This window comes from Bacillota bacterium (genome assembly GCA_040754315.1).
Taxonomy (GTDB): domain Bacteria; phylum Bacillota; class Sulfobacillia; order DUSP01; family JBFMCS01; genus JBFMCS01.
The window spans coordinates 1-57671 of record JBFMCS010000043.1 but is presented as its reverse complement, the minus strand read 5'-3'; the positions used below and the strand labels follow the sequence as shown (position 1 = coordinate 57671).

Genomic DNA, 57671 nt, shown 5'->3' with positions numbered 1-57671 from the left:
AAGGTCACAGGGGGCATTGACTTCTCTGACGAGACCCTGGCCCTGGACCTTATCCACCAGGTGGGTCCAGCCGGGGAGTTCATGACCAGCGAGCATACCTTCAGGCACATGCGGAAACAGTCCCAGCCAAGGTTGTTTGACCGCAGGACCAGGAATGCCTGGAGCGCGGAGGGCTCCCGCGATGCAGCGGAACGGGCCTACGAGGAAGCCCAGCACATCCTGAAGACTCACAAGCCCATACCCATGGTAGCGGGGGCGGCCCAGACCATCCGGGCCATCATAGAGGACTACGAAGCGGAGATCCTCCGGGGACACCCTGGCGCCTGAGCCAGGATGGAGGGTCACCTGGTCAAGGAGTCAGCTGCCTGGTGGGGATAAGCAGGTGTATATCGTCTTTCCACATGATTATGGCGTCCTCCCGGGTATCAGTGTAGTAGCCACGCCTCACTCCCTTCCGCTGGAAGCCGAACCGGTGGTACATGAGCTGGGCGGCACTGTTGGACACCCGGACCTCCAGGGTCATCCTCTGGCAGCCCCTGGCCGCAGCCCTGGCCAGCATCTGGGACAGTAGGAACCCCCCCACTCCCTGGCGCCTGACCCTGGAATGCACCGCGATGTTGGTGATGTGGGCCTCATCCAGGATAAGCCACATCCCCGAGTAGGCCACGACGACCCCCGCCCTCTCCACCACTACGTAGTGAGCCATCGCGTTCTCAGTGATCTCCGAGACAAAGGCCCTCTCTGACCAGGGGCTGGGGAAGGCACACCGCTCTATCGCCAGGACCTGGTCGATGTCGTCCAGGGTCATCTCCCTCGCCGTAAGGGGCGTTCTTGGATCAAGCCATTCCGGAACTGCTCTTTCCTGTGCTCCCAATTGATTTCCGCCTCCGATCGCCGGAGGTACTGGGGCATGAGGGCAAAGGGTGTCACCGCTTCCGCCACCTGCCCGATCTCCGCTATGTGACCCGCCCTGGGCACCCGGTCACCGCCCACCCTGGCCCTGGAGCCGAACCGTTCCAGGATCTCTTCCTCGTGGGCGTGCGCGTACCCCCCGACAAAGAGCACTGGGCCGCTGGGAACCTTCTCCCAAAAACCCTCGGCAGGTCCCGCCCAGACATCAGTGACGCGGGCGCAACGGCGCCCCCCCTGATATCCTGCCCCGTATAGCCGGCCCCTCCGGGCGTCCATGAGGGCCACGATGGTGCCCTCGAAGAACCGCGTCCCGTGAGCCAGGGCCTCCAAGGTCAAGACGCCCACCGCCGGTATGTCCCAGGCATAGCACAGCCCCTTTGCCAGGGACACCCCGATACGCAAACCGGTGAAGGACCCCGGGCCCACCGTGACTGCCACCCTGTCCGGCTTCGGGCACCCCGTGTCCTTCATGGCCCGTTCCACCAGAGGCATCAGGTACGCGGAGTGCTTCATGGGAAGCCTCAGGGTGTACTCGGCCAAGAGCCCGCTATCATCCCCGAGAGCCACCCCCATGGTCTCCGTGGAGGCATCAAGCGCCAGTACCAGCAAGACGAGACACCTCCTCCACCAGCCGGCAATACCGCTCTCCCTTGGGTTCCATGGTGATGAGCCTGGTGGAGGGCCCCTGGGGCAACAGGGTGACCCACAGCAGCTCCGTGGGGAGCACCTCCTTTACCTTCCGGCCCCACTCTACCAGCGTTACACCCTCTCCATAGAAGTATTCCTCGTAGGGGAGGTCATCCATGTCAGATGCCCGGTCAAGACGGTAGACGTCCAGGTGATACGCTGGCAGGCGCCCCCGGTACTGGTGCACCAGGGTAAAAGACGGGCTGCGCAGGTAGCCTGTGACGCCCAGCCCCACCAGTACCCCGCGGGCAAAGCAGGTCTTGCCTGCCCCCAGCGGGCCCTCCAGCGCCACCAGATCGCCCGGTCCAAGAAGGCCCCCTAGGAGCCTGCCCAGAGCCTCGGTCTCCTCAGGGTGCCGGCTGGTACATTGCCACATGTCTCTTCTCCTCGAATGATCTCAGGCGGGCCTGGCCAGTAGCCGGGCTGAAGGGAGGGGCTGCCATGACGGGCCCGGCGAAGGACGGATCGCACTACATGGGCACATCGCCGATATCGAGGAAGACGTGGGGCGTAGTCTACTGTTCACTCCCAGCCTGGTCCATGCGCTGCAGGTTAAGGGCCTGGTCTCCCCTGGGGAACTGGAGGCCGTCCTGGAACTGGACAAGGCGGAGCACCCGCCCCGTTCAACCGGTCTTCCCTGCACCGGCCAGCTGGTCATACCGGTCCCGCACCCTCTGGAAGTCCTCCCAAACCGGCCGCTTCTTTTCAGGGTCCCTCAGGAGAGCGGCGGGATGGAATGTGGGCATGTAGAAAATCCCGTCCCGCTCCCGCCAGGCGCCCCTGTCCCGGGTGATCCTGAGCTGGGGATCCAGTAAGGCCTGGCTGGACAGGGCACCCAGGCACACCACCACCTTGGGCCGGATGATCCTGATCTGGGCCCTGAGGTGCGGCAGGCACCTGGAGGCCTCCTCCGGCGTGGGTAACCGGTTCCCAGGCGGCCTGCACTTCACCACGTTAGCTATGTAGACCTCTTGCCTCCTGAACCCGGCGGCCTCCAGGATCCGGTCCAGCAGCTGGCCAGCCTTGCCAACGAAGGGCCGTCCCATCTCGTCTTCGGTCGCCCCTGGGCCCTCTCCCACCAGCACCAGGGAGGCATGGGGATCCCCTTCCCCGAAGACCACGCCCCTCGAGGTGTCCCTTAGCGAGCACCTGCGGCACTTAATCACCCTTGAGGCGAGTTCCTCCAGGTTATCGATGTCTCCCCACAGTTCGCCCTTGGCGGCCTTGGATGGACCATCGAACCTGTGGATATGCTGCCCCTCGGACTGGGTTTCATCCCCCTCCAGGAAACCGAAGAGCATTTGCTGGTCTTGCTGGTCATCCCTGCGCAACGTCATCACCCTTTGGCTGGCGGCCGGCCGCCCAGGCTGATGGATACACGAATTCTTCACTGGATTGGCGTTTCCTGCCACTGCCGAGGGAGGGGTCAGACACAGCACACGGGGGGCCGGGGCCCCCCATATACTCCAGGAGGATTTCGTGGCCTAGCGGTTCACCAGGGCGTGTATGGCTTTCAGGATAACCTGCTGCTGGGGATCTTCCCTCAGCCAGGGGACGGTGCCTCCAGCACCCTGCCAGGGATGCCCTCAGCCGCTTCTTACCTGCCGTGGTCATGCAGGGGGAGATCCATGGAAGCTGTGCGAGACCTCACGGTGATCTCCAGTGGTGATGGAGCATAGCGCACACCCCGGTTTGCACACCGCCCGGGATATGGCGGAGGTCCCATATCACCCATCTCCATCCCCACATGGCATCCGGCAACCGTCAATATCGTTAACATGCCCCGCCATCATCCCGGTCGTGACAAGGACGAGGGTGGCCAGGGCCCAGGTGATTCGTTTCACTGGTGACATGATCCTGGCACCTGGCTCAGATCCGGGACCAAGCCCGGCGGGCCTTGGCCCAGAGCCCCACCGGCTCTACCCTGACCGCCTCTTCGGGGCATAGTTCCTGGCAGCACAGGCACTTGATGCACCGGCCGGGGTCGATGGCTATCCCCCGCCCGTGGCGATGCATGGCACCGGCGGGGCAGCTGGCCTCGCACATCCCGCACTGGCGGCACCGGGCCTCATCCACCTCGAGGCGGCTCTCCACCAGGGATACCACCAGCCTCCCCAGCCTCTCCGGGACCCTCTCAAGGAACCCAGTGGGTGGGAGGCGAAAGGGCCCCACACACCGCCTTACCTCGGAGAGATCCGCGCCAGGGGTGTCTATGTGGTCTAGGTCATTAACCCCAAGGCCCCTGCCGGCGGCGATGACGCTGGTATGTACCCTGCCAGGCCTCAATCCCATGATGGAGCAGCACACAGCGTCCAGCGCCACGCAGTCCTGGGACCCCAGGATGAGCCTCGCCGGCTTCAGGGTGCCTAGAGAGGGGCCCATGCCCTCCATGGCCTCCACCGCGTCCATGAGGCCGTAGCGAGCCCGGGAGACCCGGAACACCTCCACCAGGAGGGCGGCGAAGTCCGACGGCTTGGGGGCTATGCGGTGGAATCCTGTCTTTCCCAGCCCTGGCACTACGCCAAGCATGTTCTTAATGGCCCCTGTCATCAGGGTAAGGCCGTGAGTCTTGAGCTTGGCCATGGACACAACCAGGTCAGCCTCGAGAACAGCCCTGGCCACCCGGATCCTGTCCACAAGGCCGCACTGGCTTTCCACCTCCACGATGCCGCCAGCGTCAAGGTTCACCAGGATTGCCTGCTCCTCCCGGGTCACAGCCTCGATCCCGGTAGCCTCCAGCGCTGCCCTTGTCCGGGCACGGCCGCCGGTCGCCCCGCCCGAGCTGTCGCCCACCCAGGGCACGCCTCCAGCATCCCTGACCAGTCGTATCATGGCCCGTACCACCTCAGGATGGGTCGAGACCCCCCTTTCGGGAAGAGCCGCCCTGAGGGCGTTGACCTTCAGGAGCACCCGGTCCCCAGGGGCCATGGGGAGCCCGCCCGATGATTCCACGGCCTGCCTCACCGCTGCCTCCACCGCGCCGGTGGCGTAGGAAGGACAGCGAGCCAGGCCTACGCGGGTCACTGGCTCTCCACGCCAAGGCACTCCAGGGCCACCTTGGCGAGCATGGCCGCGCCTACCGGCAGGCATGCCTCATCAAGGTCAAACAGCGGGTGGTGGGCAGGGTACCGGGAGGCCGGGCTGGATCCCGCGCCAAGTTTGAAGAAACTCCCCGGGGCCTTCTCCAGGTAGTAGCTGAAGTCCTCAGCCCCCATGGAAGGCTCGTTAAAGACCAACACCCCGTCCTCGCCCAAGAGGCTTGACGCTGCCGCCTGGACCAAGGCTGTCATAGCATCGTCATTGACCAGGCTGGGGTAACCAGGGGACAGCTTCACCTCGCACCGGGCCCTGAAGGCCTGGGCCGTGTTCCCTGCGATCCTGAGGACACTATTCCGGAGGTACTCCCTGGATGCAGGCTTCAGGCTCCTGAGGGTCCCCGTCATGCGGACCTCGTCCGCTATGATGTTGTGCCGGTAACCCCCATTGATGGTGCCGATGGTAACCACCGCGCTGTCCAGGGGACCTATCTCCCTGCTCACCACGGACTGCAGCGCCGTAACCAGGTGGGCGGAGGTCACTATGGCGTCCACCGCACGCTGTGGCTCGGCACCATGCCCGCCCTCGCCCCGCACGTTGATCTCAAGGGTGTCCACAGCGGCATTGGCAGGCCCGAAGGTCACGCCCACCGTGCCCGTCTCCATCTCTGTCTCCGTGTGCAGGCCGAAGCAGGCGTCGACCTGGGGGTCATCCATGGCCCCCTCACGGATCATGGGCTCAGCCCCGCCGGGTCCCTCCTCCGCTGGCTGGAACAGGACTATCACATTGCCTGGAAAGGGCCGCGACTCCACCAGGAGCCTGGTGGCTCCCAGAAGACAAGCCACGTGGGCATCGTGGCCGCAGGCGTGCATCACCCCGGGAACCCGGGAGGCGTAAGACACCGTCTTCCTGTCCTGGATGGGCAGGGCATCCATGTCCGCCCGGAGGAGCACGGTCCTTCCTGGGGCGCCGCTTCTCACCAGGGCCCACACCCCGGTACCCGCCATTCGTCTTGGGGCGATGCCCATCTCTCCCAAGTGCGCCTCTACCAGCTGGGCTGTCCTGTGTTCCTGCATGCCCAGCTCCGGCCACATGTGGATCTGCCGCCGGATCTTGGCCAGCCAGTGGGACATGGCCCTTGCCTTGGATAGCAGATTCATCTTCAAACCCCTCGCTTTCAGCCGAAGGAAGGCCTGATCTCCCCCACCTGCTCTCCCAGGGCATTGACGACCGGTAGGACTCCATACCGCGCCACCAGGGGGTCCTCCTTCCCCAGGGCCCCCAGGATGACCAGAGCCCTGATGAGAACCGAGGCTATGGCCCTTTCAGACCCGTCATCTATCTTCAACGCAAGCCCGAGTCCCTTCTCCAGGACCCCCAGGCAGTAGACGCCCTCCGCCCCGAGCTTGGCCACGAACCGTCCCTGGCCCATGACCATCAGGTTGGTGCAGAGCCTTCCATCGCCTGCCACCATGTGAGGGTGCTTCATCATAGCCTCCCTCACCCTGGTCACGGCGCCGGCACGCGTGCACCTCAGGTAGCGGGGGTTAGACATCCTGGCATAGGCCAGGGCCATGCCGGACAGGGCAAGAGCGTACACAGGCACCCCGCAGCCGTCGGACCCCATGGCCAGGTGGTCTGAGGGGTGAGAGGTTATTGAGCTCACTGCCTCTAAGAGGATGGACTGCACGGGGTGGTTCATCTCCCTGTAGCCTCGGGTATCCAGCCCAAGGTGCCGGCAGAGAGCCAGCATACCAGCGTGCTTGCCCGAACAGTTGTTGTGTATGGGTGCCGGGAGCTCCCCCCTCCTGGCCATTTCAATGTAGACCTCGCGGCCCAGAGGCGGGTGGGAACCGCACTCGAGAACCTCTGGGGTCACCCCGATCTTGTTCAGGATGGACTGGACTGCCTGGATGTGCCTGGCCTCACCGTTGTGGGAGGCCACAATCACTCCTAGTTCGCTGTCACTGATCCCGAAGGCATCCACGGCGCCGGATTCCACCAGCGGGATAGCCTGGAAAGGCTTGGCGGCGGACCTCATGAAGGTGACCCTCCCCGGGTCGCCCACGGCCATGACCCTCTGCCCCAAGGCATCCACCACCACGAGGTCGCCGTGATGGCGGCTCTCTACCAGTCCTCCCCTGGTAACCTCAGCAAGGATTTCAGACACCGCGCCCTATCCCCTGGCCCCCGGCCTCTGGGATGTCCTCGGCCATGGCGAAGAGCGCTGCCGTCCCCCCCGTGTGCAGGAAAACCACGCAGCCGGGCCCATCGAAGTGCCTGGCGCCGAGGTCCATCAACCCGGCCATGGCCTTCCCCGTGTAGACCGGGTCCAGGATTACCCCCTCCCAGGAAGCGGTCTTCCTTATTGCGTCCCAGCACCCTGCCGTGGGTATGGCATAGCCCTCGCCTACGTAGCCGTCGAAGATGGTGAGGTCTTCCTCCTTGAACCCAAGGGGAAGGTCCAGGAGGCGCGAGGTCCTGTTGGCCACGTCCGCGGACATCCTGGCAAGCTCACCGGAGCTTCTCCCCACACTTATACCGGTGACCTTTACCGCGGGATCCAGGAGCCTCGTCCCCACCAGGATGCCCCCGATGGTGCCCGCCGATCCAACGGCGGTGACTATGTGGCCTATGGTGATGCCGGCCTCCGCCGCCTGGCCGAATAGCTCCAGCATCCCCAGGACGTAGCCAGCGGCTCCCACCGGGCTGGAGCCCCCCAGGGGGATTATATAGGGGGTGCGGCCCCTGGCCTCTACCTCCCGGGCGATCTCCTCCATGGCGGTACTGGGGTCTTCCTTGCCGATCAGCGCCACCTCCGCCCCGAGGAATCGATCCAGGAGGAGGTTCCCCGAGAACACGCTGGGGGCATTCCCCGTGAGTACCAGAACACACCTCATACCCAGGCGGGCCGCAGCTGCCGCCGTCTGCCGGGCGTGATTGGACTGCAGCGCACCGGTGGTAATGACCACATCGGCGCCCTTCGTGACGGCATCCCCCATGAGGAACTCCAGTTTCCGGGCCTTGTTCCCGCCCGTGGCCAACCCGGTCTGGTCATCCCGCTTCAGGAAGACCCTGAACCCTAGTTCCCGGGAAAGACATCTCGCCTCTTCAAAGGGGGTAGGCAGGTGGGCCAGCCGGACCCTGGGAAGGCTGCCAACTCGCATCTAGGACACCTCACTCTCTTTTATTATGAAGGGGGCCACCCCCTGTTACACCTAGACCCCGAGGAGCACATACTGGAATGCCCCCTGATACCGGGGTGCCTCCCCATCATTCCTCCGGCCTCCGGCGGTCAGACCCCGGGGCACGCCGGGCTTTCTTGCCTCTAATGACAGCCGTGTCTCCGGAGGGCTTTCACAGGATCCCCTCCAGGCGGCCAAGAACCCGGGGTAGATGATCCAGCAGGTCTCCCGCTATCATCCCTCGCTGTCCCTTCTCGTGCAGGGCCTCGTCCCCAGCCATGCCGTGAAGGAAGGCCCCCAGGAAAGCGGCCTCACCTGGCTCCAGGCCCTGGGCCATGAGGGCAGCGATGATACCAGTCAGCACGTCCCCGCTTCCGCCCGAGGCCATACCCGGGTTCCCTGTGGGATTGAGGTAAGCCAGGCCTCCGTAGGCCACCACTGTGGGGGGCCCCTTCAGCAGGACAGCGGATCCTGTGTCTTCGCTCAGGGAGGTGGCAGCGAAAAGCCGGTCCCGCTGGACCTCCTGGACCGTGCTCCTGGTGAGGCGGGCCATCTCCCCAGGGTGAGGCGTCATGACCAGCCGGGAGCCGCCCGGGCGCAAGCCAACGGCATTGTTGAGACCGTCAGCGTCCAGGACCACAGGGACCGGGCACCGTTCAAGAACCTCCCTTACCACGGCCCTGGGACCTTCACCTTGACCCAGGCCGGGCCCGATGGCCACGACCTGGGCCCGCGCTGCCATCTCCAGTACCTCCCGGGCCGCTTCTGCCCGGAACCGACCATCATCACCGCAGGGTAAACCCCGGGTCATGGCCTCCTTGACTGAGGAAGCCACCGGGTGCTGGATGCAGCTGGGCACGGCAACCGTAACCAGGCCAGCGCCGGCGCGAAGGGCTCCCATGGCCGCCAGGACGGCAGCGCCCGAGAAGCCCAGGGACCCTCCCAGGACCAGGACGTGGCCGAAGTCACCCTTGTGAGAGTCTTCCCTCCTGGGCGGCAGGAGGGTTTTCACCAGGTCTTCAGTGACCAGGCGTACCTTGATCCCCTGTGCTTCCACAGCGGAAGGGGGTATCGATATATCGGCCACCACGACGTCCCCGGCACAGGATGCGCCGGGATAGAGGAGGAGGCCTCTCTTCAGAAGGCCGAAGGTCACTGTAAGGGATGCCCTCACTGCCAGGTCCGCCGCACCGGTATCCGCGTCAACACCGGATGGGATGTCCACAGACAGGACGGGCCTGCCTGATGCGTTCAAGGCGCTTATGATGCTGGAAATGGGGGGCCGGGGGACTCCGGAGAAGCCGGTGCCCAGGAGTGCGTCCACCACAAGACCCGCACGGGGCAACAGGCCCAGGACCTCCCCGGGATCTGGCACCTCTTGCACGTCTAGACCCATGTTCCGGCATATCTCAAGGTTAACCCGGGCATCCCCCTTTACCTCATCGATCCTCCCCACGAGGCATATCTCCACGTCCACACCCTGGCAGTGCAGGTGCCTGGCAGCCACGAACCCATCCCCTCCGTTGTTGCCCTTGCCCGCGAGCACCAGGATGGGTCCCTGGGGCTCCATCCCCAGGGCCTCCATGGCCACGGCCCTGCCTGCGTTCTCCATGAGGAGAAGGCCCGGGATCCCCGTATCCATGGCCCTCTTGTCGATCTCGCGCATCTCAGCGGCGGTGGCCACCAGCATTGCATCGCCTCCTCGCATGTGGGTAAGGCAGGCACCAGCGCTATTATTATTTCGCGGAGGCCCCCGGAAAACCTTCGCTCCAGGGCAAGATGTGCCCCCGCGCTCATGCCAGTTAGGTGCAGCCCCTCTCCGGGAGCGGGGCGACGCCGGCAAAGGTGGTACCAGCGAGGGCTTGGTAATTTTCTGGACACCGAAGGGGAATGCGGAAAACCCCAGCATTGACTGGAGGGAAGCCCCCATCTATAATGGGAAGGGAAAACAGAACAGAGAAGCACTGGACAGGTGCCCTCATTGAGGGAGAATAGGGAAACCGGTGACCCCAGTCCCCGGGGCAGCATCGCCCATGGGGCAGGGTAAAGCCGGTGCGGTCCCGCCACTGTAAGCGAGGAGCCTGCCGCAGGCCACTGGGGCGTTTCGCCCCGGGAAGGCGCGGCAAGGGCGATGAGCCGCCAGCCAGGAGACCTGCCTGTTCAGAATGGCTCTAGCCTCCGGCTGGAGGGGAGTAGAGCGCAAACTTGGGATGATGGCAAAGTCCCTAGCGGATCAAGCTAGGGACTTTTCGTTTTCACCCAAGGCCGAAAACCTAAGGAGGAGGAGATTAAAACATGCAGTCTAAGCACCTAGAAGGGCACGGGCATCCCAGGGTGAGGCAGGGTTTCTTTTCCGGTACCCGCCTGGTCTACCTGGCGTTCCTAGTAGCACTGAGTGCCGTGGGGGCCAACCTGAAGCTGCCGAGCCTCACAGGAACCCCTGCCCTGGATTCCCTCCCGGGGTACCTGGCGGCCATTCTCATGGGCGCCCCTGAGGGAGCCCTGGTAATCTCCCTGGGGCACCTTCTCACAGCCTTGACCGCGGGGTTTCCCTTGAGCGTTCCCATCCACCTTATCATCGCAGCAGGCATGGCCATCTGTGCCACAGTCTTCTCGTATGTCGCCCGGAGGAGCCTGTGGCTGGCGGCGATCGCCGGCATCCTCATGAACGGAGTCCTGTTTCCCGCAGCCTTCATCCCCATCCCGGGTTTTGGCCCAGGGTTCTTCGCCGCCATGGTAGTACCCCTGCTGGTAGCCTCCGCCCTGAACATTGCAGGAACCTTGGTGCTCTACCTTTCCCTCCGCAAGATCCTGGGCTCAAGGCTTGCCCGTTAGGCTGTGGCCTTCCGCCAAGAGAGCCGGGCCTGTGGGGCAGGCCCGGCACTAGCCAGGAGGGAAGCCCCGGCCCGGGGAGAACACGATTACGGGGAGGGAGACCCATGTGGCATGAGGCCAAGCCTCGCAGGTACCGCGACTTGACCCTCCTGGAGATTGGCCGCGGCAGTATGCTGGTGATTTCCTGCGATTCCTCAGGGGGCATCGGCCCGAAGCCCGCCGATGTCATTAGGGTGCCTGCATACGTGGTGGGCCGTTTTGGCGTGCGGGTGGCACTCATGGAGGTCATGTCCGTGGGAGCCCGGCCTGTGGCCGTCATTGACACCCTGGCTGTGGAGCCTCATCCCACGGGGGCCCAGATACAGAGAGGAATCTCCGATGAGATGGTCTCAATCGGGCTTGACCCCGGGCTTTGCCTGACCGGGAGCATGGAGAGGAACGTGCCCACGGTCCAGACAGGTTTTGGCATCACTGTCCTGGCCCTTCTCCTGGAGGGTGAGGGCTTGATGGGGCGCCTTGGCCCGGGTGATGCCCTGGCCTGCTTCGGGGTTCCCAAGGTGGGCCCAGAGGTGCGCCTGGGAGACCCTGACCTGGCTGAGCCCTCCACAGTGAGGAGACTGGTGGATTCAGGCCGGGCAAGGGAGGTCTTGCCGGTGGGCTCAAGGGGGATACGCCGCGAGGCAGCGGGCTTGAGCGCCCTCTACGGCTGCCGCTTCAAGTGGGGGGACACGGCGGGATTGGACGTGGAGAGGTCAGCAGGGCCCGCCACCTGCCTTCTCGCTGCTGGGGACCGGGCGGACCTGATCGCCCTGGGCCAGTGCGCTCGAAAGCCCTTTCGCATCTTGGGCGAATTCGTCCCCCCCTAAGCCAGGCCAATCGCGGGCTAGGGCTAATCTATAGCTTCGTTGACCGTGGCGCCACGCCCGCAGCTGCCTGAGCTTCCGGGCATGACAAACCCCTGAGCCTCTGGGTAAGCCTACCCGGTTCCCGAGGGGACCCCTATGGGAGGGTTCCTCGGCGGTGTGGCCAGGCAATCGTTTTCTGGTAGAGTGAGAGGAATAAAGCCGCCTTCCAAGGAGGCAAGCCTCCATGAAGCCCAGGGTTTACGTTACCTGCAACACCTTTTTCGACATCATCGAGGCACTCGCGGAGGCCTTTGATTTGAGGGTATGTGGCTCCCCCGGCCCAGTTCCACGTCACGTGTTCCTTGAGGAGGCCAGGATGGCCCAGGGCATTTTCACCCTGCTCACGGACCGGGTTGATGGAGAGATCCTGGATGCGTCGCCCGGGCTCCGGGTGGTGGCGAACATGGCAGTGGGCTACGACAACATCGACGTAGCCGAATGCACCCGCAGGGGAATCTCGTCACCAACACCTGGGGTCCTAACGGAGACCACAGCGGACCTCGCCTTCGCCCCTAGTCTCGCCTCCGCTAGGCGACTGGGCGAGGCCGAGCGGTTCCCGCGCAGCGGCCGGTGGACACATGGGACCCGGCACTTCTCCTGGGCCGGGATGTTAGGCGGCTCTGTTGAAGGGATTTGACATCGATCCTCTGTAATCCTGGTTCCGATATAATCCTGGTTCCGAAGATTCCGACCATGTCCTTGGATACACCTTCTCATGTGCGAAAAATGGGTATTCATAAAGCCGTTGACAGTAGTATATACTAAAATATATACTGCAAATGAGGTGATTGGAAATGGAGACTGCAAAATTATTTGTCAATGGTCAGAGCCAGGCTGTCCGGTTGCCGAAGGAATACCGGTTTTCGGGTAACGAAGTATATATTCAAAAAGTGGGTAATGCTGTTATGTTGTTTCCAAAAGAGCGTGCATGGGAAACCTTTCTTAACGGTCTTAACAGCTTCACCGATGATTTCTTTGCAGACGGACGCAATCAGGGTGTTCAACCTCCTAGGAAAACGTTGTGAAATACATGCTGGATACAAATATTTGTGTGTATCTTATAAAGAAAAAACCAGAAAATGTGCTCATAAATCTCCATTCGAACATGGGCGACGGCGTTGCCATTTCTGCAATTACTCTTGCAGAACTCATGCATGGAGTACAAGCAAGCGCATACCCGGCAAAAAACGCACTTGCACTAAATCAATTTCTGTCCATTGTGGACATCTTGCCATTTGATGATGAAGCGGCTGCAGAATACGGGAGAATTTGCGCAACGTTGCGGCGACAAGGAACTCCGATTGGAGCTATGGATATGCTGATTGCGGCACATGCAAAGGCTAAAGCACTTATTATCGTCACTAATAATGTCCATGAATTTGAGCGAGTTGAGGGCCTTGGGCTCGAAAATTGGGTTAGTGCATGAAAGCCCGCGGGCATAGATTGGCTAATCAAGAGTGGACTCAAACGAGGTCATTCTGAAGTACCTCGTTTTTCATTCCCGTATCGTTCAGGGGCCTCTGACCTTGTTACGCTCAAGTGCGATGGAAGATCTTTTTGTTGACGTCTTGCCCGGTGGTTGGATATGATTCAAATCAGCCCATTCCTCCGAAGGAGATGGAGGACAGACATGACGAAGATGAAGGGCCGGGGAAACTGGAACAGTTCACTCACCTGCATCTGTTGATGGCGGAGGCAGGGCTGTGCCTGCTTCCGCGCATACCGGATGCGGTGAGTCCCCGCCCTAAGCCGTTCACCTGTTCCGCTTGAGTGTGGCACCTAGCAGGTACCCAGCAAAGCGGCAACCGGAGACTCATCGCCCCATTGTTGCGATGGGTCTTTTTGTATTCGTACGTCCAGCATGATAGGGGAGGGACACCATGAAGTCCATTCCTTGCAAGGCACCTCAACTTATCGGGAACACGCCCATGGTACGGCTAAACCGGCTGGCCCAGGGCGTTTCCGCCACAGTAGTGGCGAGACTCGAGTTCTTCAACCCCGGGTCCAGCGTGAAGCACCGTATAGCCCTGAGCATGGCGGAGGCCGCCAAGAGGGACGGCCTCATTGGACCCGGCACCATTATCCTTGAGCCTACGAGCGGCAATGCAGGCATAGGCCTGGCGATGGTGTGCGCATCCAAGGGTTACCGGTGCTCGCTGATGCCGGCTACCATGAACCGCGAACGCCGGTTACTCCTCAGGGCCTTTGGTGCTGATCTCGTGCTTACCCCTGGCCAGGAGGGCACGAAGGGGGCGGTGGACACGGCCCACGGCATGGCAGCCACTGACCGGCGCTACCTCGTTCTTGACCAGTTCTTAAACCCTGCCAACCCTCAGGTCCACAGGGAGATCGCGGCTATGGCGGGATAGCGACGGCCAGGTGGATGTGGTTGTGGCAGGCGTAAGGGCGGGAGGCACCGTTCACTGGTGTGGGTGAGGGGCTCAAGGCGCACAAACCCTCGGTGGAGATATCTGGCGTGGAGCCCGCGGGTTTACCCGTACTCTCAGGAGGGCAGCCAGGCCCCCACGGGATACACGGGATAGGGGCAGGCTTTGTGCCGGAGGGCTGAACCTGAGGGTCATGGACCTCGTGTTATCATGATCCCGTCATGCGGGAAACGCTACTCAACTGCCCTCTTCACGAATGCGGCAGGGGAGTTGACGGAGGAAGGGAGGAAGGGAAATGAGCCTCAGGCAAGACATACAAGCGGTGTTTGAGCGGGATCCCGCCGCGAAGAGCGTGTGGGAGGTAGTCCTGTGCTACCCAGGACTCCATGCCCTGTGGATATACAGGATGGCAAGGTGGCTATGGGTGAGGCGGTTTTACCTGGCGGGACGGTGGCTCTCACACCTGGGTCGCTGGCTCACGGGCATTGAGATTCACCCGGGGGCACGGATATCTCCTGGACTCTTCATCGACCACGGCATGGGGGTAGTTATCGGTGAAACAACGGAGATCGGGGAGGGTGTCACCCTCTACCAAGGGGTGACCCTGGGGGGTGTGAGCTGGAAGAAGGAAAAGCGCCACCCCACCCTGGGCAAAGGAGTGGTGGTGGGGTCCGGGGCCAAGGTGCTTGGCGCCATCACCATCGGTGAGAACTCGCGGATAGGGGCAAATTCCGTCGTGGTGAAGGACGTACCTCCGGATTCCGTCGTCGTGGGGGTGCCTGGCAACGTTCGCTCGCCTAACGGGAGCCTCACCAAGCCTGAGCACCTCAGGGACTTGCGCCACGATGATCTTCCAGACGCCGTCATGGAAAGACTCTCGTCCCTGGTGGAAAGGGTGACATCCCTGGAACAGGAGGTCACGGAACTCCGCAGTGCTGTCATCCCCGTTCACCTGCGGGGAGAGGCAGATGACCGTACCACGGTGTGAAATCCTGGGGGATCAATCCGGGCCGCGGGATCTCTCCCGCGGCTCGGGCCTACCTAGCCAGGGAGGCGCCAGCCCACGGCCAGCACCTGGGCCACGGCAAGATCGCCCTCATGGGTGACACTCACCAGGAAGGATGAGATTCCCCGGTTTCCAGCGGTTTCCTCGAGTTCCCCGTTGAGGGCCAGGAGCGGCCTGCCCAAGGGGTCATTGGTGACCTCCATGTGAATCCAGCGGCAGGCTCGAAGGCCAGTGCCCATGGCCTTCAGGGCAGCCTCCTTCACAGCAAGCCTTCCTGCCAGGCGCCGGGCGGCATGAGCACCCTGGGCCTGTGAGAGCTCCAGGGGTGTGAAAACCCTGTTCAGGAACCGGTCACCCCAGCGTGAGATCATCCTCTCCACCCGGGTGACCCTCACCAGGTCAATGCCGGCTCCCAGGAGCTCCATGGCCGCCTACTCCCCCGAGGGCCGGCTGGCATCCCCAGGGCCCTGCATGGCAGGGACCGCGGTCCTTCCCCTGGAGAAGACGGAGAGGGCCAGCGATCCCAGAACCCAGACTATCACAGCCAGCTTCACCAGGAACCCCAGGACAGGCACGCGGCCCACCACTGCTAGGATGAGAAGGCCAAGGATCACAGCCCACGCTGGGTGAGGGTTCCTGCCAACCCGGCAAAAGACCTTCTCCCCGATGAAGTGCCCCGCAAACACCGGGGCTAGATACATGGCGGCGCCGTATGCCACTATGGAAAGGATCCCCAGGGGCAGCCCCACCAGGGTTATGCCCAGTATGAAGCCTGCGATGGGTACCGCGATGAGCGCGAGCACCCCGTACCCCAGGGTTGCCCAGGGTCTCTCGCTGATCCGGGAGGAAATGCTGGCGACACTCCGGGGGGAGGCCAGGGCCAGCAGGGTCCCCACCAGGGAAAGACCCAAGAGGGAGATTATGCGTCCCCGCTCTGAGACCAGGGGCGGCACCTTGGACGGAACCCTGGGCATCACCGCGGTTACGCCTTTTTGCACCTCAACGCTGGGGTCAATGAAGGCAACCTTCTCGGACTCGTAGGTAACCCGGCCGCCCACCCTGGCTCCCGGGAGCAGGCGCAGGTTCTCCACCCGGACTGTGACGTCCTCCCCTACGGGTCCGCTCAGGACTATCGTGGCCGCGGAGCCCAGAACCTCACCACCAACACTCCCGGATGAGAACAAAGTGGAGGCTCCAGCCCAGAGATCGCCCCCGGCCTCCCCTTCGAACCTCGCGTCATTGGCAGCCATGAGGACATCCCGGCCCACCTCGCCTCCCACTGATGCCTCCCGGCCCGCCACCCTCACGGACCTGCCAACACTACCACCCACATGAACCGAATCCCCGGCGGCCCACACAGCACCGGTCACGGCCCCGTCCAGAACCACGCTCCTGCCAGCTGCCACCACGTCTCCCTCTACCCTTCCCCGCACCACGACCTGAGTACCGAAGGCATAGAGGTCATCCTGGATTACCTCTCCGGGGGCCACCTCCACAATCTCCCCGGTTCTCAGTTCAGCGGCGAAGACCCCCGTGGCGCTCAGGGTGAGAGCCAAGAAGGCTAGGACCAAGGCGACGAGTAGCCTGTACGTGATCCTGCAGAACATGTTAAGGCAATACCTCCTTGCCGAGGGCAGGCTTCTTACCGCCCCCGGCCCCAGGGACCGGGGGGCACGCCCTAATTCTACCACAATGAGGCATCCCCCGTCAGTGATGGACACTCCTGGCGGGGACGCCTTCGCAAGGGAGCTACCGGGGCCTTCAGCGACGGAACCTCTCCTCCCAGTCGATCCTACCGGTGAACTGCATGAGGGCAGCCAGTGTCAGGATGGAGCCCACGGTCACACAAAGCCCGGTGAACCCTTTAAAAAAGTGAGCATAGGAGAAGAGCACCAGGTAGACCAGCTGGGCAATCGCAGCCTCCCTGAAGGCAAACCTGGGCCCCACCACGAGCCTCAGGTAGGAGACCACCAGGGCCACGGACACCGCAGAGGAAATGGCGAAGGCAAGGTGCACATCCATGTGGTCTGCAAGGTACGCAAATAAGAGGTGAAAGGAGAAGAAGGCAGCGGCCAGGAAGAAGTAGTTCATGGGGTGGATCTTTATGTCCCGGAGGACACTGAGGATAAAGATGACGAAGAAGAAGAACAGGAGGGATACGGGGGCGAAGAGCGTGATCTGGCTGGCCAGGGGGCCAGGATTGATCCGGGAGGGCATCTTGATGCCCAGCGTGAACCCGGATATGAGGTTATCGTGCCGCCACACCAGTTCCCAACCATCCCCCACAGGGGCCTTGGATGTCGGGGAGATGGTTCCCGGGGGGAAGTCAATGGCCTTGAAGTCCGTAACCATTGTGAGGGTGAAGTCCTTCACCTGGCTCACCCCACGCCCCGGCACGTACAGCCACCTGTTCAGGCCCCGGGAATCGTACCCTATGGTAAAGGCCTTCTCCTCGCCGGGCGCCAGGGGCACCCGGGAGGATAGGACCCCCTCCTCCAGCCCCTCCAGGGCCACGTCTTGGTGGCCAACCCTGAACACGAAGTTGTCATAGATGGCCTGGGTCGTAGGGAAGGTGAACCCTATGACGTATTCCCTGCGTTCACTGGTGTTGTTCTTGATGAGGTAGTCTCCGTGAAAACCCACCCTGTAGGTGCTGTACCACAGGAGACCCTTCCTGCGCTGGTCGAGTTCGAGGTTGACCAGGATGTCGCTACTCTCGGGCACCACGGTCACCCGGCTAGAGTGGACTACCTTCTCATTCCAGCCCCGAGCCATATCCCCTGGGGAGTTGGCGGAGTCGTCCACGATGGTCCGGGCCGCCTCGTAGTACACCTCAGGGGCCATGGTGTGGTGCTCCTCGCCGTAGAGGTCCGCCACCTGCGTGCGGAGTTCTTCCTGGGTAGAGTGGGTCCTGTGTTCAGTCAGAACCGCCAGAGCCATCCAGGCAACGCAGGTTGCCAGGTAGATGGCAATTATGGCTAGGATTCGCCTGGCCACTCTCATCACCCTCCAGAACGTTTTGGTCTTTCACAGGGGAGTGACGAAGCCTGAGTGGGGAGTGTTCCCGAAAGCGGGGAAGCGCTGGCCCCGGGGTATGCTCTGCGGCCAGGCCATCGCTGCGACTAGTCCTGGATCTCGCTCATCACCGCGCCAAGTTCCTCCAGCCCCCGGCTGAAGGTACCTGGATCCCCTCCAAAACCGAAACGGATGTGCCCAGGCACATCGAAACACTCGCCTGGGACTAGGAGCACACCCCTTTCGTGGTAGGCCCGGAGACAGAATTCCTCAGTGCCTACGGGCAGGGTAAACTTTGGGAAGCATACCAGGCCCGCCCTGGGTTTCGTGTAGGAGACAAACCTGCTCATCCGGTCAAACCAGCCCTCCAGCACCTCGAGGTTTTCCCTGGCTATCTTGAGGTTCCGTTCCCACACCCTCCCGGACTCCCTCAGGGCCAGCCGGGCCAGGAAGTCAGAGACGGGGGAGTTGCTTATGGATGTGTAGTCCTTCCATGCCCAGCAGGCTTCCAGGATCTCCCTGGGCCCCGCCATCCAGCCTAACCGCAGGCCGGAGAGGCCGAAGGTCTTGGACATGCTCCCCACGCTGATGGCCCTGTGGCTGAGGTTCCGGGCGGGTTCCGCCACCACTCCCTCTTCGAAAGCCAGCCCGTGGTAGACCTCATCCGAGAGCACCCAGAAGCCTTCCTCCTGGGCCCATCCCAGTATGGTGCGCATGTCGTCCTGGGAGAGGACTGCACCCGTGGGGTTGTGGGGATTGTTCACCACAACCAGCTTGGTGCGCCGGTCGATAAGGCAACGAAGCGCCTCGAGGTTGGGCCTGTAGCCCTCCTCCATCCGGAGGTCCCAGAACTTCACCGTGGCGCCCCGGGCCTTGGCCACGAGCACCTGGTAGGCAGGGAACTGCACGATGACGGTGTCTCCTGGCTTCACCAGCACGTTGGCTATGTGGCAGTCCGCCTCGATGGCCCCCACTGTCACCAGGACCTCACCGGGGTCAACCCCCCGGTACCTCCCGGCGATGATGGAACGAAGGGCTCTGGAACCCGTGGTGGGGTTATACCCGAGTTTCAGGTCCATGAGCTCCTGTGTGAGGGCCTCCTTGTCCCCGAGCGAGAGGAGCTCCTCCAGGCTGAAGGGCTTCGCGTCGGTCTCCGCCAGGTTGTAGCGGGCATCCAGCTCGTAGGCGTTCAACCATCTTTCAACCTTAAACTGCTCTATCTCCAATGGCGCACCACTCCTTCACCATCTTCGCGAGACATCCCATCAATCTTCCATGCGGGGCACCCGACTCCTCCCTGGGGGAGTCGCCATCAAGGGCCGGGTTGGCCAGGGCGACAGGAACAGGGCGGCCCGCCCAGGACCTTCGCTCCTGGCAGCAGCGGCTTCGGCCTTGATCAAGATGGGACGGTGACGTGGCAAAGGCCCTTCTTAACACTTTGACGCCCTGGCGGCCTCAGCCCTTAAGACCACCCTGGGGCTCCATCGTCTCGCCCAGGTCTTGGCCTTGAGGGAGCGAAGCCTTGGCCCCAGGCGAGTCCACTGGGTTTTCTTCCTGGGCCTGGAAGCAGTGGGGGTTGTACTGCAGCACACCAGCTACCTCACACCCTCCAGCGGGTAGGCGCACCCGCGCTGCTCTATTAATCGTAACCTGGTTTCGTTGTGACACGTATTCCGGCACCCAAGAGGAGAATTGAGTTGTAGAAGTGATGTAAACAGGCAGGATCGGTTCTTGAGGCATCGTGAATTCGGTGTCAAGACGGGCGAGAGGCAGTGGAAGTTGTCGCCGGGCGTACTGTGACGTGCTAGCGGGGAACGTCTGCCATCACCGCCTTGCTACCCGGCACGTGACAGAACTCGCGCATCTCATTCCTGAGGGTCGATCTTGCCCACTGCCTCACCCCCGCTGGTCGTGCTACCATGGACATCCCCCCACCCGGAGGTCCGGCGCAAGCCTGGCGTAGGGAACCCCGGGGGCACCGGTCCAGTCTATGATAACGGATATGAGCTTGGGAAGGGCCCCAGGAAACCTTGTTCCTTTGCCCGGCACTGTTGACCTTGGCCGCCCGTCCAACTACACTCTTAAGTGGAGCGCGCCACCGTAATGGCGGATAGATACCAAGGGAAAAGGGGATCTTACGCGATATGAAACGCCTGCTGCTTTCAGCGCTGGTCATCTTGGGGATGAGCCTCTTTCCCAATCCATGCCTGGCCGTGTCGGCCGGGGACACCAAGGCACCCCTGGGGGGCGAGCCCCCAGAGATAGAGGCCCAGTCGGTAGTACTGGTGGACCATACTACGGGTGAATACGTCCTGGTGAAGAACCCGGACGAACCCAGGGTGCCCGCAAGCCTCATTAAACTGCTCACCCTGAAGCTTATCTGGGAGGCCGTAGAGGAGGGCAGTGCCAGCCTGGACCAGGGTGTCACGGTGTCGGAGAGGGCCTGGAGAACCGGGGGTTCCAAGATGTTCATCCGGGCTGGCACCCAGGTGCCGCTGGGAGACCTCATCGATGGCATCATAGTCGCCTCCGGCAACGACGCCTGCGTGGCCGCGGCAGAGTATCTTGAGGGAAGCGTTGAGGCCTTTGTGGCCCGCATGAACGAGAAGGCAGAAGACCTGGGAATGAAGAACACCAGGGCTGTTGATCCCCATGGACTCTCGGACGAGAACATCACCACCGCAAGGGACATGGCCCTCCTGGCCTCCCACTACGTGCAAGACCACCCTGAAGCTCTTGACCTCCACTCCACCAGGGAGTTTACCTACGGAGCCCCGGGCGAAACCCCCATTACCCAGCAAAACAGGAACCTCCTGCTGTGGTCCTACGATGGGGTGGACGGGTTGAAGACCGGCTACATCGAGGCCGCTGGTTTCAACATGCTGGTCACGGCAAGGCGGGGAGAAACCCGCTTCTTAGGCGTGGTCCTGGGGGTGCCTGGGGAGAGCATCCCGGAGGGTGAGGCGCGCAGGGCCCAAGAGGTCGCTCGCATTCTGGACTTTGGCTTTGCTAACTTCTCCTCAGCTCGGGTGGCCACTGCCGGGGAACCCGTTGGAGAGGTGAAGGTTTGGAAGGGCCGGGAGAACGAGGTCCGGGCAGTCGTGGCTACAGATGGACTGGTTACCCTGAGGCAGGGGGTAAAGACCCAGCGGGAACTTGTACTGCAAGACTCGGTCCAGGCACCGGTTGAAAAGGGACAAAGGCTGGGCGAGCTGGTAATAAGCCGGGATGGCCAGGAGGTATCCCGCGTCCCCGTAGTGGCTGAGACCGGGGTGCCCAGGGGCGGGTTCTTCAAGGTACTCATGGACACCTTGAGGCAGTTCTTCGGGAGGATCAGGATCACCAGATCCTGATGGGACTGGATGGAGGGGACACCCCCTGTTCCCTCTGGAGGTACGGCCACTTGAGAAAAACCCCTGGGGAACTCATCCTCCCCTCAAGGGAAATCCATTATTAATGGAGAACTAATCCCTAACCCATCGTGGCCTTGGGAGAAGCCACGGTCACCGGAGGGAGACAATATGGTCAAGGTATACGCATTGAGCACATGCCCCTGGTGCAAGAAGCTCAAGCAGTTCTTGGACCTCAAGAACATCGCCTACGAGTGCGTCGATGTGGACACCGCGGAGGCCGGGGTCCAGAAGGCAGCGCTAAAAGAGGTGGACCGCCTGGCCGGGGAGCGTGTATTCCCTGTAACTGTGGTGGGCGGCCGGGCGTTCAAGGGCTACCAGCCGGAGAGAATAGTGGAGGCCCTCAAGGATGAGGCCTAGGGTGTACTGTACTGTTTGCCGGAGCCACTTCGTGCCTAGAGAGCCTCTGGAGAAAGGCTCAATGGTCACATGTAGCGTATGCGGGGCACTCATCGAGATCCTGGAAGTATCCCCCGAGATAGGGAGCCAAAAGGCAATCCAGGAGCCCCTGGAGGAGATTACCCAGAGGGTGGAGGCCTTCGCCCGCCTCAGGAACTACGAGTTCAATGAGAATATGGTCCTCGTCATGGAGGGACTCATGGGGAAGTGGAAGGCTTACGGGGACTTCTACTGTCCCTGCCGTTTCGACAACTTGCCCGAGAACCTGTGCCCCTGCCGGGAAGCCAGGATGAACTGGGTACGGAAAGAGGGAGAGTGTCGCTGCGGGCTGTTTATCCTCCCGCCAGGCAAGTAAAGGGCAAGGAGACTGGGTCAAGTCATAGCGAGGGGTGTTAAAGGTGGAACACGGGGAGGCCCAGCAGACCTTCATCATTGAGGGCATGTCGTGCGCAAGCTGCGCCCAGAACCTGGAGACCAGGCTGAAAAAGGCCCCCGGGGTGCTGGAAGCCAGGGTGAACTTCGCGACGGCCAAGGCCTATGTGAGATATGAACCCGGGAGGACCAGCCCGGAGCGCCTTCAAAGTGTGGTAGACAGTGCTGGGTACAAGGTGAGACAGGATACCGCCTCAGCCGTGTTCCGTGTGACGGACATGACCTGCGCCAGCTGTGCCAGCGCCATCGAGAGGTCGCTTGCGAAAACCCCGGGGGTGCACAGGGCTGACGTCAACTTCGCCATGGGCAGCGTGTCCGTGGATTTTGACCCAACCGTTACCAGGGAGTCCGGCCTTGTCCGCGCCATCGAGAATGCCGGGTACAAGGTGGCCAGGGATGAAGAGGCAGGGAGCACCCCTATTGATGTGGACATGGCCCAGCTGGGGAGGGCCCGGAGGAGGATGCTCTGGGCATGGGGCTTCACCATCCCCATCGTCATCTGGATGCTGCCGGAAATGCTCTTTCACGTGGCTACCTTCGGCCACCATGTCATGAACGTGGGAATAGTGGCCTTGGCATCACCGGTCCTGTTCGGCCCGGGACTTTTTACCTACAGGTCGGCCTTCAAGTCGGTGAGCCACGGGGGCGCCAACATGGATGTGCTCATCGCCCTGGGAACCCTGGCGGCCTTTGTCACAGGACCCTTGTCTTTCTGGTTGGCCATCGCCAACTACTCTGGTGTGGCGTCGATGATCATGGCATTCCACCTCACCGGCCGCTATTTCGAGGCGAGGGCCAAGGGACGGGCCTCGGAGGCCATTAAGAAGCTGCTCAGACTCAGGGCCCAGACCGCCACCTTGCTGGTGGAAGGGCAAGAGGTGAGCATACCGGTGGACCAGGTTTGCGTGGGCGACGTGATGCTGGTACGACCCGGTGAGAAGGTGCCTACCGACGGTGTGGTCTTGGAGGGCGAAAGCACAGTGGACGAGTCCATGGCCACCGGGGAATCCCTGCCAGTGCCCAAGGGACCTGGGGATGAGGTTATCGGTGCCACCATCAACCAGCAAGGCCTACTCAGGGTGAAGGCTGCCAAGGTGGGAGAGGACACCTTCCTGGCTCAGGTCATCAAGCTGGTAGAGGAGGCACAGGGCACCAAGGTCCCCGTCCAGGAGTTTGCCGACAGGGTAACCGCGGTTTTCGTCCCGGTGGTACTGGTGCTGGCAGCCTCCACCAGCGCCCTCTGGCTGCTCATGCCGGAGCGGATGCGTCTTATCCTGGAGGCCGCATCCCCAGTAATCCCGTGGGTCCAGCCTGACCTGGGCACCGTCACGCTGGCGGTCAGCGCTACGGTGGCAGTCCTTGTCATAGCCTGCCCCTGCGCCCTGGGCTTGGCCACTCCCACCGCCCTCATGGTGGGAAGTGGGCTGGGCGCGGAGAACGGTGTGCTCATAAGGCACGGTGCCGCTATCCAGCTCCTCCGGGAATCCAAGACCATAGTGTTTGACAAGACAGGCACCCTCACCCGTGGGACGCCTTCGGTAACAGACATCCTGGCATTCTCAGATACTTCGGAGACTGAGGTGCTGGCCCTGGCAGCCGCGGTCGAGCAGGGCTCCGAGCACCCCCTGGGACGGGCAGTGGTGGCCAAGGCCAAGGATGACCCTTCCCTGAGGATGCCTGCGATGGAGGGGTTCCTAGCGGTTGCTGGTAAAGGGGTCAGGGCCAAAGTTGAAGGGGAGGACGTGATCCTGGGCACCCGGGCCTTTCTCACGGATTCCGGCGTGGACGTGCAGAACCTCGAGGACCGCCTCAGGGCTCTGGAGGAGGAGGGGAAGACAGTCACCCTGGTGGCTGCAGGAACCCGGGCCCTGGGCGCCATCGCCCTGGCGGACACGCCCAAGGAGGATGCCAGGGACGCCGTGGAGGAGTTGCACAGGATGGGGTTCGAGACGGTCATGCTCACAGGAGATAACTGGCGTACCAGCAGGGCCATGGCGAAGCGCCTGGGGGTCAAGAGGGTGTTGGCCGAGGTCCTCCCCGCGGACAAGGCCTCTGAGGTCCGGAGGCTCCAGGCAGAGGGCAGGCGGGTCGTTATGGTGGGAGACGGCATCAATGATGCCCCTGCGCTGGCCCAGGCTGACGTGGGCATCGCCATAGGGACGGGCACGGACATAGCCATCGCCTCCTCTGACATCACCCTGGTCCGGGGGGACCTCACAGCTGTGGTCTCAGCCATCAACATTTCCAGGAGCACATTCCGGAAGATCCGCGAGAACCTGGCCTGGGCCTTTTCCTACAATGTGGTGGCCATCCCCATCGCCGTGATGGGCCTGCTCCATCCTGTGGTGGCGGAGATGGCCATGGCCGCCAGTTCCGTCAGCGTGGTGGCCAATGCGACTGGCCTGAGAAGGGCCCGGGTGAGACCTGCCTACACGATAAAACAGCCCAAGAGGGCAGGCACTTGAAGGGAACAGGCGCACCTACCGGGAAGAGCCTGGAAGGAGGCCTGTGGAACAGGGGGACACGTCCCCGGGCACTCTCACCTGTCGCACCTACAATCCAAGGGAGAAGGGTAGAGGGAAACACCAATGGGGGGTGGAACAAGTGCTTTCCAGCTTGAGAGAGACCCTGGTGGAGGTAGCGCATTCTCTCACACCCGTATGCGCTGTGGTAATCGCACTCCAGTTCACCCTTGTGTGGATGCCCATGGAAATGCTTGCCCGCTTCCTTATGGGTGCCATCCTGGTCTTCGCAGGGCTTGTTCTCTTCCTCCACGGAGTCCGCATCGGCCTTTTGCCCCTGGGCGAGATGCTGGGTTCCAGCTTGCCAAACCTCGGGTCCGTGACGGGGATCATCATCGTTGCCCTGATCCTGGGGTTCTCCGTAACAGTGGCCGAACCCGATGTGCGGGTCCTGGCCCACCAGGTTGAGACTGCCTCCGGCGGCCAGGTGGACAAGGGCATCCTGATTGCTGCTGTGGCCCTAGGTGTGGGAGTCTTCGTATGCCTGGCACTCATGAGAATACTCCTTGGTATACCCATTGCCTACCCACTGGGGGCAGGCTACCTGCTGGTCCTGGCACTCATTCCGTTCATCCCCCGGCACTTCCTCCCGGTTGCCCTCGATGCCGGAGGGGTAACCACAGGGCCCTTGACAGTCCCTTTCATACTCTCCCTGGGCATCGGGCTCACGTCGGTCCTGGGAGGGAAGTCCCCCCTGTCTGACGGTTTCGGCCTGGTAGGCCTCGCATCCATCGGACCTGTCCTGGCTGTGATGCTCCTGGGGGTGATGTTCGGGTGAGCGGTATCTTCCAGGGTTTTGGCCAAGTCCTGGTTGAAGTGCTGTCAGCATTGACTCCCCTGGCCATAGCCCTCGCGGTGTTCCAGCCCCTCTTCCTGAAGCTCCCCCGCGAGGCCCTGGCTAATGTGATAAAGGGAATGGTCCTGACCCTGGTGGGGCTTGCCCTTTTCCTCCAGGGGGTGTATGTAGGCTTCCTGCCGGTGGGGAGGGAAATGGGGCAGGTCCTGGGTGCTTCGGCCCACCGGTGGTCGCTGCTGCCCATAGGCTTCGTCCTGGGCTTCGTTGCCACCCTGGCAGAGCCGGCGGTTCGGGTGTTGAGCAATGAGGTAGAGAGAGCATCCAGCGGGCAGGTAAACAGGCGTGTGATCCAGTACACCCTGTCCCTGGGAGTGGGGGCCTTCGTGTGTCTTGCCATGGCACGGACGGTGTACGGTATACCAATCCACTACATCGTCGTTCCCGGGTACCTGCTAGCTGTAGGAATGCTGGGGTTTTCCGATTCCACCTTCACATCCATTGCCTTCGACGCGGGCGGGGTGGCCACTGGACCCATGACAGTTACTCTGGTCATGGCACTGGCGGTGGGGGCCGCAACAAGCATGAAGGGCCGGGATGCCGTCACCGACGGCTTCGGGCTCATCGCTCTGGTGGCTCTGGCCCCTATTCTCTCCGTCATGTTACTTGGTCTCCTCTACCAGAGGAGGAAGGGAGGTATTGACAATGAGCCATGATTGTCATCATGCCCTGATAGTCACCATTGTGAGGAGGGGCTGGTCTGAGAGGGTCATATCCGCATCCAAGCAGGCTGGGGCCGAGGGCGGCACGGTCATCTTTGGGCGAGGGACAGGGATCCATGAGCAGAAGATGCTACTGGGGATCCCCATTGAGCCCGAGAAGGAAATCGTCCTGACGGTGGTCCCGGAGAGCATTACCGGTGAAGTGCTGGACGCCATCATAGCCGCCGTGGATCTGGAGAAGCCCGGCCATGGCATTTGCTTCGTCATGGAACTAAAGAGGGTGGAGGGCATAGCCCACCTTACCTCACAGCGCAAGACAGCAACAGAAGGCTAGGGAGGTAACAGGACAGGAACGGTCCTGCCCGGTGAGCCCGGCCGCAGGGGCACATGCTATCATCCCCAACGGGGTCCCTTTCGTGTCCGGAACCCATCTTGCGGGTTCAAGAAGACCCATAGCCTGAGCTTAGCACTCACGCCTGCCTGGTTCTTCCCAGGCCTGTTCCTCTTGTTCCCACTTCTCCTCCATGATGAGGCGGGGCCACAGAGGAACATGGCGTTGGCACAAAGCCTGGGGAGGAACACCATACTGGGCCATGCCTAGGCACGCGTGCCGGAGTCACGGGAGCACCGGGCTACTTGGATGCCGTCGTCACCTTCTCGAAAACTGGAGAAACGCTGCGTGGGGAAAGGCCTTCTTCCAAAAGAGGCGGGGGAGGGTTCCTAGTCTTCTAGCCTGTTTCGCCTTGCCCTTGCATACAGGCCGTAGAACACTGGTATGAAGATCAAGGCTCCCACAGCGGTTGAATACAGGTTCTGGCCGCAGCTGGTGGGCCGGAGTCATCTTCATGGGGAGCGTCGCTGGCTCACACAGCCCAGCAGGCCCCCGGTACACCACAGATGACGTACCTCAGAACCGCCAATGTCATCTATTTACCCCTTTCCTGTGCTTCGAAGCACCGGAAGACTTCTTCAATCCCCAGGGTTTCAACGTGACTCTTCAGTCTCGACAAGTTCTCCGGCCTACCAACTGCTCTTTCAAAAAGAGGTTCAAAGTATTTCGTCGTGACTGTTGATTGCAGGATAAAAGATACTTCCTCTCCCGGGATCCAACCGAAGTCTATACTACTCCTCAATCTCCAAGATCAGCCCGAGTTGTTGGGCTGCTTCTTTCATCGCCTTCAATGCCGGGTCGTTCTTGCTCATTGTTGTGCCATCGGGAAGTAGCATCTCGAATTGAACTCCAAGCTGAAGCTTCTTGAGATTCATCCGCGCCGCAGGCACGACAAAGCAACGAAATAACTCACTCCAATTCTCCACCGGCACGGCGCCCCGGACGACAAACCCCCGCACTATGTCTTCTCCCGCCTCTTTCGGGATCACCGTCCCGGTTTCCGGGGTCATGTCCTTGGCGGAGCCGCCCGTCTCTTGAGAGCCTGGTGGCAGACCCCCAGCACCAACGCTTGTGGTAGCAGTTCCTGAATCACCGGCATTCCCACCAGACTCAGGGGTGAATGCCGGGATGATCCAGAGTCCATCCTCGCTGGGGTCCAAAGATACCGCCTGTCTGCAATAACGGACCTGAAGCGCCGATGGGCTTCCGCCTCGACCGATGCCCACAAGCCCATCCAAGCAGGCCTGGGCCAGCCCGGCGGTGACCGCTTCCTTGGCGGCAATCAGGGGTTTGTCCGTAAAGCGCAGAAACGCCTCGACCGCATCCTTCAGGCGCAGTGTGTCTTTCTTGGGAATCAAGCCCGTATTGTCAAGTGTCACCAACCCGACACGCCGGAGAATCCACTCCTCGTCCTCTACGAGTACTGTCCACAGGTACCCGAGATGTTCCTGAAAACACCGCCGCGCATCCGACAGAGTACACACCTCCACCTCCTGCCCCTGTCCGGCGGCAGCCTCGGCACGTACTCGTAGCGCCACAGTGTAGGCAGGACCCAGAGTCTCCAGGGCAACCCGCCGGGCCGCCTCAAGGCGCGTCTTCAGGTCTTCCCGCTGTTCCTCGTCAAGCTGCTCCCAGTAGTCCGCGCGCACACCCTCCAAAGCAGCGCTTTCACGGTGAGCCTGCCTGAGCTTCGCCAGTCCACGGGTGGTACCTGCCAGGAACAGAAGCGTGTTGCGGTAGATCCGGTCCTTCCCCCCGCAGCGGGCACTGATGGACTTGATACGTTCCCGAACCGCTTCTTTGGCGCCTCCGTTTTCGTCCCAGGCCAATGAAGGCGGCAAAACCAATAGGGTCAGCGACTTCTGTTCCGGTAAATCCTCCGCCGGTTTGATGATTACCCTCCATGTCGCGCCGGCGAGAGCGCTCTTTTGCGATTCGGCCCGGAGATCTTCCAGGATTTCTTCCTCAAAGTTCTCCTTTGCGTTCTGTTGGCGGTACTGAACGACCAGCTTGTTGAGGGTTGGCTTGGTACCGAACCAGTAACGCTTGCCCATACTTCCGGCCGCAGTGGTGTGTAGATAAAAGCAGCGGTTTTCTAGTTCAAGAAGTGCCCCGTCGGTATAGTTCCAGTTGAGACCGTACCGGGAACAGGCCAGCTTCAAGTCCTTTGAACCGAATCCGCTGCGTCCCCCCTGACCACCAAAGGAACCAAGAAGAATAGCGGAAGCCAGTCCCTGTGCAATGGCCTCACGGCGATAATCGCCGCCGCGCTCCTCGTCAAATATGCCGGCATTGGATCGCTCTCCGGTTACGTCGGCGGCGGCCACGGATTGATAAGCCGGGCCCCAGAAGCGGGTGAGCGCCGCCTGCAAAGCGTCCACCGACCAACGGACATGGCAGGGCTGGATAAGATGCTGCGTCTGGGTGTTTCCTTGGCGATGCTTCCACAGGTCACCGACAATGCTCGCCAGCAGACGTAGCACGCCGCGGGTCCGTTGAAAGTCGGGGTGGCTGCCCCAGCGGGTATAGAGGGCGTCGATAAGCAGCGGATGGAACGGATAGGCTCGCTCTATATACTCGCGGTACACATTCTTCGCCGCCTCGGAGGGAACCTCCCCGGAGTGCGCCGCATACATCCCTTGGTAAACCTGCGCCACCTTCTTGGGATAATCGGGCTCGTTCTCCGGGGCGATCGACTCAAACAGCCTGGCGCGGACCACTTCGTAAATCTCCTCGTCGGCAACCGGCTTCACATCGGCACCGAGGCGCTGGAAACGCTTCTCCAAAGTGACGAAGGCTTCCTGTCCCTTTTCGCTCTGGGCCACCTCATATTTGCTCGCCGGGAGGGTGGCCACCACAACCGCATCCGGCACCTGTTGCACCGCCTCGGTGAGTTGCTGGATGAAAGAGATGGTCTGATCCGCCAGGTTCGTATCGCCGACCGGCACCGCCGCCGCACCTACGCAGTAGTCGGCCAGCTCGTCCAACAGAACCAGGCAGGGCGAAGCAGCCCGCAATACCTCCGTGAAAATCCCCTGCGGGACGCGCTGGCTCTCGTCGTTTGCCCGCACCCGCTCGTAAAGATGCTTCCCGCCCAACTGGAAGGCCAGCTCGCCCCAAAGAGTCCTGAGATGCACGCCATCCGGCGTTCTGCGCCCCTGTGTGGCATCGCAGGTCTGATTCGTAAAGACCGCCACGCCCTTTACCTTTTCGGGGAGCCGCCCACCGGTGACCTGCCTCAGGCCCTCCCCTTGGGAGGAAGCATTCAGCCGGTCCGCGTAGTTGGCCAGATGCCAGAGGGCGACGAGCGTGTGCGTCTTGCCGCCGCCAAAGGCGGTTTGCAGACTGATGATCCGGTCCCCGGTTTCGCCGTCGCCGCAGAGCGCTCCCGCCACCCGATTCAGCACCGTGGAGAGGCCGGTGGTGAGGTAGGTCTTGCGAAAGAACTCCTCCGGGTCGAGATAAACCTCCGGCGCCGTGCCCTGAACGACAGCCCACAGGTTCGCTGCGAAGACCGCTTCGGCCAGCCGTCCTTCACGAATGTCTTCGTGGGGTATGGCAACCGCGTACCAGGGTTTCAGTTCGGTACTCATGCAAGTTTCCCTCCCGCATCGTCAGGTTCGTCGTCACCAGCCAACTCACTTTCAAGCTGATCGAGCGGCGGAAGTAACTCTGCAATAGCCTGCTTCACCGGCGGGAGATCCTGTCGGGGATCTTTGTTACATTGTGCGCTCCATGCTTCTGCGCGATTCGCAGGATCTCCTCGCGCTTCTCTTTCAGCAACTCCGCCACCATCATCATCGCCCTCCCTCAAATTCGAGCTTTTGCTGGACGTCTTGATATGTCGCGCTCTTGCCCTCGGCGCGCAGCGTCTGACGTTCACCAAGAAGGGCACTGACGAGTTTCCAGTCCGCCGCCTCCCGCGGCAGCACCTCAAAAAGCGCCTGGGCCAGCTTCCAGAAAGGCTCATCTTCCAGCAGATCGCGCTCCGCAAGGTACGTCACCAATTCATGGCGCTGCTCTCCCTGCCACAGTAGCATGCTACGGTGCAGAGCGTCAATCAGCGGCGGGCTTTGACCTTCACCCAAGCCGCGCCGCTGCTCCCGGTCAACGAGCAGCGCCAGGCGGCATTTCGAGCCGTCCACCACAAAGATGCCGTGCCCGCGGGCGACCTCCATGGCGCTGTCCGCCTCGCCGCCGATCTGCACCACCAGCCGGGCATCGTCCCAGGCCTGCTCGGCGGTGCCGTACAGGTTGGCCCAAACGTAATACAGGGTAGAGAGGTTGTCCCCGCGGAACTCACCGGCGATAGCGTCCCGCGCCACCCGGCGGGCAAGGTCAAGAAGCTCCGGGACCCCGACCGGCGTGCCGTCCGCCTTCTCCACCCGCTCGTATTGGCCGAAAACGCCCACGGCCGGACCGTAACAGGCGACAATGAGGTCGGCGCCCCGGAAGCCGTAGGACCAGAAGCGTTTGACGGACTCCCGGACGACCTGCTCAATCTCCCGGCGCACCTCCTTGAAGGAAGCGGCGCTGCCGACTAGGCGGGGTCGGCAGGCAACGGTTACGGAAGAGGCCAGGGCAGACATGCTGGCTTTTAACGCGGTAGTCAACTCCGAATCAATCGGCCAGGTGGCATTGATGGTCAGCCCCGCGTCAAAGATGGCCCGCACCAATGCGGTCCAGGCCTTGGTGGACTGATGGGCGAACATGATTGAGACAAGACCACCGGCTTTCAGGGCACTATGTGCTTGGGCAAGCGCCATCGCCAGCTTTGCTTGGAAGTGCTCATCGGCCTTCTCGCTATCACCTTCATGCCGGTGTTTTAGCGCGGTGGCCTCGTCCCCTTTCGGCGTCAGCGGCGTTAGCAGGGCTTCAGGAACCACCGCCGAAAGTCCCCGTTTCAGCCAGACATAAAAGTAATCGGAGAGATCAGCGTAAGCAATGGCGTCAAAATAAGGAGGATCAGTTACAATGACATCCGTGGAGTTCTTCGCCACCGAAAGGTCCGCCGCGTCGCCTCGTATAACTTGCGCAGGTAGACTGCCACCTGTCTGCCCAGGCAGAGAAGATTCCCGGGAGATCACGCGGAGCATCCAGTCAATACCGCCCTCCGCACTGCCCGTAGACTCAGAGAATGGATTCGCTTCCGGGTAATCCCAGGTCATGGGAATCGCCTGGCGTCCAAATGGGTGTTCAAGTGTTTCACGCGTCGTGTGCCACAAGCCGACGTTTGAACCGCGCTGGGCAATCCGGCTTAACCATAGCCCCAGATAAACCCCTACCGCCTTACGGTACTCCTCGTCCTCAATCTCCTCGCGTATGCGCTCCAGCGCCTCGTGAAGGCAGGCGACGAAGGTCTGCATAGCCACGAGCTGGCGCGGGTTGAAGAGCGAGCCCCAGGTCTTCATACCGTACATGTATGTCGTGAACTGGCCGCGATGGGACACGTGCTCATCAGAACCGGAAACCTCCGCGAGGATCAACTCCCGGGGCGGTTCGACCTTGATGTCGGCTGCACTTCGAAAGGCCACGAGGTCGGAGTCCTCGACCGGCCGGTATTGCTTGCCGCCCTTGTCTTCCGTGATGACGGCGACCATCTGCTGGCCCATGCGGTCCCCGAGTCCAGCAACTCGCAGGTCGCTCACGGGGGTCACCTGTTCGCAGTACGGGCACAGGGTGTTCCCACGATTCTGCATGGTGCCGTCGGTGGCCTTGATAGCCGTGCCCTCTGCAATCCCAAATCGAACTGCCTTCTCCGCCTTGTTCGTTTCCATCGTCAGCGCCACTTTCTTGCCCGGCTTGTTACAAACCAGAAGGCTGCGCAAAAGCGGGATCTCCCCCCGGCAGGAGGGGTTCGCGCAGGGCGCCGTCCGTGCCCACAGGTAAGCGACGACCGGCCGACCATCCTTCCCGGGCGGATAGAGATGCCCAATCTTCCCACGCGCCCGTTCCAGGATCCACCTGGCCCACTTCTCGACGTCGTGGAGCAGGACATTTGGAACCTGGCGTTCAGTTTCAGTGACGATTCCCAGGTATTCTTCCTTGACTTTTCTTATCCCTGGCCTGCCGTACTTTTGCGGAAGCTCACAAGATGCCCGCAGGATGAGGTAGGCCACCGGGTTGTAGTCATTGGCGATGGCCTGGCAGCCGAGCCGGCCGGCTTCCAGCGGAATCGCGCCGCCGCCGGCGAAAAGATCGAGCACCACCGGCACTCTGCCCCCGTGAGCGACCTTGACCAACTCACGGGCAATGCCTAAAATCTCCCGCCCCTGGCCGTTATCCGGATCGGAAGTCTCCCATTTAACCAGCGAGCGGTCGTCCAGAAGTTCCTTGGGTGCCGGAGGTTTCTCCCGCTTGCCGGCCTCAAAAGCCAGCATCTCCGGCGACCACTTGGCGATGAACATCAGGAGCCGGTTCCGTAACGTATCCGGCATACCCTCATAGGGGCGGTAAGGGTCTTCGTCCCGGAACCTGTTACGCCCGCGGCTGTAATATTTCAAGGCTGCCGGCACTTGCGTTTTCAAAAGACGCTCCACCAGAGCGCGGAACTCCGCAGGGCAGCGCGGATCATCAGGATCGGGCACCAGCGAAGCGAAGACCACCGCCCGTGCGGCCGCCAGCGGCCGCCGCGCCCACCAGAGGTGCAACGTCGAGATATGCCCGTGCCGCAGCGACTTGTCCCTTACACTCTCCGCCGAGATCTCCCGGATAGGCAGCGCAACTTCGATCAGGCGGGGACAATTACCGTTAGGGCTGCTATTATCCATTGTACTTTGCAAACTCCATGATTTTTTTGCACAGCTTCTGGAGAGACGGAGATTCCTTCCCAGCTTCCCATGCCACGTGGAGGCTCGATGCAATGTGAAGCATGTTCTTCCGCAAATTCCCAGCGTGTCCGTACTTCGTGTCGGCCTCAGATTGATATTGATTCCAGTCCTCTTTGCCAATCTCCTGCTCAACCACTTGCCCCATGTCAGAGGGCCACATGACCACGGTCTCCCCCCAGAATGTGTCAGGTGGAAATGGTTCCGGATTGGCAACCTTACATAAGTGGAGAATTGCGGTGTTGTCCTTCCGGTGCTTCTCTTTGCTGCCGCCCTTATCTGGCTTATCTCCGTCTGAATCAAAGACGACAAAGGCCGGTATCCGGAGACATCTTGCAACCGCCAAGGGTTGAAGTATTTGGCTCTTCCCATCGGTAGGAATCAGATGGCAGCCGAGCCTCCTGTACTCGTCCCACAAACCCAGAAGGTGTAGGTATGTTGTCAGATAGGCGACGTCCTCAAGCCCCTCCACGAACACAATTCTGGAAGCGAAGAACATCTCGCTAAGTTCCGGCTGAAGGGCCTGATGAATCTTAGCCAACTGACCACTGGCCTTAATCGGTGTTTCCCCTCGAGCCTCCGCGATTCGCCTTGACACTTCTTCATGCGTAGTCCTTGTGATCGACGAAGCCCCGTTAGACTTACGAACCATCCTCACGCTCTCGAATCCTTCACCGGATACGAAATACGGGCTGTGGGTGGCAACAAGTACCTGAGAGTTCTGTTCGCTCAGCCTTAGCAGCACGTTGTATAGGTGCCGTGCCTGTGGAGGATGTTGGTACAGTTCCGGCTCCTCACACGCAAGAATCAGGCGTGGCCCCACATCACCGTCGCTACCAGAAAGCTCCTGCAATAGCGCCAGGAGAAAGGAACGTTGAAGGCCATGACCGAAACGCGTGAGCTCCCCTTCGAAGCCCGCCTCACCAAGGATCGCCTGCGCGAACGGCTCATCCACGCGCACCGCCTTTTCAGGATCCTGGTGCCATTTCAACCGAAGCGTCGCATCCTGGTGGGCCCACTCCATGAGACGATCTCTCAGTGCTTGAGATATTTCCGCCAACTGTTCCTGGCTATCGGCGAGAAGCTTTCCGTACTTCTCCTGCATTTCTTTGCGAATAGCATCGATTGAGTCCTTGAAGTTGACCTTGGAGCGAACAGTACGTGCCAAAAGTCTCCCAAGAGCAGTTGCCTTGGCTTCAGCCTGTTCGCTTGATGCGTCTTTGACTGCTGGTACGTACACCCACTGAATATATTGCTCGAGAAGGTTTTTTCCTTTCGCCACTCCATAGAACTGATCACCGCTCGGAAGCTCCTCACATTTCTCCGGGTGTTCCTCCTCATAAGAGCGAAGAGCTTGGATCATGGCATCCTTGGTGCCCGGAGCCGGCAGATCAGTGTATGTCTCCCGCACACTGTTGTATATCTCTTTTAGCTCTGCGACTTTCTTTCCTTCCTTTTCAGCTTCAAAGAACGGCGCAAAGTCCTTGATTACCATCCGGCGTCCATACTGTTTGACTTCGGCCTTGCCGGTGGTCGCGTCAAGTCGCGCCTCCACTGACACTACCAGTTCGTCGTGGCGAACATAATGCGCGAGTCGATCTTTGGCTTCCGGCAAGAGGTCAGAAAACATGATGGTTATCTCGACAGGCTCGCCTGTGTTTCTGCTATGGAAATCTTCTTCTCCAAGTGCACGCGTGTCGAGGCCGGGTATTTCGGATTCTCCAAAGAAGACATTAAGAGCATGAAGTACGTTAGACTTTCCGGACCCATTGGGTCCAACGAAGCATGTGTAGTCGTCAAGCTCCACGGTCTGCTCTTTTATAGAGCGGAAGTTCCGGATGCGAACGGATTTGATCTTCATCAGAGCTTCCCTCCTACTGTTACGTTCTCCCCCCGCTGCGCCTAGTCGTCCTCTTCGACGAGGTACTGGATCTACACTGCCGATACAGCACCTCCGGGTTGAGCCTGGAGAATATGAAGTTGGCAGGCAAACATCTTGTCTGCTTCTGGTTTGGCAGGCTGGAAGCCTACCCCACCACTCATGCAGAAGGTGACGACGTAGAGCCACGCCCGCTCGCCGAGCTGGCGGAGCTTGTCCACCTCGGAACTGGCCAACACGATGGCGTCCAACTGCAGCTGCGCTCGTACCGCATCACCACGCGGGTTCCATCTCGTCGTCGCGGCACATCTAACGCCCTTGCTGCTATGCGCCTGCCTGTGCGTCCCCGTACGCAGACAGGCCGCACGCCGCGTCGCACCAGGCAGGCGAGGGCGCTTGTGCCTTGCTCTCAATGGTCGTCACAGGCACGAAAATGATCACGGCCTCCGTCAGTGGATCGGGGGGGTTGGCGGTCAGCTTCATCATCAGTTCCAACTCCTTCAGCCCTTCCACGGCCTCGCGGAAGGAGCCGCAGGGTAGCGCGGGTCATCCGAATCGGGCACGAGCGAGGTGAAGACCACCGCCTACGCTGCCACCAGCGACCGTCGCGCCCACCAAAGATGCAGCGTCGAGATATGCCCGTGCCGCAGCGACTTGTCCCGCACGCTCTCCGCCGAGATCTCCCGGATGGGAAGCGCGACCTCGATCAGGTGGGGCAGATTGATCATCATCGGACTTCGGTTCCCCCCGTGCGACTAACTCCAGCTCCACCGTTTGTTATGTTTATAGCTTCGTGTACCGGTAGTTATGCCTGATGTTCGCATGCAGAAACTGGCCCTTGGAACTGGCACGCATGAATTCCTGGTACACGTTCTCCGGCACGTCGTAGTATTGGTAGATTGACCCGCTTGTGAATTCGACTTCGAGAGTCATCGTATTGGAGTCGTAGCCAATCGACGCGACGCTGGATGAGGTTACCGGCGTTCTGTTCATGTAGCACCTCCTGAAGTGCAGGTGTCTTTTGCGTTCTCGCTTCTCCAAAGTTCCACGACTGTAGCATAATCCTCCGCTTGCTTCTGGCGGTTCCAGCCGCCTCTCGACTCAGGATCGTAGACAAGCGGATCGTGACTGTCGGGCCGTCGGTTCTTGGCCGGGGCTTCAATCATAGCTCGTAAAGGCAGTTGAACCGATTCGCCAACAATGATCGCTTCGCCGGTGCGTAAGGTGGGCAGCATGCTGAAGAGGCCTTCCAGGTTGTCACTTACTGTGCCGGTCACATGAGCACGATCCGTAGCATTCGCCAGACGCATGGCAAACATAGTGCCGCATTGCGAGAGGATGGTTGAGTCAATCTCCGCTGGCCTCTGGCTTACGATCATTGCGCCCACGCCATATTTTCGGCCTTCCTTCACGATTCTACGGGCCGCGATGGACGCCGGGCTCACGTTGCCAGAACTCAGGTAGGCGTGCGCTTCTTCAAGAACGAAAAGCAGGGGCCTGGATCGCCCGCCTTCTGGCCGATACCGCGCCCAGAAAAGCGCGTCGAACAAAAGCCGGATCAGCACACCGATTAGGTCCTTAAGAATGGATACCGGCACGCCTGAAAGGTCGAGAATGGTAATCGGCTTCTCCCCGCCAACCCACGACTTCAACATGCTGTCGAGATCTTGATCGGGTTGCGCGTCAAGATTCTGATGATCTGGCTTGGGACACCACGGGCCAGGCCGAAAAAGGAAGTCATAGCGGGTGTCGCGAAGAAGGGACTCGAGGGCTAGTATCTGCCGCCGAATATTGAGTTGCGCACCACTCAGATAGACGCGGTTTGGTCCACTAGACGTGATCGGCCGATATCTGGGCGGAGTCACGCCCATGATGTCGCCCAGCAGAAGCTGTCCGTTTGCATCTTGCTCGATAGCCTCCGCCTGTTCACTTTGATTGGAGCCGGGACCAACCGTATGGGTGGAGCAAACGTGGCGATGGAGTTCGTACCACAGCCGGTGAATGCTAAAGGGGATCGGGGTATCCACCGTGATCGTATCGGCTGTCACACCGTTGCGCGCAGCCACCCGCAGGGACGCGAGTTTCAATTGCCTGACCTTTTCCACAAGCGCCGCACGGTCAGCGTCGCCTACATCACGAAACGGCGTAACACGTAGAAGCTCGTCGAAGCTCAGTGCCCAATATGGGATGAGCAGTGGTTTCTCGCCTCGCTTTTCATCGGGGTTTACTCGGAACACGGTTGCCCGGTCAGTAAGCGCTGTGTAGTACTCACCGTGGATGTCCAAGATGATGATGCGCGCGGAGGGATAGCGGTTCGGATCTGAGAAGGATACCAGTAGGTTAGCTACAGTCGTGGACTTACCCGCACCGGTCGTCCCGACGACGGCACAGTGACGGGTCACAAGCCGGTCAATATCAATCAGAGCAGGAATAGATTCAGCGCTGGCCAGGCTGCCAACCCTGACACAATTAGGCGCATCCGGCATGCCGTAAATGCGGGTCAGATCATGTTCTGTTACGAGATGCACTTCGTCGCCGATAGTTGGATACTGCGATATCCCCCGCGTAAACTTTCCGCTGCGTCGGCCTTCACCGATGAGTTGGACTTTCATCCAGCGATGCCCGTATGGCTCCACTGCGGCAAGGGCCGCAGGAACGGCCCCTGCCCCAACTTGAGATACGATTCCAAAGAGATCGACCAGACCGATCGGAATGCGCACAAAACTGCCGATCTGTCCAATTCGATAGCCGCGGCCGTCGATGAACGCCAGACCGGATACGGTGTCTTTGTCAAGCGCCACGCTAATGGTCGCGCCCTGAACGTCCTGAACCGAGCCAAGGTATGACGGGCTATTTGGCATTTTGTACCTCTGCATATTGGCGGGCTATGCCGGCCAGTTCGTGAAGGAATTCGCCCAACACGGCAAAATCCCCCAGTTGAAACTCGGCCGTCCTATTCCCCTCTTTATTGGCAGGCTCAACGGGTATCCACATTACCCATCGTCCAGCATTCTCCGACACGGATTCGGCGTCCTTTTCAGGCCACTTAGCTTGGTTCCCACTGATGATAGCCCCATCCCGTGCCAAAAGGCTGAGATTTGGTCGTTCACGAGCCAACTTAACTGCATCAGGATATTTCGCCAACTGATCGAAGAGCAGTGCAAATGCGATTGCGGTCTGAGTACCCTGGAGTCCTTGCACAATTACTTCGTTGATGTGCTCGTCACGAAAGGAATGACCGCAGATGACGAGCGTAGCGCCGGGCTGTTTTAGAAATGCCCTGAGCCTGTCAATCATGGCAAGATAGGGCATGCGACGGCTTTCTTCGTACTTTAGGTGTGAGGGATGAATCACACGCTTGAGGCCTTGCTCATTGCTTGCACCGCGAAGCACGCCTTCAGTGGGTATCTGATACCAGTTGATCGAGCCGTGAAGCTTCCATAAGCGTGCCCAGCGGGCCGGAAGACTGTCCTCTTCCATCGCGCGAATGTCGAAGAACGGCTTCCGAACGCCGGCAAACCCATCGAAATACGGAACTCTATGTTCCTCAAACGCTTCCTCCATCAGCAAGTCGTAGTTTGTCGTGAATATCTCAACCGGGTTTATCCGCGTAACAGCCCCCACCCATGACGCAACCCGATGGTACGGAGTCTCCTTGCTTGGCAGAGATTTGTCGACCAGCTCATGGATTGTCTGACAAATCTTTTCGTCGAGTCGGTCCAGGTTCGCCGCAGAGAGACCTCGCACCGTGTCATTTCCGGCAACTACGCGAAGGGCACGGATGTGACTTAGCATTTGTTCCACATTCACGTCGCTGCGGCCGTCCATACTGAAATGGTCATCAATGATCCTCAGAAGCGGGCCGCACTCGTTACATTTGGTGAGCACGTCGCGGACAGCCTTGGTGAGTCCATCAATGTCAGGAATCAGCGGTGGACCATTGTCACCTTCAGGCCTGATAGCCATTGGGCAACCAGCACCGAGGAAGAAACCGATCGGCTTCTTGTCGCTCGACAAACACTGCTGGAGATATCCCACTTGCTTGTAGGGGTCCTGAACGTAAGTCATATCAAACCCTCCGGTAAAATCAAGGGCGCGCTTGCCAAACCGCGCTTCTCGGCGATGCGCCTGGCCGACCCCGCCAGACCATCATCCCACCTGAATCCTGTTCCGTGGTTCATTTGCCTCGCTCCTCTATCCTGATCATCGTCTCAACTTCCTGTCCCTGTTGCACCCAGTCATTTTCTTTAACAAGATACTGAATCTGCCGATACAGCACCTCCGGCCTGATCTTGGCAAGTGGGTCCTGGATGAGGTGCAAGCGCGGCCGCTCGCCCTTGCAGAAGGTCACGATGTAGAGCCACGCCCTCATCCCAAGCTGCCGCAGCTTGTCCACCTCGGGGCCGGTCAGCATGATAGGGCCGGACCGGGCCCGGCCTTTCACCTCAATGAAGCGCTTTTCGCCGTTAGGCCCGTCCGAGCGGATGTCGTAATGCTCTCCGTCCCGGCTGACATCGGTCGGGGTCCACCCGCGCGAGCGCTCAAACCGCATGGCCACCGCCGTGGCGATGGCTTCAACTTCGTCGTCACGGCGCATCGGTAGGCCCCTGGCAGGTTCACCATCCTCGCTTTCCAGCGTGGCCGCTGGGACAGGGGCCACTACGGCCTCTGTCAGGAGTTCCGGCAGGTTGGCGGTCAGTCTCATCATCAGGTCCAGTTCTTTCAAACGCTCCGTCTTGCGGTTTTTAAGTTCTTCGGCTCTTTGGCGCAACCGCTCACATTCCTGGGCATTGTTTTCGCCGAACAGCTGCGCCTGTTGCAGGTCGTTCAACTTCTCCTGCAGTTCAAGAATAAGGTCGGTAAAAGCCGTGTTCAGGTATTGTCGGCGCAAGTCGCATTCTTCTGTCCGGATGGTCTTAACCTCGGCGAGTTGCTTTTCGGTGATCTGTTCGTAAGCCCAGGCCTGAATCTCCTCACCTGCTCCCGGGGCCACCCCTGCCTGACCGGCGGGCAGTTCGGGAACCGGCATAGCGATCTCCGGAGCAACGCAGTTAAGTAGATATGAGGGCGATGTCGTTCGAAGACCCATATGGTCCCGGACTATGACGGCCAGCCGTTCGTGGGCCGGCGGTTTGCGGCGATCCTGCCGCCATCGCCGGCGTCCGTCCTCAATGGTCGAACGGACCAGCCAGAGCTGTTGCGGCTTGCCGATGTTCGGGTCAAAGAGGATCGTCCCCCTGGCGAAGGCCTGCCGTGCTTCGCGAATCGCCCACTCGATCAGAATGTCGAAAAGCGGATGGCCGGGACCCAAGAGCTTCGTGCGCTCAGGAACGCTCACCTTGCTGGCAACGCTGACCAGTTGTTTATCGAACACAAAAGGTGTTTCGTACCGCTCTGAAATTGGCTGCCGGCGCTCCCGGGCAACCTCAAGAAGCATTGTCGGAGTGGCGCCGATGTGCCAGACCAGAGATTGATCATCCCGCCGTAGGCTCCCCCCGCAAGCCGCCCATGTCCGCTCGAAGAAGCGCTGAATAAACATCGGTTGCAGCCGGCGCTCGTCGGAGGCGTCACGGAGTTCGCGGGCCGCGCGCAGATCAAGACGTGAAGCCAGCGAGGTTTTCTTCTGGAGCGCGATGAGTCTTTCCGCTCTTTCCCTGGAGGCCACCGCCAGCGCCGCGTCGGTGTCTTTTGCGGCCGCCGATTCATCCTCGGCGTCGATGGCTTCTTCAATCAGCCTGATAAGCGGAATGGCTTCCAGCCACTCATCAATCACGTCGTAGACACGGTCGGACCCCATTTGGTCGCGCATAACGTCAAGCTTTGACAGAACCTTCTGGATAACCGACCCTTCGCGAGTGTTTTGGGCGACCAAATTGTAAACCCAGACGTCATTGTCCTGGCCATAGCGATGGATACGCCCCATCCGCTGTTCCAGCCTGTTAGGGTTCCACGGGATATCCCAGTTGATGAGGTAGCGGCAAAACTGGAGGTTGATGCCCTCTCCCGCGGCATCGGTCGCCACCATGATTTTGGCCCGGGTCCGGAACCGGCGCTGGGCCTCTTTTCTCGCATCCACATCCATGCCGCCGTGGATGGTGGCTACCGTGTAACCTTTCTCTTCCAACCGGGTGGCGAGGCTCTCAAGGGTATCCCGGTGTTCGGTGAAGATCAGGAGCTTTTGGTCCTCGTCACGGATTACATCGGAGGAATCTAGGACAGTGAGCAGTTCGCCAAATTTTGCTTCCTTATGCTGCTTCAGGCTGTCCGCCAGCCGGTAGAGCCGTTCGACCTCGTCGCGTTCCTCCTCGACCTTATCCGGATCACCCGTCAGAACTTGACGGAAGATCCGCCGGTCAATCTCCTCGCGTTCTTCTTCCGACAGGTCTTCGTACTCGGTGATGTCACGGGGAGCATCTGGATCCACAGTTCCTCGGAACAGGCGCCGCTTCTCCGTGTCCGAACGGCTGGGGTCTCGGAGAATGGCTAGAACTTCATTGAGAGCCCTCAGGCGATTCTCCAGGGTCCGGGTAATGGCGTAGAGACTACTTGCCAGCCGTCGCTGCATCACCATGAGCGTCAGTTCAACGTTCCGGTTTCTCTTCGCCTTCGCTTCCTTCCGCTTGGAACGGACGTAGCGGGTTACCTCGTCATATAGCGTTTTTTCCTCAGGTGTCAGCTCGTAACCAGTCGTCTTCGTGTGCCGGGGCTTAAACAGCGACCTGCCCTCCCAATCCACCATTTCCTCCTTAAGGCGACGCAGGAAGAAGCGGTTCCTGGCCCTACTGATGGGACGCTCGGCCTCGAAATCCTCTGCACCCGGCACTTCGTATGGGGCTGCTTGTTCACGCACCCGGTCCGCGACGTGTTCATCCTTTTGGAACAGGTCCTCATCGAGAAGCAAGAGCAGCCGGCGAAAGGTGTCTTTCCTGCCCCGGTGCGGTGTCGCGGTCAAGAACAGCAGGTGGTCCGTCTTGCCGGCAAGCGCTTTGACCGCCTTGTAGCGCTCGCTTTCCTCAAGTTTGGTTCCGTATTCGTAGGCCGAGAGTCTATGTGCCTCATCAACAACCACGAGGTCCCACTGGGTCTCCGACGCCGCTCGCAGGCACCCCTCGTTGCGGGCGAGGAAATCAATAGAGGTGACGAAGATGCCCTCTTCGTAACGCGCGAATTGGCCAGGCTCGGCCTCGAAAGAGGCGCGGTTCACCAGGCGGGAGTGCAGGCCGAATTTTTCCTGGAGTTCCTCTTCCTTCCACTGCTTGGTCAGGCCGCCTGGAGTGATGATCAGCACCTTCTGGATCACGCCACGGAACAGCAGTTCCTTCATCAGGAGCCCGGTCATGATGGTCTTTCCGGCCCCCGTATCGTCCGCCAACAAAAAGCGGATCCTCGGCAAAGGAAGGAGATAGCGGTAAACAGCCTCGACCTGGTGAGGGACTGGATCGACGATACTGGAATTGACGGCAAAGAGAGGATCGAATTGATGGGCGATCCGAATGCGTTCGGCTTCGGCCCCTAAGAGAAAGAGTCCGGCGTCACCATCAAAGGTGTGCTGCTGCCCGCGGATCTTGACGAGAGATACAATCTCCTCCAAGGTAAGCGGCCGCTTGACCACACGCCGGGACTGAAGCCCCACTCCCTCAACGATCATTTTGCCGCCAAAAGGGACGATGCGTTGAATCTCAACAAGCTCGGACGGCTCCAAGCCTGCAATGATGTCACCCGGTGCAAGACTGTTACCCTTTTCCCTTTCTATCATCCTTTTTCTATCCTTCCTGGGTTCTCATTCGGTTCTGACCATTAAGTGGTTCTAAACTAAGTGCCCCAAGACGCAATTATGGTGACATATATTCTGATTTGCGATCAATCTGCGGCGGTGGCCTTGTCTCTCGTTATCTGGCTGGATAGCTTGGAAACCAGCCGCTTCAGATCCATACGTGAACTTCCACTTAAATGGCCAGGCAACTTTTTGACAGCGCTCTTGAGAAACCAGCGATCGATCCTCAACATCGGACGGGAACCAGATCGACATCTATTATCGATTGTCTAGCACAAAGCGTTAACGCCTAATGATTTCTCATAGCCAACTGGCGTGTATTGGCAAGTGTACCAGCGTAACTGTCGGCCATTTCGCGAGTCACTGAACCGAGCCCTCCCCGGTGAGCTGATCCGCTGTCAATAATCCAGAATACCGAATAAATGCCTTTGACCGCTTTAATCTCCTTCGTAAAGGTCCAGCACCCTACCGGCCTTTGCGGTGAAGTCAGGACCCCGGGGGAAGACCCAACTCCGGTGACGCCAGGGTTACAGCATCCTCCCAACAACACTTGGTTGTGCCACTTACCTCTGCCACGATGCCCCGGCTAATGACTTCCTGGCCTAATTCCGTCATTGACAGGCGAAATAGTGGTATCCCCAACCTGCGAGGCATTGTTCGCAGGCCGGTGCCTTAACCTCAATAGCCACTGCCGGGGGGAAAAGACTCCGGGCGCCCGCCCCGTGGTTCATCTTGAAGGCCAAGGAGGCCCATACTGTGAAACCGCTTGCGCCATTTACTTACAATCTGGCGTGGCGTACCTAATCGGTAGGCGATTTCCTTGTCACTTATTTCCCTCCTGAACGCCTCAGAGCCCACATAGACGGCCGTACCCAGCCATAATCTGTGTCCTAGCCTTTATCTGGAATTATGGGAACCTAAGCCATCCCATCCACAGCTCACGCCACAGCACAAACCTCTTCCAAATTCGGCAAGACCTTCCTAAATATCCTGCCAAACATTATCGATCTCTTCTACTGCAACAAAGGGAAGTGTTCCTTTGTACTCTCACAGTGACAACGAACGGGGCCACTCCGTGTAGCCCCTTAACCTCAGGTTTCTACTATGGCTCTTTATTCTGAAACCTTCGAGCACGCCGGTGAGATCACAAAAGCAATCACGGAAACGCCCGGCGTGGATCTGAGCCGCAAAGCAACACCTTCTTGCAGCGTCAAAAAGCCGCCGGACTCTTGCTACACAAGGCCTCGACGGCTTTTATATCTGCGATTGCTGCAAAAGTCTACACCACTATGCCCGGCTAGTTTTCAACTTTATTTCACGCGGGCAACCTGCTCTCCTGGATCCGGACTTCTATTCCACTGTCACGCTCTTGGCCAGGTTCCTCGGCCTATCAACATCACAGCCCCTGAGCACGGCGGCGTGATACGCCAGGAGCTGCAGGGGGATAGCGGTAATGACCGGAGCCAGGAGAGGGTGAGTCTCGGGCACCTCCAGGAGGAGGTCGCACACCCCATGCATGCCCCGGTCTCCCTCGTTCACCACACCCACCACCCATCCTCCCCTGGCCTTGATCTCCATCACGTTGCTCAGCGTCTTGTCAAATACGGTTCGCTGCGTGGCCAGGGCTACCACCGGGACCCCGTCGATTATCAGCGCAAGGGTGCCATGCTTCAGCTCTCCAGCAGCGTAGGCCTCAGCGTGAATGTACGATATTTCCTTCAGCTTCAGCTGCCCCTCCAGGGATGAGGCGAAGTCCGGCCCGCGCCCTACGAAGAACACATCATCCCACTGCGATATCCTCTTGGCGACCTCCTTGACCCGGTCATCCAGGGCGATGGCCCTCTCAGCGGCCACCGGAAGCGCGTTAAGGGCCTCCATGAAGCCCGCGGGGATAGCACGGCCCTTCAGCTCTGCTATACGCGTGGCCAGCAGCGCCAGGGCCGCTATCTGAGTGGTATAGGCCTTGGTGGAGGCAACAGCGATCTCTGGCCCCGCCCGGGTATAGATCACCTCGTCCGACTCCCTGGCCACCGAGCTCCCCACTACATTGGTGATGCCGATTACCCGCGCACCCCGGGCCTTCCCCTCACGGAGAGCAGCAAGGGTATCCGCGGTTTCACCAGACTGGCTCACGATGACCATGACCGAACCTGGTAGTACCAGGGGATCCCTGTAACGGAACTCCGAGGCCAAGTCCACTTCCACCGGGACCCTGGCCAGGGTTTCCACGAGGTGCTTCCCCACTAGGCCGGCGTGATAGGCAGTGCCGCAGGCAACGATGAACACCCGCTGGGACTCCCGCAGGGCCTCGCTGGACTGGGACACCTCTTTGAGGACCACTCGCCCCCCGTCGAGCCTTCCAGCCAGGGTATCCCGGAGAGCAACGGGCTGCTCGTGGATCTCCTTCAGCATGAAGTGGGCGTAACCACCCTTCTCGGCCATGACGGGATCCCACTCCACCTGGAAAACCGGCTTGTCCGTGGGGGCGCCCTTCAGGTCACACACGGTCACCCCGTCCCTGGCCACCACGGCCATTTCCCCGTCCTCCAGGATGTAGGTGCGCCGCGTGCGCCCGAGAAGGGCCGGGATGTCTGAGGCAATGTAGTTCTCGTCCTCCCCCAGCCCCACAACAAGGGGGCTTGACTGCCTGACCGCCACGAGGTAGCCCGGCTCGCTCGATGCCATCACCGCCAGGGCGTAGGATCCCCTCAGCCTGAGGGCAGCCTGGCGGACGGCCGAGGCTAGGTCTTGACCCTCGCTGTAATACTCCTCCACCAGGTGCGGTATGACCTCGGTATCTGTTTCCGAAGTGAACATGTGTCCCCTATCCCTCAGCCATGCGGTGAGTTCCTGGTAGTTCTCAATGATCCCGTTGTGGACCACCACTACATCACCATGGCAGTCGGTGTGGGGGTGAGCATTGAGGTCAGTGGGTGCCCCGTGCGTTGCCCACCGGGTATGTCCTATTCCCAGCGTGCCTTCAAGGCTCTCGCCAGAGATCCCTTTTTCCAGGCTGCAGATCCTCCCTGCGCTCTTCCTGACTACCGACCGGTTCCCCTGCAGGACGGCAACCCCTGCCGAATCATAGCCCCGGTACTCCAGCCTCTTCAGGCCCTCCAGGATGAACCCCAGGGCCTCGCCATCGCCAACGTATCCAACTATGCCACACATCCGGTATCTCCCCTTCCAGAGCGATAGCCGCGGGATGATACCGCGACTACCGGGAATAACCCATGCCAGGATAACCTGCCTTGCAGCCACCTGGCCCCCGTTTGTTCCCCGGTCGCCCGGGGGTTTTGTGAGGCCGCTCTCGGTTGTGGCCGAACCGTGGGGCACCCGCCGAACTTCGATGAACCCCAACCTCGTCAACTCGCTCCGCGAGTCCAGGCGCTTCGTCTCATTTGTCCCGGGAGTCTCATATTCCCTACCCTAGTTCCGCCCTGATCACCTCCTCCAGCATGTCAGTGAGGCCCTTGACCAGTGCAGGGCATTCTGCCTCGACCATGATCCTGACAACCGGTTCAGTCCCAGAAGGCCTTACCAGCACCCTCCCAGTGTCACCCAGGGTGCTCGCGGCTTCGCCAACAGCCGCCAGGACCCCAGGGCTTGTCGCCACGTCCTCCTTTTTCGTGACTAGCACATTCCGGACCTCCTGCGGAACCTTCACCATGACCTTTGCCAGTTCGGAAAGGGGCAGTCCTGATTCCTTCATCACCTGAGCCAGCTGCACAGCCGTGAGAATGCCGTCCCCCGTAGGGAGGTGTTCGAGGAAGATGACGTGCCCGGATTGCTCCCCCCCCAGGACTGCCTTGGTGTTGCGCATTTCCTCAAGAACACACCTGTCGCCAACCTGGGACCGCACCACCCTGCCGCCGGCTCTCCTAAAGGCTATGTCCAGACCTACATTGCTCATGACTGTCGCCACTAGGGAATTCCCCGCGAGATTGCCCTTCTCCATCCGGTCCAGCCCAATTATGGCGAGTATGTAGTCACCATCCAGCACGCGGCCGCCCTCATCCACGACTATAGCCCTGTCCGCGTCACCATCCAGGGCAATTCCCAGGTGCGCCCCGTGCTCTACCACCGCCCGGGCCAGGCACTTAGGATGCAAGGACCCGCACTCCATGTTTATGTTGGAGCCATCCGGATCCGACGCCAGGGGGATCACCCTCGCCCCCAATCCCTGGAAGACCACGGGGGATATGCGGGATGCGGCGCCATTGGCACAGTCCACTGCCACGGTCAGCCCGGAAAGAGACACCCCCGTGCCCATCAGGAACCCCGCGTAACGCTCCACGGCATCCCCCAGGGACACATCCCGGCCGATGCTCGACGCGGTGGGCCTGGGATATGTGTCATGTCCAGAGAGGATGGAACGCTCAATGGCAGCCTCCCAGCTTTCGGGGATCTTCTCCCCCGTGGGCCCGAAGAACTTGATGCCATTGTACTGGAAGGGATTGTGGGAAGCGGAGACCACCACACCACCGCTGGCCCCGAGTTCCCTTGTGAGGTAGGCAACGCCAGGGGTTGTCATGACCCCGGCCCTGAACACACCGGCTCCCGTGGAGAGGATGCCGCTGATGAGCGCTGATTCCAGGAGCGGTCCCGACAGCCTGGTATCCCGTCCTACCACGAAACGAGGGCGCTCCGAGCCTTGGCCCAAGAGGCCACTGCCCGTCCGCCCCAGGTAGAAGGCCATCTCGGGAGTCAAGTCCAGGTTGGCAACACCGCGTACTCCATCAGTCCCGAAGAGCCGTCCCATGGGACACCCCTTTCCCCAATCCATGAGTATGCATATACAGGGGGCACGAGCTACTGGCGCCTTGTAAGGGTGACCTCCACGGTGGACGGCTCTAGCCTCTCAAGCTCCACCCTCTCGGGCAAGAGCGCAAGGACCTCCAGGATGTGGACTCCCTCTTGAAGCCCCCGGGCGTCCACAGACACACCCACCTTGTCCTCGGTCACCCGCTCAAGGTCAGCCTCGAGACCCGCCACCGTCACTAGGCAGTAGGACGGCTGGATCTGCCACCTGAGACCGGTGCCGACGTTCCTGAGCACCACGGGCACCTCAAACTCCTTCGTGACCCGGTCCTGCACCAGTATCACCGCCACGGTTACCCTGGCAGGCTCCACCGAGAATATCCCGGAGGGAAGCATGAGCCCAACCTGCTGGGAAACGGTCCCCGCCTCGTGACCCTGAACTGAGACGGTCTCGGTCACCAGATGATGCAGGTTTGCCAGGGATGAGGCTGAGGCCCTCACCTTGACGCTGGAGGGCTGAACCGTCGTGGAGGCTACCTTGAAGCCCCGGGCCGGCGTGCCCTGCACATCAGGCTTCACTGCCACTACCTTCGATGGGGGCAGCTGTCTCATCGGCACCGTGACCGCCAGCGCCCCGGGCTGCAGGGATACACCCTCCACAACTCCCCCGTCAGCGCCCACCGCAGCCAGGGTAGAGATGGCTTGGCGCTCGCCGGACGCCCCGGTTATATCTACTGTCCCCAGGGCGTGGTCTACCATGGCCAGGCGGGTCCTCGGCCCTATGGCTGTGACCTCTTCCAGTTCAATCTCAGCGCTCAGTGCTTCATAGTCCTCCGCCGGTTCCCCTCTTACGTCAATGCTCACCTTCACAGCCTTCTCGGTGATGGTGTCCACCACCACCGTGGCCATGGAGGGCACCGATTCAACCACGGTCACGCCCCGGGGAGCCGTCACCTCAACGGGCGCGATACCATGCCCCTCCCCGAAGCCGCGAAGGTCCACAAGGGCCTCGATGTCGTCCCGGGCCACGTTGCCCAGCAGGTTGCGGGGGCCCTTGACTGTGACGTCAATGGTCTTGGGCTGCCAGTCCAGGAGGACCTGGTCCTGGGCCAGGTTTTCTGTGCTTACTGGAATGCTCGCAAAGGTTCTCTCAATGGCAGGGTTCTCCTCGCCCATTACCTGAAACCACAAGACCAGGGCGATGGCCACGGAAAGGAGCTTCACGCTTATGTCCTTCTGAAGCCACTTATCCATACCATCACCTCACCTTCCAGCCCTGGCTGGCGCCACCGGTACGTGGAAGAAACCCATGAGCAACTCTCTTATGGCCCGCGAATCCAGGCGCCTGGTGAGGTTGCCCTCGTTGGCCAGGGAGATGTTCCCTGTCTCCTCCGATACGACTATTGCCACGCAGTCCGAATGCTCGGTTATACCCATGGCAGCCCTGTGCCTGCCACCCATCTCCTTCTCCAGCTCCAGGGCATCTGTAAGCGGCAGGTAGCATGAGGCGGCCATTACCCGCCCGCCCCGGAGGATCACCGCGCCATCGTGCAGCGGTGTATTGGGCTCAAATACATTGACCAGGAGTTCCGCGCTGACCAGGGCATCCATCTTCACACCCGTCTCAGCGTGATCACCAAGACCTGTCTCTCTTTCCAAGACGATGAGAGCCCCGGTCTTGTTCCGTGACAGTATCTCCGTGGCCCTGATCACCTCCGAGATCACCCGAGAGGCCTCCTCATCCCCGGCGAAGCCCAGGGTCCTGGCAAAGAGCTGGCCACGCCCCAGTTGCTCCAGGGCCCGCCTCAGCTCCGGCTGGAACACCACTGGGAGCGCCACGAACAGCATGAGCCTGGCGTTGCGCAAGAGCCAGTTGACGGTGGTGAGTCCCAGGGCCTGGCTAACCGCTGTGGCCACAACGAGGATCATGACACCCTTAAGGAGCTGCACTGCCCGGGTGCCTCGGATGGCCGTGAATATGCGGTAGAGCACATAGGCGACAACCGTGATATCGACGAGGGCCATGATCAAGTCGAAGGCCGGGAGATAGCGCACCTGGTTGAAGGCATCCGAGGCCTCTGGGAAGAACGCCACGATGGCCAAGCCGCTAAACACCAGGACAATGAGAAAGCCTGCCCCACGTGCCACCTGAGCCCATGGTCGCGCCAGGCGTGGGGTTACCCGGAATAGGAGGATAAATGCCAGTACTGCGGCCCCTCCCAAGATCACCGCGGTCTCAATGGGAGGAAGATACCCAATACTATCCAGCAACAAACCCACCTCGTAGTCCTGGGATGGCAGATCCCCTAGACTCCACCCTCCACCTTACCCCCACGGCCCCTATCTCGGCGTGTCCGGGTCGTTCCTGTGGGACCCGTCCCTGGGGGAGGTGGGATTGACGTAGTAGGCGAGGCTCTGCAGCTCCAGGGTCAGGTCTATATTCTGGACATAGGTTCCCTTGGTGGAATGGACCTTGACCGGAGCGAAGTTCAGGATTGCCTCAACACCGGCGGTCTCCAGGAGCTGCGCCGCCTTCTCGGCCTCCTGGGCTGGCACGGTAATGATGGCCATCTTGATGCCTTGTTCCTGTATGACCCTGGGCATGTCGGAGATGTGGTGGACCTTGAGGTCCCCGCTGACGGTGGTTCCCACCTTTGACCAGTCCTGGTCGAACACCGCTGAGACCCTCACATCCCTGTGACGAAGCACGCTGTAGCGTGCCAGGGCGGTCCCCAGGTTCCCCGCCCCCACCAGGGCCACGGGAACCTCCTTGTTCAATCCCAGTATCCTGCGGAGCCTCTCCTGAAGGTGAGACGCGGAATAGCCCACTCCCCGCACCCCGAAGGCGCCGAAATACGCGAAGTCCTTCCGGATCTGTTCGGAGGAAAAACCGGTCCTGGCGGCCAGTTCGGCCGAAGAGACCACATCAACCTTCTCCTCGGACCAGTCGCTGAGCACCCTCACATAGATGGGAAGCCTGCGGATGGTCGTGTCGGGTATCTTAGTCTTCGGCACGAAACCGCCCCCTCTGGCTTGGTAGGTTCACAGCCACACCTACTTATAGTAGAATGAGTCCAGCGTGTGTTGGTTTCAACGTCCTTGAGATCTTTTCCTTCCCCTGCACGGCGGATTTGGCTGACGCAAACCAGGCCAAGCCATGGGAGGGACCAGAGACACATGACAATCGAGCCCACGATCCCCCGGCTTCTGCTGGTGTTCCTGAGGGTGGGAGCCTTTACCTTCGGTGGGGGATATGCCATGGTGCCCCTGATCCGGCAGCAGCTGGTAAGACACGGCTGGCTTTCGGAGGAGGAGTTCACTGATCTCCTGGGCTTGGCCCAGGGGGCCCCGGGACCCATAGCTGTGAATACAGCAGTCTACGCCGGGTTGGCCCTCAAGGGGCTGGCAGGGGCAGGAATGGCGGTTCTGGGGGTCATCCTCCCGTCCTTCCTGGTGATCCTGGCCATTGCCATGCTCATGCCAGGCTTGCGGGAATACCCCCTGGTGACCTCAGCCTTCTACGGACTCAGGCCCGCCGTGGTGGCCCTCATCGCCTCCGCGGCATTCCAGGTTGGCAGGCGGGTGCTCCGCGGCTGGCACAACACCCTCATAGGGTTGCTGGCCTTCACCGGTCTTTACCTGAACCTGCACCCGGCCCTGGTGGTAACAGCCTTCGGGCTCTGGGGACTGGCAGCCCCAGTCTTGGGGGTGAAGAAGCAGTGATCCTCGCGAGACTGTTCCTCTCCTTCCTGAAGGTGGGCATCTTCGGATTTGGAGGCGGCTACGCCATGCTTCCCCTGATGGAAGAGGAGCTGATCACCAGAGCGGGGTGGCTCACAATGGGGGAGTTCGTGGACATCATCGCGGTGGCCGAGATGACGCCAGGCCCCGTGGCCATAAACGCCGCCACCTACGTGGGGTACCGGGTAGCCGGGTTCTGGGGAGCATTGACGTCCACCCTGGGAGTTATTACACCCTCCCTGTTTATCATGGGAGTCTTGACCCTGCTTTACCTCCGGTACCGCAAGATGGAGGGGGTCCGCCTGTTCTTCGGCGGGGTTCGCCCAGCCGTGGCCGCCCTGGTGGCCTTCGCGGCCCTCCGGGTGGGTCAGACCCTATTGCTGGATACCCCCTCCATTGTCATCGCTGTCGCGTGTTTTGCCCTGGTGACGACCAGGCGGGTCCACCCCACGGCCGTTCTGCTGCTGGCCGCCGTGGCCGGGATCCTCATCAGTTAGTCAGCTTCTGGGCTATCATGCTCAAACGCCTCAAGCGGTGGTTCACCCCGGACTTCCCCAAGACTGGCTCCAGTAGCTCCCCCAGCTCCTTAAGGCTCAGATCTGGGTGCTCCAGCCTCAAGCGAGCCAGATCCCCCAGGCTCGGGCTCAAGGCATCCAGCCCGATAGTACGCTCTATGAGAAGGATCGCCTCTACCTGGCGGACCCCGGCGTCCACTATCTTGGTGACGTTGGCGGTCTCGCAGTTCACCACCCGGTTGACCCTACCCCTCACATCCCGGAGAACCCTCACGTCCTGGTATCTCAGCACCGCGCCATGAGCCCCCGCCAGGGTGAGGAACTTCACGATCTCTTCACATTCCTTGAGGTAGACCAGCCAGCCATGGTTCTTTGCCCTTACCCCGGGTTTTATGCCCTCGCTCAACAGCAGGTCGCAGAACCCCAGGGCAGGTGCCTCCGACTGGAACCTTACCTCAAGGTGATGGGTACTCTCGGGGCTTGCCACGGAGCCTGAGCCAAGAAACGCACCTCGAAGGTAGGCCCGCCTAGGCTTCGCGCCGCCCGGCTGGGAAACAAGACCTGTCCCCAAGCCGCTGTCGCCCCAGAAACCTAGCCCCTTTAGTACTGTCTCGGACTCCAGGGGAGGCACCCTGACAACGTACTGCGTGAGCGTCCGGGGGCTCCGGCGCTTCTTCACCATGATGTCAGTGCGCACCCCAAAGCCCGCCTTGATCAACCGGAAGGCCCGCCTGGCTGTGGGAGAGTGGTTCAAGGTAACCTCAAGGGCCCACCTCCCGGCGCACCCCTGGATGGCACCGGCGGTTCTCGCAAGGCCCGCGAGTTCGGCACGGACTGCCTCCGGTGCCCTGGGCACCGGGAGCCCGGCCAGTTCCCCCTTAACCAACAAGGAGAAGGTCACTGGCATGCACCTCTCACATGGGCGACAGGCGCGCGGTGAAATGCCGCAGCACGGGGGGCTCATACTCGAAGCGATAGCCCTTGACCCTTTCCCTCCTGGCCAGGAGGTCCAAGAAGGCACGAGCCACAACATCCATGTGCCGGTAGGTGTAGGTGCGACGCGGGATGGCCAGGCGAACCATCTCCAACCTGGGTTCCATGTTCTCCCCTGTCCTGGGGTCTCGCCCCGCCATCACAGAGCCGATCTCCACGCCCCTGACCCCCGCCTCAAGGTACAATTCGACTGAAAGGGCCCAGGCGGGAAAGGCTGCCCTGGGAAGGTGGGGCAGGAATGCCCCGGCGTCCACATACACGGCATGCCCCCCGGAGGGTTTGACCACCGGGACACCCGCCTTGACCAGCTGGGAGTGCAGGTACTGGACCTGCCCAACCCTATCCGCCAGGTAGCTGAAATCCAGCACCTCCCTGAGACCCCGGGCGACAGCCTCCATGTCCCTGCCAGCCATGCCTCCGTACGTGGGAAATCCCTCATACAGAACGGCCCATGCCTGGGCACGCTGCACGATCTCCGGGTCCCTCAGGGCAAGGAAACCCCCGATGTTGGCCAAGGCGTCCTTCTTCGCGCTCATTGTGCAACCGTCAACCTGATCCATCATCTCACGAACGATCCCTGCCACGGGCTTGTCCTGGTAGCCCGGCTCCCGGGTCTTAATGAAGTAGGCGTTCTCCGCGAACCGGCAGGCGTCCATCACCAGTGGCACACCGTACTTAAGTGTGATGTCCCTCAGGCCCTTAAGGTTAGCCATGGAGACGGGGTGCCCACCAGTACCGTTGCAGGTCAGCGTGACCATGACCAGCGGTACCTTGCCTGGCCCTTTCTCCCTGAGCAGGTCATCCAGCCTGGCCAGGTCCACATCCCCCTTGAAGGGCATCTCCAGTTCGGGGTCATGGGCCTCCGCGGACACCAGGTCCACGGGCACCGCCCGGCGGTTCCAGACGTGGGCTCTGGTGGTATCGAAGTGATAATTGCTGGGAACCAGGTCTCCCTCTTTCAGGAGGGTCAGGAACAGGATGTTCTCAGCAGCCCTCCCTTGATGAGCCGGGATAACGAAGGAAAACCCCATCACATCTGCTACTGCCTGCCTCAGCCGCTGGAAACTCCGGCTCCCAGCGTAGGATTCGTCTCCCTCCATCATGGCAGCCCACTGGCTATCACTCATGGAACCGGTCCCGCTGTCAGTGAGCAGGTCTATGTATACAGACCGGGACTCCAGAAGAAACGGGTTGTAGCCTGCCTCACTGATGCAGCGTCTTCTCTCGGCCAGCGTGGTCAGATGCAGGGGCTCCACCATCTTGATCCTATAGGGCTCCGCCGTCAATGGACTCTCCAAGAACCTACCTCCTCCAGTTCGCTCTTGCCGCAGGCAGCACGGTGAAGAGTGCCTCAGCCAGCTTCTCCGGGTCATGCCGCGCGTATTCCCCCTGTTCCACCAGGTCCCCCTGGAGGACACTCACCCCCATGCCCCTCACAGCCTCCAAGTCCAAGGCTACTGGCTCGGAGCCTTCCACCTCGTATCTCCTGGCCAGTTCCGCACGGATGGCGGTGTTGTTAACCGCCACCCAGTCTATCACACCCTTGCCCGCGTGATCCATGATGGCCCGCACGTGGTCTGATACCCGGTAACCGGCGGTCTCACCAGGCTGGGTCATCAAATTAGCAACATACACCTTGACAGCCCTGGACCGCGCGATGGCCTCGGCCACCCCGCCCACGACCAGGGTAGGCAGGACGCTAGTGTAGAGGCTGCCCGGCCCTATGCCCACAATATCAGCCTCGGCTATGGCGCTGAGCGCTTCGGGCACAGGACTGCAACGGGGTTTTAGCCAAACCCTGCGGATGGTTCCTCCTGCTGCGGTAACGGCAGTCTCCCCGTGCACAACACGGCCGTCCTCCATTTCGGCGGCGAGGGTAACGTGCTCGAGGGTGGCAGGCAGCACCCGGCCCTTCACCGCCAGCACACGGCTGGAGAGCTTCACAGCCTCCTGGAAGTCCCCGGTTATCTCCGTCATAGCCGCGATGAACAGGTTGCCAAAGGTGTGCCCCTGGAGGCCGTCCCCCTGGTCAAACCTGTACTGGAAGAGGCGTCGCATCAGGGGTTCCGCCTCGGCCAGGGCCACCAGGCAGGCTCTGATGTCCCCAGGGGGAAGCATGCCCAGCTCATCCCTCAAACGGCCTGAGGACCCGCCGTCATCGGCCACTGTGACAACCGCCGTGACCCTGTGGGTCCTCTCCTTGAGTCCCCTGAGGAGCACCGAGAGTCCCGTGCCCCCTCCAAAGGCAACCACACTGGGAGCCCATGCGGCCCCGATATCTCCAGTGGAGCGTTTTCTGGCGGCTACGAGGCGCTTCATGGTGTCCTTCAGGTCCTCCCTGTCCACTGGCACCCTCACAGGTTAATTTCCACTCTCTTCATCTATGTCCCGGTGCTCCACAATCACCGTATGCTTCCTTGCCCGGAGAAGTTCACCCAGGCGGTTTGCCACCACGACTGATCGGTGTCGTCCACCAGTACAGCCGATGGCGATGGCCAGGTGGTTCTTGCCCTCGTTCTTGTAGTGGGGGAGCAAGTACCTAAGAAGGCCATCCAGTCTCTTCAGGAACCCCTTAGTCACGGCCCACTTCAAGACATACTGCTCCACCGCGGCATCCCTGCCATCCCGTTCCCTCAGGGACTCAACGTAGAAGGGGTTCGGCAGGAAGCGTACATCCAGCACTATGTCAGCGTCCCTGGGGAGTCCCTTCTTAAAGCCGAAGGTGGTCAAGGATATGACGAAGCGCTCCAGGCCGGGGTCTTCCGCGAACCTCTGCGCTATCTCTTCCTTCAGGCGTTGGGGGGTTGTCTTGCTGGTATCCAGGATGACGTTGGCATGCCCCCGGATCTCCTCCAGCTTCTTCCTTTCAGCCTTTACACCCTCCAGGATCCCCAAGTGGCGGGACAAGGGATGCCGGCGGCGGGTCTCCTTGAAACGCCTCACCAGGGTCTCGTCATCTGCCTCCAGGAAGAGGATCTTGTGAATGACTCCTTCCTCCTCCAGGATCTTAAGGGACTGGAAAAGGTCGTCAAAGAACACGCCCCCGCGGACATCTATCACCAGGGCCACCCGGCAGGTGTTCTCCCCTGACTTGCCGCACATCTCGGCGAACTTTGGAAGGAGGGCGGGAGGGAGGTTGTCAACGCAGAAGAAACCCAGATCCTCCAGGCTTCTCAGGGCTTGGGTCTTGCCAGCTCCGGAGAGTCCCGTGATTATTACTAGCCTAAGGTCAGTACCCCCGGCCTCCTTCAACCGCTCATCACCTGCGCGTCCCTTTGATAATAGGGCAACAACATGTGGTGTTCTTGACTTACCCTGACTTCTCCTCCTAGAGACTTAGACGTGCCATGACAGGCAGGTGATCAGAGGCATCTGACCAGATAACCCGGGCCTCCAGCACGGTTACACTCCTGGAGACCAGGATGTAGTCTATCCGGCAGCGAGGTGCCCAGGAAGGGAAGGTGAAGCCTGCATGATGACCAGCATCCTGGTAGCGGGTGGAGGCCAGCCCCACTTCGGGGGCATCATCCTCCAGGTTGAGGTCCCCCATGACCACCTTTGGCGCTCCGAAGCTCGCTATGAACCTCATGGCCTGCCTGGCCTGGCCCCCTACCTCAGTGGGGTCGAAACTCAGGTGGGTTGAGAACACCTGGAGGGTCTTCCCGTCTCCCAAGTCCAGGGCCACCCGGGCGATGCCGCGGCGCTCCTTGATGCCGCTGAACCTTACAACCTCCCAGTCGGTCATAGGAAAGGAGCTCAGGATGGCGTTGCCGTAGCCCACCCTCCCGACCCCAAGGTTGGGGGCACACACGTAGTCCATGTCCAGCGCACGAGCGATCTCCCTGACCTGGTCCCGCATCCCCGAACGGGGAAGCAGACGGTCCACCTCCTGGAGGGAAACCACCTGGGCGCCGCTATTACTGATGACCGCGGTGATCCGCTCCAGGTCCACCCTGCCGTCGATACCCCTGGCATGGTTGATGTTGTAGGTCATCACCACCACGGTACCGTCGAAGGGGGCCCCGGTGGACCAGGACCCCAGCACTGGCGTGGGGCGCCCGTGCCCGGAGTACAGTAGCCAGACAAGGATGACAAGGGCCGCAGCGGCCATGCGAACGGCCCAGGTCAACACGACTCGCGGGGTGCCGGGAGGCGCCCCTGTCACTGGCTTGGTCGGGGGAATATTCATATCATACTGGGGATTCTATAGGGCGCTGGCCCGGCCCTCCTGGCAATTGATGGTGGGAGGATGAAACAGTTACCGGATAACTGACTTTTCCTCTACAAACCCGCCCGAAGCATTTGACAAGGAGGCAAGAATGATGTATACTATAGACGAGATTGGTGAGGATTTCGTGGTGGTCAACGGTGAACGGATTGAAGTTGACCCGCCATTTGAGACCGTGCCAGACAAGCGAGAATATGAGATTTGGTTGAACGAGGTAATGCTGGATGCTGTTGAGGCAATTGGAAGTAGAGAGAACATACAGGCTTTCCAAGACCACCTTGCACCGGTGGCTCAAGGACGGAAAGCTGACTGACCA

The 57671-nt window shown here is 60.8% G+C and carries 50 protein-coding genes, 1 pseudogene and 1 riboswitch (1 of these 52 running past the window's edge); of the genes and pseudogenes, 18 read left to right on the top strand and 33 right to left on the bottom strand.

The window, feature by feature from the left end:
* Nucleotides 1–327, top strand: partial view of a trimethylamine methyltransferase family protein gene (locus tag AB1576_08985; protein ID MEW6081890.1) — the end only. Its footprint begins 1164 nt before the window's first position; only the last 327 of its 1491 coding nucleotides appear in the window; the start codon falls outside the window, past its left edge; the stop codon is at nucleotides 325–327.
* Nucleotides 328–349: 22 nt separating this feature from the next.
* Here the strand turns inward: AB1576_08985 and rimI are convergent, their stop codons facing one another.
* From rimI to AB1576_08940, 9 genes are all read right to left on the bottom strand, one after another.
* Nucleotides 350–808 (bottom strand): ribosomal protein S18-alanine N-acetyltransferase, encoded by a 459-nt coding sequence (gene rimI / locus AB1576_08980; GenBank protein ID MEW6081889.1) that lies wholly within the window; start codon nucleotides 806–808, stop codon nucleotides 350–352.
* On the bottom strand, nucleotides 805–1521 hold the full coding sequence (gene tsaB / locus AB1576_08975; GenBank protein MEW6081888.1) for a tRNA (adenosine(37)-N6)-threonylcarbamoyltransferase complex dimerization subunit type 1 TsaB: 717 nt from the start codon (nucleotides 1519–1521) through the stop codon (nucleotides 805–807). Before tsaB ends, rimI begins: the two co-directional genes overlap by 4 nt.
* On the bottom strand, nucleotides 1502–1975 hold the full coding sequence (gene tsaE / locus AB1576_08970; protein MEW6081887.1) for a tRNA (adenosine(37)-N6)-threonylcarbamoyltransferase complex ATPase subunit type 1 TsaE: 474 nt from the start codon (nucleotides 1973–1975) through the stop codon (nucleotides 1502–1504). Before tsaE ends, tsaB begins: the two co-directional genes overlap by 20 nt.
* A gap of 247 nt (nucleotides 1976–2222) precedes the next feature.
* Nucleotides 2223–2930 (bottom strand): uracil-DNA glycosylase, encoded by a 708-nt coding sequence (locus AB1576_08965; GenBank protein MEW6081886.1) that lies wholly within the window; start codon nucleotides 2928–2930, stop codon nucleotides 2223–2225.
* Between the two features lie 538 nt (nucleotides 2931–3468).
* Nucleotides 3469–4644, bottom strand: coding sequence for a DUF362 domain-containing protein (locus AB1576_08960; protein MEW6081885.1), 1176 nt, complete (start codon nucleotides 4642–4644; stop codon nucleotides 3469–3471).
* Complete coding sequence (locus AB1576_08955) at nucleotides 4620–5795, bottom strand: M20 family metallopeptidase (GenBank protein ID MEW6081884.1); 1176 nt, start codon at nucleotides 5793–5795, stop codon at nucleotides 4620–4622. The genes AB1576_08960 and AB1576_08955 overlap by 25 nt, the downstream gene beginning before the upstream one ends.
* 17 nt (nucleotides 5796–5812) lie before the next feature.
* Nucleotides 5813–6805 carry an asparaginase gene (locus tag AB1576_08950; protein ID MEW6081883.1) on the bottom strand — a complete coding sequence of 331 codons (993 nt, stop codon included), beginning with the start codon at nucleotides 6803–6805 and terminating at the stop codon, nucleotides 5813–5815.
* Complete coding sequence (locus AB1576_08945; protein MEW6081882.1) at nucleotides 6798–7802, bottom strand: D-cysteine desulfhydrase family protein; 1005 nt, start codon at nucleotides 7800–7802, stop codon at nucleotides 6798–6800. The genes AB1576_08950 and AB1576_08945 overlap by 8 nt, the downstream gene beginning before the upstream one ends.
* Nucleotides 7803–7992: 190 nt before the next feature.
* Nucleotides 7993–9510 (bottom strand): NAD(P)H-hydrate dehydratase, encoded by a 1518-nt coding sequence (locus tag AB1576_08940; protein ID MEW6081881.1) that lies wholly within the window; start codon nucleotides 9508–9510, stop codon nucleotides 7993–7995.
* Between the two features lie 263 nt (nucleotides 9511–9773).
* Nucleotides 9774–9995, top strand: a riboswitch (cobalamin riboswitch).
* Between the two features lie 120 nt (nucleotides 9996–10115).
* Between AB1576_08940 and AB1576_08935 the strand changes: the two genes are divergently transcribed.
* The 7 genes and pseudogenes from AB1576_08935 (at nucleotide 10116) to cysE (ending at nucleotide 14935) form a co-directional block, all read left to right on the top strand.
* Nucleotides 10116–10655, top strand: a complete 540-nt coding sequence (locus tag AB1576_08935) for an ECF transporter S component (GenBank protein MEW6081880.1) — start codon at nucleotides 10116–10118, stop codon at nucleotides 10653–10655.
* Between the two features lie 104 nt (nucleotides 10656–10759).
* The gene (locus tag AB1576_08930; GenBank protein ID MEW6081879.1) at nucleotides 10760–11521 is read left to right on the top strand and encodes an AIR synthase related protein; all 762 of its coding nucleotides are present in this window, start codon (nucleotides 10760–10762) and stop codon (nucleotides 11519–11521) included.
* A gap of 223 nt (nucleotides 11522–11744) precedes the next feature.
* Nucleotides 11745–12197, top strand: a complete 453-nt coding sequence (locus AB1576_08925; GenBank protein ID MEW6081878.1) for a hypothetical protein — start codon at nucleotides 11745–11747, stop codon at nucleotides 12195–12197.
* Nucleotides 12198–12354: 157 nt separating this feature from the next.
* Nucleotides 12355–12585 (top strand): type II toxin-antitoxin system VapB family antitoxin, encoded by a 231-nt coding sequence (gene vapB / locus AB1576_08920; protein ID MEW6081877.1) that lies wholly within the window; start codon nucleotides 12355–12357, stop codon nucleotides 12583–12585.
* The gene (locus AB1576_08915) at nucleotides 12582–12986 is read left to right on the top strand and encodes a type II toxin-antitoxin system VapC family toxin (protein ID MEW6081876.1); all 405 of its coding nucleotides are present in this window, start codon (nucleotides 12582–12584) and stop codon (nucleotides 12984–12986) included. The genes vapB and AB1576_08915 overlap by 4 nt, the downstream gene beginning before the upstream one ends.
* 454 nt (nucleotides 12987–13440) lie before the next feature.
* A pseudogene (locus AB1576_08910) lies at nucleotides 13441–14120 on the top strand (pyridoxal-phosphate dependent enzyme).
* Between the two features lie 122 nt (nucleotides 14121–14242).
* A complete protein-coding gene (gene cysE / locus AB1576_08905; GenBank protein MEW6081875.1) occupies nucleotides 14243–14935 on the top strand; it encodes a serine O-acetyltransferase in 693 nt (230 codons plus the stop codon).
* A 53-nt stretch (nucleotides 14936–14988) separates the two neighbouring features.
* On the opposite strand, the gene acpS is transcribed toward cysE, so the two are convergent.
* The 5 genes from acpS to AB1576_08880 all read right to left on the bottom strand — a co-directional run bounded on the left by acpS (nucleotide 14989) and on the right by AB1576_08880 (nucleotide 19558).
* Nucleotides 14989–15378, bottom strand: a complete 390-nt coding sequence (gene acpS / locus AB1576_08900; protein ID MEW6081874.1) for a holo-ACP synthase — start codon at nucleotides 15376–15378, stop codon at nucleotides 14989–14991.
* 6 nt (nucleotides 15379–15384) lie between these two features.
* Nucleotides 15385–16560, bottom strand: coding sequence for a hypothetical protein (locus tag AB1576_08895; GenBank protein ID MEW6081873.1), 1176 nt, complete (start codon nucleotides 16558–16560; stop codon nucleotides 15385–15387).
* Between the two features lie 154 nt (nucleotides 16561–16714).
* A complete protein-coding gene (locus AB1576_08890; protein MEW6081872.1) occupies nucleotides 16715–17950 on the bottom strand; it encodes an inner membrane CreD family protein in 1236 nt (411 codons plus the stop codon).
* Between the two features lie 125 nt (nucleotides 17951–18075).
* Nucleotides 18076–19194 (bottom strand): aminotransferase class I/II-fold pyridoxal phosphate-dependent enzyme, encoded by a 1119-nt coding sequence (locus tag AB1576_08885; protein MEW6081871.1) that lies wholly within the window; start codon nucleotides 19192–19194, stop codon nucleotides 18076–18078.
* 229 nt (nucleotides 19195–19423) lie between these two features.
* Nucleotides 19424–19558 carry a hypothetical protein gene (locus tag AB1576_08880; protein ID MEW6081870.1) on the bottom strand — a complete coding sequence of 45 codons (135 nt, stop codon included), beginning with the start codon at nucleotides 19556–19558 and terminating at the stop codon, nucleotides 19424–19426.
* 554 nt (nucleotides 19559–20112) lie between these two features.
* Between AB1576_08880 and AB1576_08875 the strand changes: the two genes are divergently transcribed.
* From AB1576_08875 to AB1576_08845, 7 genes are all read left to right on the top strand, one after another.
* A complete protein-coding gene (locus AB1576_08875) occupies nucleotides 20113–21321 on the top strand; it encodes a D-alanyl-D-alanine carboxypeptidase family protein (protein MEW6081869.1) in 1209 nt (402 codons plus the stop codon).
* 168 nt (nucleotides 21322–21489) lie between these two features.
* Nucleotides 21490–21738 carry a glutaredoxin family protein gene (locus AB1576_08870; protein MEW6081868.1) on the top strand — a complete coding sequence of 83 codons (249 nt, stop codon included), beginning with the start codon at nucleotides 21490–21492 and terminating at the stop codon, nucleotides 21736–21738.
* On the top strand, nucleotides 21728–22132 hold the full coding sequence (locus tag AB1576_08865) for a ferredoxin-thioredoxin reductase catalytic domain-containing protein (GenBank protein MEW6081867.1): 405 nt from the start codon (nucleotides 21728–21730) through the stop codon (nucleotides 22130–22132). The genes AB1576_08870 and AB1576_08865 overlap by 11 nt, the downstream gene beginning before the upstream one ends.
* Before the next feature lie 43 nt (nucleotides 22133–22175).
* Nucleotides 22176–24674, top strand: a complete 2499-nt coding sequence (locus AB1576_08860; GenBank protein MEW6081866.1) for a heavy metal translocating P-type ATPase — start codon at nucleotides 22176–22178, stop codon at nucleotides 24672–24674.
* A gap of 139 nt (nucleotides 24675–24813) precedes the next feature.
* Nucleotides 24814–25509 carry a DUF1538 domain-containing protein gene (locus AB1576_08855; GenBank protein MEW6081865.1) on the top strand — a complete coding sequence of 232 codons (696 nt, stop codon included), beginning with the start codon at nucleotides 24814–24816 and terminating at the stop codon, nucleotides 25507–25509.
* The gene (locus tag AB1576_08850; protein ID MEW6081864.1) at nucleotides 25506–26240 is read left to right on the top strand and encodes a DUF1538 domain-containing protein; all 735 of its coding nucleotides are present in this window, start codon (nucleotides 25506–25508) and stop codon (nucleotides 26238–26240) included. The genes AB1576_08855 and AB1576_08850 overlap by 4 nt, the downstream gene beginning before the upstream one ends.
* Complete coding sequence (locus AB1576_08845; GenBank protein ID MEW6081863.1) at nucleotides 26230–26580, top strand: P-II family nitrogen regulator; 351 nt, start codon at nucleotides 26230–26232, stop codon at nucleotides 26578–26580. The genes AB1576_08850 and AB1576_08845 overlap by 11 nt, the downstream gene beginning before the upstream one ends.
* Nucleotides 26581–27368: 788 nt before the next feature.
* Here the strand turns inward: AB1576_08845 and AB1576_08840 are convergent.
* From AB1576_08840 to AB1576_08775, 14 genes are all read right to left on the bottom strand, one after another.
* Nucleotides 27369–30230, bottom strand: a complete 2862-nt coding sequence (locus AB1576_08840) for a DUF499 domain-containing protein (GenBank protein ID MEW6081862.1) — start codon at nucleotides 30228–30230, stop codon at nucleotides 27369–27371.
* Nucleotides 30231–30434: 204 nt separating this feature from the next.
* Nucleotides 30435–33407 carry a DUF1156 domain-containing protein gene (locus tag AB1576_08835; protein MEW6081861.1) on the bottom strand — a complete coding sequence of 991 codons (2973 nt, stop codon included), beginning with the start codon at nucleotides 33405–33407 and terminating at the stop codon, nucleotides 30435–30437.
* Nucleotides 33400–35325 carry an AAA family ATPase gene (locus AB1576_08830; protein ID MEW6081860.1) on the bottom strand — a complete coding sequence of 642 codons (1926 nt, stop codon included), beginning with the start codon at nucleotides 35323–35325 and terminating at the stop codon, nucleotides 33400–33402. Before AB1576_08830 ends, AB1576_08835 begins: the two co-directional genes overlap by 8 nt.
* 602 nt (nucleotides 35326–35927) lie before the next feature.
* Nucleotides 35928–36074, bottom strand: a complete 147-nt coding sequence (locus tag AB1576_08825) for a DUF1156 domain-containing protein (protein ID MEW6081859.1) — start codon at nucleotides 36072–36074, stop codon at nucleotides 35928–35930.
* A 52-nt stretch (nucleotides 36075–36126) separates the two neighbouring features.
* Nucleotides 36127–36336 carry a KTSC domain-containing protein gene (locus tag AB1576_08820; GenBank protein ID MEW6081858.1) on the bottom strand — a complete coding sequence of 70 codons (210 nt, stop codon included), beginning with the start codon at nucleotides 36334–36336 and terminating at the stop codon, nucleotides 36127–36129.
* Nucleotides 36333–38144, bottom strand: a complete 1812-nt coding sequence (locus AB1576_08815; protein MEW6081857.1) for an ATP-binding protein — start codon at nucleotides 38142–38144, stop codon at nucleotides 36333–36335. The genes AB1576_08820 and AB1576_08815 overlap by 4 nt, the downstream gene beginning before the upstream one ends.
* 49 nt (nucleotides 38145–38193) lie before the next feature.
* Entirely contained in the window at nucleotides 38194–39411 is a 1218-nt protein-coding gene (locus AB1576_08810) for an SIR2 family protein (protein ID MEW6081856.1), read from the bottom strand.
* 109 nt (nucleotides 39412–39520) lie between these two features.
* Nucleotides 39521–43099, bottom strand: coding sequence for a helicase-related protein (locus tag AB1576_08805; protein ID MEW6081855.1), 3579 nt, complete (start codon nucleotides 43097–43099; stop codon nucleotides 39521–39523).
* 696 nt (nucleotides 43100–43795) lie between these two features.
* On the bottom strand, nucleotides 43796–43975 hold the full coding sequence (locus AB1576_08800; GenBank protein ID MEW6081854.1) for a helix-turn-helix domain-containing protein: 180 nt from the start codon (nucleotides 43973–43975) through the stop codon (nucleotides 43796–43798).
* Nucleotides 43976–44467: 492 nt separating this feature from the next.
* Nucleotides 44468–46288, bottom strand: a complete 1821-nt coding sequence (gene glmS / locus AB1576_08795; protein MEW6081853.1) for a glutamine--fructose-6-phosphate transaminase (isomerizing) — start codon at nucleotides 46286–46288, stop codon at nucleotides 44468–44470.
* Nucleotides 46289–46541: 253 nt separating this feature from the next.
* The gene (glmM, locus tag AB1576_08790) at nucleotides 46542–47879 is read right to left on the bottom strand and encodes a phosphoglucosamine mutase (protein MEW6081852.1); all 1338 of its coding nucleotides are present in this window, start codon (nucleotides 47877–47879) and stop codon (nucleotides 46542–46544) included.
* Nucleotides 47880–47929: 50 nt separating this feature from the next.
* Entirely contained in the window at nucleotides 47930–49132 is a 1203-nt protein-coding gene (locus tag AB1576_08785; GenBank protein ID MEW6081851.1) for a CdaR family protein, read from the bottom strand.
* Nucleotides 49133–49141: 9 nt separating this feature from the next.
* Nucleotides 49142–50149: a diadenylate cyclase CdaA gene (gene cdaA / locus AB1576_08780; protein MEW6081850.1), complete on the bottom strand. Its 1008-nt coding sequence runs from the start codon at nucleotides 50147–50149 to the stop codon at nucleotides 49142–49144.
* Nucleotides 50150–50218: 69 nt separating this feature from the next.
* Nucleotides 50219–50893 carry a redox-sensing transcriptional repressor Rex gene (locus tag AB1576_08775; protein ID MEW6081849.1) on the bottom strand — a complete coding sequence of 225 codons (675 nt, stop codon included), beginning with the start codon at nucleotides 50891–50893 and terminating at the stop codon, nucleotides 50219–50221.
* 162 nt (nucleotides 50894–51055) lie between these two features.
* Here AB1576_08775 and AB1576_08770 point away from each other — a divergent pair, with 162 nt between their 5' ends.
* Nucleotides 51056–51601, top strand: a complete 546-nt coding sequence (locus AB1576_08770; protein ID MEW6081848.1) for a chromate transporter — start codon at nucleotides 51056–51058, stop codon at nucleotides 51599–51601.
* Nucleotides 51598–52116, top strand: a complete 519-nt coding sequence (locus tag AB1576_08765; GenBank protein MEW6081847.1) for a chromate transporter — start codon at nucleotides 51598–51600, stop codon at nucleotides 52114–52116. Before AB1576_08770 ends, AB1576_08765 begins: the two co-directional genes overlap by 4 nt.
* Here AB1576_08765 and whiA read toward each other — a convergent pair.
* The 5 genes from whiA to AB1576_08740 all read right to left on the bottom strand — a co-directional run bounded on the left by whiA (nucleotide 52109) and on the right by AB1576_08740 (nucleotide 57259).
* A complete protein-coding gene (whiA, locus tag AB1576_08760) occupies nucleotides 52109–53035 on the bottom strand; it encodes a DNA-binding protein WhiA (protein MEW6081846.1) in 927 nt (308 codons plus the stop codon). The two genes, AB1576_08765 and whiA, sit on opposite strands and share 8 nt — an antisense overlap.
* Before the next feature lie 13 nt (nucleotides 53036–53048).
* A complete protein-coding gene (locus tag AB1576_08755) occupies nucleotides 53049–54425 on the bottom strand; it encodes a tryptophanase (GenBank protein MEW6081845.1) in 1377 nt (458 codons plus the stop codon).
* A 4-nt stretch (nucleotides 54426–54429) separates the two neighbouring features.
* Entirely contained in the window at nucleotides 54430–55473 is a 1044-nt protein-coding gene (locus AB1576_08750; protein ID MEW6081844.1) for a gluconeogenesis factor YvcK family protein, read from the bottom strand.
* Between the two features lie 15 nt (nucleotides 55474–55488).
* Nucleotides 55489–56379 carry an RNase adapter RapZ gene (gene rapZ, locus AB1576_08745; protein MEW6081843.1) on the bottom strand — a complete coding sequence of 297 codons (891 nt, stop codon included), beginning with the start codon at nucleotides 56377–56379 and terminating at the stop codon, nucleotides 55489–55491.
* Between the two features lie 76 nt (nucleotides 56380–56455).
* Nucleotides 56456–57259, bottom strand: a complete 804-nt coding sequence (locus AB1576_08740) for an endonuclease/exonuclease/phosphatase family protein (protein MEW6081842.1) — start codon at nucleotides 57257–57259, stop codon at nucleotides 56456–56458.
* A 190-nt stretch (nucleotides 57260–57449) separates the two neighbouring features.
* On the opposite strand from AB1576_08740, the gene AB1576_08735 reads away from it, so the two are divergent.
* Nucleotides 57450–57668: a hypothetical protein gene (locus tag AB1576_08735; protein MEW6081841.1), complete on the top strand. Its 219-nt coding sequence runs from the start codon at nucleotides 57450–57452 to the stop codon at nucleotides 57666–57668.
* Nucleotides 57669–57671 lie beyond the last annotated feature (3 nt).

Excerpts from the sequence above, each read along its gene's own strand:
- AB1576_08825 (MEW6081859.1), bottom strand. The coding sequence starts at position 36,074 with ATGATGATCAATCTGCCCCACCTGATCGAGGTCGCGCTTCCCATCCGG.
- glmM (MEW6081852.1), bottom strand. The coding sequence starts at position 47,879 with ATGGGACGGCTCTTCGGGACTGATGGAGTACGCGGTGTTGCCAACCTG.
- AB1576_08955 (MEW6081884.1), bottom strand. The coding sequence starts at position 5,795 with ATGAATCTGCTATCCAAGGCAAGGGCCATGTCCCACTGGCTGGCCAAG.
- AB1576_08830 (MEW6081860.1), bottom strand. The coding sequence starts at position 35,325 with ATGAAGATCAAATCCGTTCGCATCCGGAACTTCCGCTCTATAAAAGAG.
- AB1576_08835 (MEW6081861.1), bottom strand. The coding sequence starts at position 33,407 with ATGGATAATAGCAGCCCTAACGGTAATTGTCCCCGCCTGATCGAAGTT.
- AB1576_08940 (MEW6081881.1), bottom strand. The coding sequence starts at position 9,510 with ATGCTGGTGGCCACCGCCGCTGAGATGCGCGAGATCGACAAGAGGGCC.
- rimI (MEW6081889.1), bottom strand. The coding sequence starts at position 808 with ATGACCCTGGACGACATCGACCAGGTCCTGGCGATAGAGCGGTGTGCC.
- acpS (MEW6081874.1), bottom strand. The coding sequence starts at position 15,378 with ATGGAGCTCCTGGGAGCCGGCATTGACCTGGTGAGGGTCACCCGGGTG.
- cysE (MEW6081875.1), top strand. The coding sequence starts at position 14,243 with ATGAGCCTCAGGCAAGACATACAAGCGGTGTTTGAGCGGGATCCCGCC.
- AB1576_08935 (MEW6081880.1), top strand. The coding sequence starts at position 10,116 with ATGCAGTCTAAGCACCTAGAAGGGCACGGGCATCCCAGGGTGAGGCAG.
- AB1576_08845 (MEW6081863.1), top strand. The coding sequence starts at position 26,230 with ATGAGCCATGATTGTCATCATGCCCTGATAGTCACCATTGTGAGGAGG.
- AB1576_08810 (MEW6081856.1), bottom strand. The coding sequence starts at position 39,411 with ATGACTTACGTTCAGGACCCCTACAAGCAAGTGGGATATCTCCAGCAG.
- AB1576_08840 (MEW6081862.1), bottom strand. The coding sequence starts at position 30,230 with ATGAGTACCGAACTGAAACCCTGGTACGCGGTTGCCATACCCCACGAA.
- AB1576_08865 (MEW6081867.1), top strand. The coding sequence starts at position 21,728 with ATGAGGCCTAGGGTGTACTGTACTGTTTGCCGGAGCCACTTCGTGCCT.
- AB1576_08770 (MEW6081848.1), top strand. The coding sequence starts at position 51,056 with ATGACAATCGAGCCCACGATCCCCCGGCTTCTGCTGGTGTTCCTGAGG.
- glmS (MEW6081853.1), bottom strand. The coding sequence starts at position 46,288 with ATGTGTGGCATAGTTGGATACGTTGGCGATGGCGAGGCCCTGGGGTTC.
- AB1576_08870 (MEW6081868.1), top strand. The coding sequence starts at position 21,490 with ATGGTCAAGGTATACGCATTGAGCACATGCCCCTGGTGCAAGAAGCTC.
- AB1576_08925 (MEW6081878.1), top strand. The coding sequence starts at position 11,745 with ATGAAGCCCAGGGTTTACGTTACCTGCAACACCTTTTTCGACATCATC.
- tsaE (MEW6081887.1), bottom strand. The coding sequence starts at position 1,975 with ATGTGGCAATGTACCAGCCGGCACCCTGAGGAGACCGAGGCTCTGGGC.
- AB1576_08945 (MEW6081882.1), bottom strand. The coding sequence starts at position 7,802 with ATGCGAGTTGGCAGCCTTCCCAGGGTCCGGCTGGCCCACCTGCCTACC.
- AB1576_08875 (MEW6081869.1), top strand. The coding sequence starts at position 20,113 with ATGAAACGCCTGCTGCTTTCAGCGCTGGTCATCTTGGGGATGAGCCTC.
- vapB (MEW6081877.1), top strand. The coding sequence starts at position 12,355 with ATGGAGACTGCAAAATTATTTGTCAATGGTCAGAGCCAGGCTGTCCGG.
- AB1576_08785 (MEW6081851.1), bottom strand. The coding sequence starts at position 49,132 with ATGGATAAGTGGCTTCAGAAGGACATAAGCGTGAAGCTCCTTTCCGTG.
- AB1576_08735 (MEW6081841.1), top strand. The coding sequence starts at position 57,450 with ATGTATACTATAGACGAGATTGGTGAGGATTTCGTGGTGGTCAACGGT.
- AB1576_08895 (MEW6081873.1), bottom strand. The coding sequence starts at position 16,560 with ATGTTCTGCAGGATCACGTACAGGCTACTCGTCGCCTTGGTCCTAGCC.
- AB1576_08930 (MEW6081879.1), top strand. The coding sequence starts at position 10,760 with ATGTGGCATGAGGCCAAGCCTCGCAGGTACCGCGACTTGACCCTCCTG.
- AB1576_08805 (MEW6081855.1), bottom strand. The coding sequence starts at position 43,099 with ATGATAGAAAGGGAAAAGGGTAACAGTCTTGCACCGGGTGACATCATT.
- AB1576_08820 (MEW6081858.1), bottom strand. The coding sequence starts at position 36,336 with ATGAACAGAACGCCGGTAACCTCATCCAGCGTCGCGTCGATTGGCTAC.